The following is a 49,799-nucleotide window of genomic DNA, read 5'->3' as shown; positions in this document are numbered from 1 at the left end:
TCGTTCAGGGATGGTTTCCATGAGTTCCCGTTCTGAACGGATGTTGTAAAAGAAAAAAAGAAATATGAGTTTTAAAATAACAGGAGGAGGAACGGAGACATTGCCATTTTGACCGTATTTATCTTCAACCTCTTTGTAGATAAAATTGAAGTCAATGAGTTCTTTTATCCTCCGTAAGGGGTGGTCCTTCCGTACCCTATCTTCAAGATAAATATTATACAAAAACAGGTTATCCCGGGGTGTATCATGATGACCCATCATAGCGTGTATCTCCTTGTAGTTACGATGAGTTATTCTACCATAAAGAGTCATTAAATACAAACTATATTGTATACAATTATGAACATTGTTTTGTGGTCCTGCTGTCATGAACAAAGTTTATACTGAGGGTTTGGGCAACAGGCCGTTTATTCTTGACTTTTGCAACCGGTGTAGTCCCCTCCCCCTCTTGAGTGTAGCTCAGAGATTGCCACGATCCGCCGTAGAACATCTCTCCTTATGCCACGGCACCCCCGACCCTTTGTTTCAACAACTTTCCCTTGACATGAAAGGCTGGTTGTTGTTATAAAATCCCATCATAAGTAGGCGCATAGCTCAGTGGGAGAGCGCTACCCTGACACGGTAGAAGTCCGGGGTTCAAAACCCCGTGCGCCTACCATTAAAATCAATGCATTAATTCATTTTATTAAGATGTCTGACAAATTATTATGATAACCGACATGCTGTCTCCCGGCAATATTTTTCTAATAAATCTTCTGGCCTGTCACCTTGAACACAAAGTCATAATTGAGTATATCCTTCCAGAGGTAACCTTTTAATGTGGAACGCGTATCGTCCGGACCGCCATATGGTTTCCCGGGTGTATAGAACCATGTCATTATTGCTTCTCCCGAGCGTCTCAGCACAATCCAGTATTTTCCCTCTTTTAACGGAGCCATACTTCCGTCATCAGGAAAAGTAAAATCTACCCAGTAATATCCATGTTTCTTTGATATATTCTCAAGAAAGACAGGAGGAGAACGAAACCCCAGAAGCGCCGGCTTTCCATTGTCATCAGAAACAATGTCAATATAGATTGTGCCGTCACCCCCGAATTTATGCATGGCAAGCGATACAGCCTTCAATTTAAGGGGTTCGGTTACCTTAAACGCCTGGGCATAGATGTGTTGCGATGTAGCATATTCTGCTGTCTCTGCATCGGGAATACCTACTGCCCTGTTTCCGACAATCCTGTATGCGTCTACAAGGGTTGGAAATTCCATATTCCCGAATTCAATATATCTGTCCTTTTGCAGTGGCGGTTTCACAAAGGGTGGCGGTTTCGCAACAGGGGGTGGTGGGGGCAGAGGGGGCACGGGCACAGGCTTATCCTCAATAGGTCCTGGTGGACCTGCCTTTGCCAGCAACTGGCTGCTTGCAATGTATGATCTGGGGGCATTAACCGTATACTTCGGCTTTATATTGACTTCATCATCAATAAAATGTGCGTCCATTGTGTTCGAATATTTCGGTGCATAAGACGTCCCTGTCCAGAGGACAGTAATGTCCATATAATCAAAACCATGCATCTCTTTAATATGCCTTGATGACGTAAACTGTCTTGACTGTTGAGGGTCATATGAGAGCCAGCCGAGATCGGGAAAATATATTTCTATCCAGGCATGTCCCCCCTGCCCCATCTTCTGGACAATGGTTTTGTAATCGCTTACCGGCATCGTCCACTGCTTGTTAAGGCTTATTCCGCCCACAATTCTTGCAGGTATCCCTGAAGCCCTCAGGAGGGCAACAGACAGGTGACCAATATTTGTACAGTTCCCCGATTTTACCTTTAATGTATAGCCTGCATCATAACGCGGAGGATTATAGCTGTATTTAATGGTATCAACAACGAAATTGAGTATGGCAGTTACTGCCTCGTATTCCGTTTTTGCATACTTTGTTAATTCCCTTGCAAGTGAAATTATTTCAGGATGATTACTCTGTACATACTCGGTTGGAGTTAAATATACATTTTCCTGTTTAGGAATGTTCGTGAGAGGAAATGACGTCCTGCTTTCCATTGCAGGCAGCAGCGTTTTTATCAGCGCTTCATACGTCATGTTGATTTGCGCATCTCTGTTTATATTCCTCCATACAACCCTTTTGTAGACATTTCCAAACTTGTCCGTCTCCTCACTAACACTTGCAGGTTGCGGGTCATATTGAATGCGAAGCCCCTGTATACTTTGTGATTGTGCTTTGTTTGAATAATTTGCAGGCAATGGGAGCCTGAGAGTCAATTCCGAAAGTGGCCTGTCAACATCCCACTTCATCTGTTTTGACATTTTGATTTTACTGTCCAGCCTGCCCTCAATAATGACGGTTTCTGCCCTGGTGAAGTCAAATCGAGGACATATAATTAATGTGAAAGATATCGTAAGAAATATAATTAAATAAAATTTCTTCATTTCAGATTGCCACACTCCACGGACGCAGGCTAAAGCCTGCGGCTACTATTCATTGCCTTCTTTACTTTTCACTTTTCACTTTGTCCCGCCTTCGGCAGGATTAAAGCTTTCACCTTTCACCGCCTTTTTCACTATTCACTATCCGCTATTCACTATTCACTGTATTTTTCATTCTTTCCAGCAAAAACTTCACCTGTCTGTCTTCCGGGCTTAATCTTATCAACTCATTGAATACATTTTTTGCCTCTTCTTCATTGCCTTTCTGGTAAAGAAGCAGCCCCAATGACTTTACCAGTGTTGAATCTTTAGGAAATTTCTCCACCCCTTCTCTTAATATTTTTAACGCATTATCGTCGTCCTTCATCTCCTGATAACAGAGAGCAAGGTAGTAATAAACGTCGGCAGAGGGATTTACCTTGAGTGATTCTTCGAAAAGCGTTGACGCCTTACCGTAATTCCTCTGTCTGAAATAGTTTCCGGCTTCAATTGCAAGTTCAGTCAGTTTATTCCGGCGATCTTCCTGGGTCATACTTACATAGGGGTTTAAAACTGCATCGACTATTTTCCCATCGGGAACCCGCAGGTTATATGCCTTAACGACATTTACATTTTCTAAACGCATTTCTTCCACATGGATTGAACCGAAATAATTGGCGCCAATCTTTACAAGGCTTTCCGATGCAATATTCTTCCCGTTATTGAAGATATTGTTATCTTTTATCTCACCGGAAAAATCTCTCATGGAAACACCGTCCTTATTCTGGAATATATTGTTCCAGATAATTCCGGCATCTGTTTTTTGAAGTTCTATCCCTGTCTCATTCTGTGAAATTGACAAATTTTTAATAACCGGAGCAGGTGTACCAATAACAAAGATCCCGGTATCACTCTCTGTAATTATCCCTCCTTCAATAAGTCCTTCAGTCTCTTTCATATATAATGCAGTTTCAGCGCCCTTTATGCGGAATCCGCCAGCAGCAATGCTTCCGTTTTCCATTATTATCCCGCTCCATTGTTCGGTTCCTGAAGGAAAAAACTCGACAGGAGATTCCTTCCCGTTCATAATCAATTTTCCATAAACAATGAGTGATGCCGCCTCATCAAACATTATTCTCGTTCCCTGCTCAATGGTGAGCGTTAAACCCTTTGGAACAACGAACTCATCTTCTATGGTATATATCCCTGACAAAATCGTGTCCTTTTCCAGGTCCCCTGCAAGGGCAACCGGTTCTTTTCCCACCAGGGATGCCCGCACTGCATCCTGTGGTTCCGATTCATTATCAGCCTGATCAATGGCAATGACACGGTAGTAATATGTCTTATCCTTGTCAGGGGTTCTGTCTTCATACGTATTCAGCTCTGTTGATCCTGTTTCTTTATAGCCGCTTAGAGGCTGCTCGCTTCTCAACACTTTATATATCTTTAAATCAGGGACGTTTTTCAGCGTCTCCCACGAGACCTCTATCCTGTCCTGAAAGCCTCTTGCTTTGAGTCCTCCTGCCGGAGGCGGCGGGGTTGTATCAATCGTTACCACACCGCTTACATCGATCCATTCCGTTTCATATCCCCCCGGTTTTTTAAGGGACACAATAACCGGCATGTCACGGGTATTATCACCGGGCATTACAAGGTATTCACCCATATAAATCCCAGTTTTCGTTTCTTTCATGGGGATACCCTTTTTGAAGTTCCCGATACTGAAGGTTGCAACAAGCTCTTTATCCCCCTCCAGTCCTGCTCTGACGATTTTACCTTTTCCAAAGGGGGTTTCCTTTGCATTGGTAAGCACTTCCTTAATGAGCGGTCTCTGCTCGGCGGCAATACCTTCGGGGGACGGTATCTTTTCATTTAATTTGTAAGCCAATTCGCTTATCAACCGTATCTGTTGTATCTCTCTCAGGTTCATGGCAGTTGAGATGGCTGTCATGATAGCATCCAGCGGGGACATAGGTACCCCTCCCCCATGATACTTTACCGAATCTCTGATCCTGAATACCTCTTTTCCTGTTTTAGCGTTCACCATCCACACTTCAGCCTCAACGGAAAGCTGGGAGTATACAATGGCATAAACCTTTTTAAAATCTATTATCTTCCCGTAAACCAGTCCATCGCATCCTATTGCGTCACACACATCACCCGGTTTGAGTTCATATATCTTTTTGCCCGATGATTTTTCAAGTTGAACAGCCTTTTCATCAACTATCGGAAGTTTAATCTCCGTATATGATTTAGAGCTGAAATGATTGTAGAATGCCTTCCTCGCTTTATTCGCCAATTCCACCTCTTCGGTTTCGTTTTGAAATGGAAGAATGGCAACCATCCGCGGGAGTTCGGCCTTATTAATGGATGCATCAGGCGCATCTGCCCTTGCCTGCCATAATGGCACAACAAAAGTCAGAACAAAGGCTATAACCGGAATAATAAAAATACTTTTTTTCATCTTTTCAGGGCTCATTTCAACACAAATGCCACCTTTGCATCTGCAAGGAATCCGGTCTTCTGGTTTGCAGAAAATATTTTAACTGCATCGTCTTCAGACACCTGGAGATCAGTGGGGTTTGTCGTCCCCGCAGCCTTTATTATTAACGGATTTTTCACACCCCTTGATTCAAGGGCAGATTGTGCTTTAGGAACACTGTTCGTATATTCACCGCACCCTTTTTCAATAAGAATCTTTTGACTTACCTTGGAAGGGTCATACAAAACCTCTCCTTTTTGTGTAAACACCCTGTTTATCAGGGCAGGTCTAAAATTATACCCTGTTGCATCGATAATAATGCCATCGTATCTCTCGTCAACCGGAACCGGCTTTATTATGTCAAGGGGTTTTGCAGTGGTTGCGACTGTTTTTTCTATTTTAGGATCACCAAGCACCTTCTTATACACCATTTCACCGACACTGCCCGGTCCGGTCATGCCGACCTTTACCAGAACAAGGGCAACCTCGTCCTTCTCGTTGTATTCCTTGTAAATAACCTGGGCGCCTTTGACAAACCCGGAGACCGCTACACGTACAACTTCATAGTTCAGCGCCATCTCCTTGATGGTTGCATCGCCCGCGATGCCGACTCCATCCAGAAATTGCGCGAGATTTCTATACGCAACTATTTCTGCCGCCCGTGTTGCAGTAAGCCTTTTCTGGCCGGGAGTAACGGCATCCTTTGAAGGCAGCCCTTCTCCTTCCATGATTATATAATTGTCAACAAAGGCCTGGGGGATTGTGCCTGTCATGGAAAGCTTCTCCTGGTTAAGCCACTTGTTCACTCTCGCAAACTTTTCATCAGCCAGTGCCGAGCTTGTCTGTCCATACGCATTAACAGCAAAAACGATTAACACCATAGAAAAAACGATTAAACCGGCTTTTTTCATACTATCCTCCAAAATCAGTTAATATTTATCTTCTGTTTCAAAATCCTGATGGCAAGTATTGCCTCTGCACCGTCAACAGGAGCATCAACTCTGAATATGCCTGACATATCTGACTCCATGATCCCTCTTGTGGTCATGTTCATAACCGCATTGTAAAAAGGTGATGTAGGCCTCACATCTGTGAAAGGGGATTTCTCCTGACCGAAATATTTCGTAGCCAATGTATTGTCTCCGGTGGTTTTCATGAGAATGTCTTCAAGGATAAATGCCATTTCTCCCCGTTTTACTATATCGCCCGGATTAAAGAGGTATGCCCTGGAGGCATTGTCGTATTTCAGCTCAAGCCCCCTTATTTTATATTTTAAGACGGTAAGCGCCTCCTCTTTGAACGGATAATCCTTTATATCTACAGGGACAAGTTCTTGCTGGAAAACCTGTCCAGTATATAATTTCCTCATATCGAGCTCACCTATAAGGAGCACAGCAAGATCGCCGCGGGTTATGGAATTTTGCACAGCAATCCTCTTGCCTATTTCACCGAGAGAAATACCTGACACTGCCCTGGCAATCTTGTCGTTCTTCTTCCAGGCTATGTCTGTATAACCATTCCATTTGCTGTCTTTCTTTGCATTAAGGACAAGAGAAAACATGTTTCTTGCCTTTTGAAAATCCTGAGCTCTCATATATGCAAGTCCCATGAAATAATCGAGTGATTCAACTCCCCCGTAATAGAGAAGAGCCTTTTCATTCACCGTAACCTTTTGGGCACGTTTATACGCATCTTCTGTTTTGGGAAGCCAGTTTTTGCCATCCATGAAGGTGTTTACGCGAATAACCGCGAGATAGAATGCAAACCTGTCCTCGGATGAGTTTATGGTTTTACCGAACTTCTCCACGTATTCAAGGGTTCTGTTTCTCTCCACGCTCTCGAAATCAGGATCTCTCTGAAGGGATGTCTTATAGGCGTACACAATCGCAAGCCCCCCGTAGGCAGGGGGAAAATCTTCATCGCAGTAAAGCGCCCGCTCAAACTTTGTCTGAGCAACTGCCATATCGCCCTGCTGCAGGACTTCCATGCCGGCAACGTAGTGCTGCTGAGGTGTATCGCCAGGAACAGTGCATCGTGAAACCTTCTGTGTTGCACAGCCGGTGGTAAAGACCATTAAAACTACTGTTAACATAATTAATATCATTAGTTTTTTCATAAACATCTCCCTTTAATTCAGTGAATAGTCGTTAGTGAACAGTGAATAGTAAAAGCATTGGTTGTTCACGGTTCACAGCCTTTTTTTGTATATCGTGAAGCTTATCTCGCCTGAAACTCGAACACATTGACAATAACAAAAAATATGAGCATAATATATGCGCATAATACATAAGCACAGGAGGTAAAACATGCGTATAACGGTACATATAAAAGATAGTCTGAACGATGACATAAAAAGAATTACTGCAAATGAGCATAAGTCCGTATCCTCTCTCGTTGCTGAATCCCTGGAGCATTACATCAAAGAAAAAAAACGCAGAAAAGCCGGCACGGACCTCCTGAAACTTGCAGGGAACGCATATGTTGCAGAGGATGTCTTGAAAACGCTCGATGCATGGAGAAGCGAAGATGACAGGACTTGATACGGGATTTTTTGTGGAGTTGCTCAGGGGCAATTCTGAGGCTATAACGGTCTGGAAGGCAATTGTCGACGGTATGGAGGATGCGTCTGTTTCCTGCCTTACAGTCTTTGAACTCAAAAGACTGGCGCTTAAAGGCGCACTAAAAGCTGATGAAGTTGAAACAACTGTACAGGCGATCTTTGCAGTGGGGGAAGTGGCATGGATAGACTCCACGGATGTCTGCGAGTTGGCAAGCAGGTTATCACACGGCTTGGGCATACCAGCGATAGATGCGTTGATTCTTGCAGGACTACTTGATTCAGGGGCACGGGAGATATACACTACAGACAGCCATTTTGAAGCGTATAAAAAGGATGGACTCGCCATAAAACGTTTATAAGTCATTTTTTGCCTTTCCGTCTTTCACTATTCACTAACCACCATTCACTATTCACTGCCTTTTCCGCCTTTCACTTTTCACTTTTTACTATTCTCCTCAGTTTCCCGGCAAGACCGGGATCAAGCTTCTGTAACTTATCCCTAGCATCAATTGCCTTTGCCCTCTGTCCCTGTGCAAGGTAGGCCAACCCCAGTTCGTAGTACGCATCTGCATCTTCCGGATCAAGCGTTACAATCTTCTCAAAAACCTTTGTCGCCTCATCATATTGTCCCATCGTTTCCAAATTTGTGGCAAGGTAAAACAGGGTATCAGTATTGTTCGGGTTAATCTTCAGCGCCTCTTCATATTCTTTCCTCTCCAGGTCGAAAAGTCGCTTTTTATAATACAGGAAACCAAGTTCAATATGGGCGCTTTCTAAATTAGGGTTAAGCTCTATCGCCTTTTTGAAAAGCCCTATTGCCTCATCCTGCCCTTGAGCATTCCGCGCAAGAATGCCCTTAAGATACAGGTTCAAGGCGCCAGCCGAAAAGTTAACATTTTTTAACTCATTTATCGCGATAGGCTGCCCATCCTTTATGAGCCTGAATGCCTCTTTTAAAGGGGCCGCCAGATTGATATTCTTTTCATCAGTTATAGTTAATCCTATCAGTCTTCCTTCCTTGTCAACCAGGGCGCCTCGTGTATATTGAGAGGTGAAAGAAACAAGCTGGATGTATTGAACTTCGCCCCCCGAACGGCTTCCTGCATAAGGCTTGAAATCACTGATAACCGCCTCACCTGTACCCTCTTTTAGTTTAGAAAGGTCGGTAATGATAAAAACCCTCTCCCCTATATTGACCTGTTTTAAATCGGCAACCTTAAAAGATGGCAGCGACTCGCCCCCAATCTTCATCAGTGCGATATTTTTTCCGTCGTCTTTCCATATGCTCTTTATCTGGTAGCTTTTTCCATCTCTCAGTGTAACCTGAACGGAGGTTGCTCCGGCTAACGGAGAAAGATTGGCAGCCACTGTTCCTTGTGAATCAATAATTACTCCCTGGGTATCCTTTATCATAATCCCGTTGTTGTCCAGAGCCTTAACATTTACAAAGGCATTGAGATTGAGCTCGGGAAGACCAGCCATTTCGCTCTTTGGGGTAAGGAATCTTATCATCCCCATAAGATTTATATCGTTTACGCTGCTGAATAAAAGAACAGCGCAAATACTCACGATACTCACTGTTACATACCGCCACTGTCGAAAAGGAAATGCAATGAATGAGGCTATCAAGCCAACAAAAAGATTTATAAAACCACGTGAGGATTTCTTCTCAGATTTTTTCCTTTCAAGATAAATGTTTTCTAACTTCGTAAGAAGGTGACAAGGGATAGTAGTCCATTTTTTTTGATAGTAAAGCAGTTCTTTTAATTCTGAAACCTGATCCAGGCAGTAAAGACACGAACTGATGTGCGCCTCTATCCTGATTGCCTCCGCCTTTGGCAACTTGTCTTCGATATAAAGACCTATAGTTGCAGTATCAGGGCAAGTCGGGGTCTTTAATGCTTCAGCGTTTTTGAGGGCTTCTTTTAACTTTGATTCAAAAGACGTATCCATAATTTTAGTTTCCACTACTAAAGACTAAGAAACCGGCAATTTTCTTCCCGATTTTTATTCTTCACCAAGCTCCTCTGCTATCCTTGCCCTGATCCGTGAATATTTGGAGGCAACGGTTCCGGTAGGAATCTTCAATATTGTTTTAATATCCTCATCTTTGTATCCTTTGACCTTCATCAAAAAGATTTCCTGGTCGAGCAAGGGATAGGTCTTCATGATCCCTGCCGCCTTTTCAAGCAAGTCCCTATCCTCTATGGCATAATCCGGTCTCGAATTCTTATCCGGGTCTTGTATGGTATCCATAAGTAACAGCCCGTCCTGGCCATCTGTTCGGCCATCCAAGTTCATTTCACCATTTAATTGTATTGTTCCCTTTGTTTTATTTTCAGAAGTTATATGGCTTCTCGCTTCATTTATGACGATTGTCTTGAAATATTTGAGGAATTCATATTCGGAGGTCCCCCGGAAATGTTTAAACCCTCCGTTTACAAGCTTGACGAACACATTTTGAAGAATATCATCCTGCTCAACCGGTTTGAAATCAAAAGAGCGCAAAAGGATATTCTTTCCCAGAGGGGCAAAATCCTTTACGAAACCCTTCCACGCATCCCCATCTCCTGCAAGACATCTTTCAATGGTTGAAATAACATCCCCCACCATAAAAGCATTATACAGGGATTTAAAAAAATTGTGAATATATATTGAAGAATTGCATGGAATTTCTTCATCCTGTTGGAAGAAAATCTTTATTTTTTGAGTCTTTATAATCAGGTGGATTGCATTTTATGAGTAGAATTTACTTTATGCCGGCCGAAAAAAAGGAATATAATGCTTAATATGAGAATGATCATATCAATATCCATCCTGCTTTGTCTGATAATTTTCCAGACTCTTTGCGTTGCGGCAGACGGGTGCGAAGATGCAATACAACTCTACGACGAGAAGATGCTCTTAAGGGATATGAACTATAAAGCAACAAGAGCTACCGAGACCCAAAAACCTCTCGTGCAGAATAACGATAAACAGGGGGAGCCGGCAGCGATGGAAGTTCCCCGTTCAATAAGATATGACACTTCTTTACTCGAAGTAGGAGCAAAGCTTTTCCGGTCAGGCAAATTGCACGAGGCTGCGGCTGCCTTTGAAACCGTACTGGAGCAGTTTAGAGCGGAAGGTTTTGCTGATGGTGAGGCTGCGGCACTCGGCAACCTCTATCTCACATATCTCGCCCTCGGCGATGAGCAAAAGGCATTGGAATACCTCGAAGAATACCGGAAGAAGAGGAGAAGAAAATAGGAAATAGGAAGCGGAAAGACATCTGGAAGATCAATACAGACCTTGTAATGAAAGAGATGAGGCATCATATTAAATCAGCGGTTCAGATGATCTTTGTCATTCTGATTATTGCAGTAGTTATGGGATGCGGAGAAAAGCAGACAGGTATCGAAGGAAAGGTAATTGACGGTAAGGGGCAGCCTATGTCCGGGATAAAGGTCACTGCTAAACAGTTTCGGCCTGTCAAGGGATATGAACAATTCGAGACTACAACCGACTCAGAAGGGATCTTCCGGTTCAAGGGTCTTTTCCCCACATCCGAGTATTCAATTGTTGCGTGGTCAGACGAATGGAAAACATCGGAGAAGGCGATGGTAAAAACTGGATTGGTAGGAAAGACAAGTATACTATCCTTGCCAATAATGGTTCGTTTTACTCTTTCAAACGATGGCATTATAACAGACTCTAAACTCGGGCTCCAGTGGGCGCCTGCGCCGGATCAGCCTATGGATTGGTTTCAGGCCAAAAAATACGCGCAGAAACTCTCTCTTGGCGGTGGAGGATGGAGACTGCCCACCAGATCGGAACTGAAAAGTATATATAGTATATCGATGAAAGGCGGCGCAGACCCTGTTTTTCAAATTAACGAAAATTGGGTATGGACCTCGGAAGCTCAGGGTGATTCGGCATGGTTCTGTAGTTTCGTTTACGGTCGCGAGGGCACGATCTTCCGCAACTACTTAGGCAGCTATGGTCGCGTGCTGGCGGTACGTTCCCCGAAGTGATGTGGAACAAAGGATTATATGTGTAGTGAATACCTGAATGAAGTCAAGGAGGCCAAACATATGAAAAAGACCGTTATTTTACTTATTTTATTGTTTGTATCATGCTTTGCATGGGCACCGTATGCCCATGCTTTCATCCTTATTACACAGGAAGAAGCACAAATGCAGGAGGCCCTACTGGAACATGTTCCCTTTACCGCAAAACATCCTGGCTTTTCTGATACAGAAACGGGAAAAAGCCTTATTGCTGTTCCTGAAGCCAACGGCGCTGGTCCGGAAATATCCGTTCTTTCCCCGGATTCAGACAAGACAAACTTCTCTCCGCTCAAAATAATGGTCAAATTTACACCCCGCGAAGGATCGCAGGTAGATCTTTCGACATTAAGGATAGAGCTCCTGAAACTGCTCACAATCAACATCACCGACAGATTGAAGGGATACGCAAACAATGACGGGATCTTTGTAGACAAAGCTGAATTGCCCTCGGGCAATTATAAAATCAAGGTTATTCTTGGCGACACAAAAGGAGGCATGACAAGCAAGGTTTTTGTACTCAAAGTACAGTAACAGCTAACAACCTGGGGGGGAATCTACCCAGCGAGTACCTCGATCGAGAGGGGGAGGCTCCAAGTGAACCGTTCAAGCCGTTCGATTAGTTCGGGCTGTTTGAACCATTTAAACGGTTTAAGCGGTTTGAACATTATTTCCTACCGCCTGTTTTGCCTGATTTAGTTCTTGCAGGCGCGGAAGAACCGGTCCTTGCCGACCCCGATGGACCGGGCCTTGGAGCCGATACAATCCTCGGAGATGATGGCGCACGAGCAGGCGGGGACGCCCTCATGTGCTGGGGTTTGCTGTCTCTGCCTATCTCAACGGTTCTGAATGTTCTCTGTGTATGTGGGCGTTTAGTTTGAGATGTGCTTTGATATGGGCCGCGCTGAATTGCGGTGCCTGGATATTGGCCGCGCTGACCGGCATTGCCGGCAGGATTTACCGGAACCGATTGTGGCTGATTCTGGATTTTATGAGTATGGCCAGTTCCTGAGGGCCTCGATGTCAGTTCAACGGCTTTATTGTAATCTTTAGTCGCCCTTTCCCTATCGCCATATTTGGTATAAATATCACCGCGATTTCGATAGGCGTTAACATGAGAAGGATTAAGTTCGATTATTTTATTAAAGTCCTTTAGTGCCTTATTGTATTTACCAACGTAGCTATATGTCATACCCCGCTGAGAATAGGCCTCTGCATATTTGGGGTCTATTTTAATGGCCCTGTCATAATCTTTCACTGCCTGCTTGTAATTGCCAAGATTAAAATATACGATTCCACGGTTGTGGTACGCAGGCGCATATTTGGGGTTTATCGTAATAACTTTGTCGTAATCGTTAAGCGCCTGTTGATAATACCCTTTCTCTGCATAGACAATTCCACGGTTATTATATGCAGCAATAAATTGAGGATACATTACGGTTGCTCGGCTGAAGGCATTAATTGCATCGTCGTAGTTTCCCGACAATGAGAATGAGTATCCTCTGTCAAACGAGTCAATTGCGCCCAATTGTTTGACCGCTTCTACATATTCCTTTTGCTCATCCTGTCTGGCTTCTGTTTTTGCTAACTCCAGTTCTTTCTTTAACCTGTCCACTTCAGACAGCAACTCATCAGCCCTTTTTCTCGTCTCTTCCAATTCTTTTATCTTTTGACGGTCCTGTCGAAGTGCATCAATCGACCTGGCAACCTGATCCGTATCTGCCGTAACTTCCGCCTTCAAGCGGTATGTAAAGCCGTCCCACTCTTCTTTCAGTACATTAACGCTTACTATTCCGGCTGTTAATACAACGATATTGTCTTTTGTTAACTGGAAATTAGCGATTTCCGTTTCTGTCTCCAGATATGTGCCTAATTCTTCTAAAAGTATCTTTTTGACCTGTTCGATGGCAATGGTTCTGCACGAGATCTTACTATCAGCATCTCCCGCCTCGTAGGCATAATCCTTCTGTATGGTAACCACATTTGCAAAGGATGTGCCTGAAATTACAGAGAATAAAAGGACACAGATTATTAAAATTGAAAAAGACGTCTTGTTAAATCGTTTAAGAATATAGAGCCACATATTTATAATTATTGCTCTTTAAATACAATCTGTCAAATATTCGCTTATTCTTCCTTCAAAATCACAACCTCAATTTTCCCTTTTAAATCTTCTGCAAACTTTTCTGCATTCATCCTGGTGCCGATTATTGTACCATAATGCATCGGTATGGCAATGTCCGGTTTTATATCAAGCGCTGCCTTTGCAGCCTCTTCCGCTGTCATGACGTAGGTGCCTGAAACAGGGAGAAAAGCGATGCCTATATTCTTGAATGTCTTCATCTCGGGTATATAATCTGTATCCCCTGCAAGATAGAGCCTCTGCCCTTTCAGGGTAAAAATATATCCAACATCGTTGTTATCTTTCGGATGGTATTTTTTGTCAATATTGTATGCCGGCGCCGCTTCAATGTGGATGTTACCGATATTGAATACATCCCCTGGCTTTGCTGTCTTAACATTTCCCGACAATTTGGCAGCGCAGGATGGCGTTGCAACTATTACAGTATTGGGCCCCTGTATTTTTTTCACGTCTTCCGGTGAGCAATGATCACGGTGTTCATGGGTTATCAGGATAATGTCTGCTTTATCAGCTACATCCTTATCCTTTATCTTAAAGGGGTCTGTATAAATTACCTTTTCGCCTGTTATTTTGAATGTATCGTGCCCCAGCCAGTGAATATCCTTAAGGAGTGATTTTGCGCTATTTACATCAGCATTCACAATCCCTGCAAAGCAAAAGACAAAAATGATAAAAAATAAGTAAACCGATTTTTTCATGTTACCCTCCTGAATTATTTCGATGTTTTGGCATTGCTTTTAGGTTCTTCCGAAATCATCCTCCACCCTTATTATATCATCTTCTCCGAAATATTCACCCCTCTGAACCTCAATGAAAACAAGGGCATCATGCCCGATATTTTCAATCCTGTGAAGGGACTCTTTCTTAATATTTATACAATCACCTGACTTCAATACAAAATCCTTCCCGTCTATCGTCACCCTGCCCTTTCCTCTCACGATTTCCCAGTGCTCTTCGCGCTTGAAGTGTTTCTGATAACTCAGGCGTTTACCGGGCAATACATCTATTCTTTTTATCTTGAAATCTTCTTCATCCATCAGAACCAGCCATTTACCCCAGGGCGGTGTACTCATCAGGTCTTTTTCCATTCCCCTCAGCATCTCCTGTTTCGAATTTTGATAATGTTTTTATACTGCTTTAACACAATATAATCAAGAATTTATCAACATTGCCATGGATTCTTTACGCAGGCTAAAGCCCCGGCCAAGACCTGCTTCGCACGCCTATCGGGGCAGGCCTGCGGCTACCAACTATTCACTGTTTACTGTTTGCCTTTTACCTTTCACGATGACTTCATTGAGCGCCCCATGAAAATAGTGTATAGTTAGATAACCTATGAAGAAGATTGTTATTGGTACAGCAGGACATATCGACCACGGCAAAACCTCTCTCATAAAGGCTTTGACCGGCATTGACTGCGACAGGCTAAAAGAAGAAAAAGAGCGGGGAATCACCATAGAGCTCGGCTTCGCCCATTACAAATTCGGTGATGGCCTGCTTTTGGGGATTGTTGACGTACCCGGACACGAAAAATTTGTCCGCCATATGGTCGCCGGTGCATGGGGTATTGATATGGTCCTCCTCGTTGTAGCTGCCGATGAAGGTGTGATGCCCCAGACAAAAGAACATATCGACATATGCGAGCTGTTAGGTTTGAGCAAGGGTATTGTTGCAATCACAAAAAAAGACCTCGTTGACGAAGAAATGCTGGAGTTGGTTAAGGAAGATGTTAAAGATTTCCTCAAAGGCAGGCCCCTCGATGGTACACCCGTAATCACAGTGTCATCTTCAACGGGTGAAAATATTGGCCTGTTGAAAGATACAATCATAAACGTTGCAAACAAAATACATGAAAAATCAAGAGAGGGGATATTCCGGCTCCCCATCGACAGGGTTTTTACCCTGAAAGGGCTTGGCACCATAGTAACCGGAACATGCATATCAGGTCATATCAATGTTGGCGACGAAATAGAGATTTATCCCCTCAATACATATGCGAAAGTGAGGAATATTCAGACCTACCACGAAGATACAATAGAGGCAATGGCCGGAGAGCGTGTCGCCTTGAACCTTCAGGGCATTGAAAAAAATGATATCGAAAGAGGTACCATCATCGGGCGACCCGACACATTGCTGTTGTCCAACAGGATAGACGCTACGTTTAAATATTTAAAGCTGCCTTACAAGCCTATTAAAACCGACACAGTTCTGAGATTCCATATCGCCACAGCACAGGAAGAAGCGCGGCTCGTTATACTGAAAAAAGACATCATCGAACCAGGTGAAGAACTTTTTGCCCAATTTGTTTTTCCAAAACCAGTCGTTGTGCTTCCCGGTGACAGGTTTATTATCAGGGGGTCTTATGCAATCCAGACTATCGGCGGCGGGAAGGTCCTCGATATAATGCCGCCCAAACACAAAAGAAAAGCTGAATATCTTGACTCAAACCATGCAATTCTGACCGAGGGTACCTTCAACGATAAAACCGAATATCATGTATTAAAAGGTGGCTATGCCGGTATACAGAAGAAAACATTGTCCATCCTTTTAGGCAAGAACGAAGCGGGAATTGACAATATACTGGACAACCTGAAACAGAAAGGGAAAATCAAATCTGTTGGAAAAATATTAATACACATGGATAAGTTCAATATGTACAAGAATATGCTTAAAACATATATGGAGGATTTTCATACGAAAAACCCCTTGAAAGTTGGCCTGTCAAAAGAAGAATTAAGAACGAAACTGCCGAAAGTAGAACCAGCGATATTTCAGACAGCACTTGACCAATACATCAACCAAGGGCTCATAGAGGCCGATAAGGATAAGGTAAGACTAAAAGGAGCTTCGCAAACGCAAATAAATAATCAGGATATTTCTGTACTTGAAGAAAAATTATTGAAAAAACTATACAAATATGGCCTCACTCCACCGGGTTTGAAAGAACTTTCATTAGAACTGGATCAGCCTGAAAAACACATCAAAGACATTATTGAAAGACTTACATACGAAGGAAAAATTGTAAGAATCAAGGGCGATATGTATTTTCACAGAAACATTATAGAAAACATCAAACAAAAGGTAACCGGTTATTTAAGAGAAAACAAAGAGATGGCACCCACAGATTTCAGAGTACTCTTTGATATTTCCAGAAAATATATGATACCGGTGCTTGAGTACCTCGATGAAATAAAACTGACAATAAGGTCCGGTGATAAGAGGATTCTGAGAAGCTAAAACCCGTATATCGTCGTTTGTACATCGTACGTCGTAAAAATCTGTTCACGGTCTTTTCACCTTCCACCTTTCGCATTTCGCATTTTCCTATTCACTATTCACTATTCACTGCCTTTTGTCAGTACTTGATTTCCCGCAGGAATAACCCTTTCGCCGGCGCCGTAGGACCTGCATTTTCCCGGTCTTTTGACTCAAGGATATTTTTGAAATCTTCCACAGTGAGCTTACCGGAACCGACAAGCATGAGGGTTCCCACGATATTCCTCACCATATAACGCAAAAATCCTGTTGCCTCGATGAGAATGTATATGAAGTCGCCTTTCCTCTTAACGCCCGTTTTTATCACTTCCCTCATAGTGCTCTGGTATATTTCGTCCTTTTTCTTAAAGGCTGAAAAATCGTGCATACCGGCAATAAGTTTTGCCGCGTGGTTCATGAAAGAAACGTCAAGCACATAAGGAATATGCCAAACATACCGCCCATAAAAAGGTGAGTTATAGGGTGTATTCAAAATAGAGTAAACATAAATTTTACTTTTTGCTGAATAACGGGCATGAAAATGCTCATCCACCTCACGTGCATTCCGTATTCTTATGTCCGGCGGTAAATGACTGTTCAGCCCTCTTGCCAGGCCTCTCAATTCAATTGTGCTCATCGTAAAAAAATTTATGGTCTGCCCGAAGGCATGAACACCACTGTCAGTACGAGCCCCACCGTAAATCTTAACTTTGTGATTTACGATGTTTTCAATTCTTTCCTGCAGTATTTGCTGGATTGTTATTAAATCGGGCTGGCATTGCCATCCGTGATAGGCTGTCCCGTCATAGGAGACAACCAAGGCGATGTTTCTCATCTATTCTTTTTCTTGACGCCTTCTTCGACTTTCAAGTTTTCTTTTGGCTTTGCAGCCTCTTTTGTTTCTACGGTTGCTTTCGTGTTGATAACTGTTTTTTCTTCAATCCTTTTATAGAGCTCCTCAAGTTCCTTTTTTAATCCGATATTCTCGGCCTTTAAGAAGCTATTTTCTTCTTTTAATAACCTGATTTCTTCCCTTAACCCTTTTGCCTCTTTACTGCAGGAAAGGCATCCCAGGGCGAAAAAAAGACAAGCTATAAAAACAATTGTTGTTCGCATGTTTCTTTATTTTCTACAATATCATCAAATTTGTCAATAGGTTATTGTCCATACTCCATGCTAAAGCTGCTTGTAAATATTTTCTTTAGTTTGTCAACGGGGCGCTGTTTGTGTTAAAGTAATAAAAACACAATTCACGGAGGCTTCCGGATGCATACATCTGTCATAACTGTGCCTATTGAAGAAGAGATGAAGAGATCATACCTCGATTATGCCATGAGCACCATCATAGGCAGGGCTCTTCCTGATATACGGGATGGTCTGAAACCTGTTCATAGAAGAATCTTATACGCCATGTATGAGTTGAACAATACACACGATAAACCATACAAAAAATCGGCAAGGGTTGTCGGTGATGTTATCGGTAAATTCCATCCTCATGGCGATCAGGCAGTATATGATGCAATTACACGTATGGTTCAGGATTTCTCACTTCGTTATCCGCTTATTGATGGTCAGGGTAACTTTGGTTCCATCGATGGTGACGCACCTGCAGCAATGCGGTACACAGAGGTAAGGCTTTCAAAGATTGCCGAAGAAATCTTAAAAGATATCGAGAAGGGCACAGTTTCTTTTAAGCCAAACTATGATGAGTCCATTTTTGAGCCAATGGTAATGCCCTCAAAAATTCCGAATCTTCTCATTAACGGTTCGTCAGGAATAGCCGTTGGAATGGCAACAAATATTCCGCCGCACAACCTTACAGAGATTACAAACGGCATCGTGGCTTATATAAATAACCCGGATATTACATTGGATGAGCTCATTGCACTTATCCCCGGTCCTGATTTCCCCACTAAGGCCATAATCTACGGGAGACAGGGGATCAGAGAGGCCTACAAAACAGGAAGAGGGCATATCACCCTCCGTGCAAGGTCAGTAATTGAAAAACATAAGAAAGACGGCAGGGAAGCCATTGTCATAACGGAAATCCCATACCAGGTAAATAAAACACGCCTCATTGAAAACATCGTTGAACTGATAAATACGAAAAGAATTGAAGGCATTTCTAATATAAAAGATGAATCGAACAGAGAAGGCATGCGGATTGTATTAGAGTTGAAACGGGGTGAAATGGCAATACCCATTTTAAATAAACTTTATAAACATACCCAATTGCAAACCACCTTTGGCATAATTCTCCTCACAATTGTGAATAACGAGCCGAAGACCCTGAGCCTTAAAGCGCTGATTGCCGAGTTTGTAAACTTCAGAAAAGAAATCGTAACCAAAAGGTCAATATTTGAGCTGAATAAGGCCTTAGACAGGCTCCATATATTGGAAGGGTTTAAAATAGCGCTTGCCAATATCGATGAGATAATCGCCCTTATAAAAAAATCACAGAATACACAGGAAGCAAGAATTTCGTTAATGGAACGTTTCGCCTTTTCTGAAAGGCAGGCAACGAGCATTCTTGAAATGCGCTTACAACGACTCACCTCACTTGAAAGGACAAAGATTATCGATGAGTACAATGCGACTGCTTTAGAAATAGAAAGACTTCAGCAGATACTCGCCGATGAAAAACTCCTCCTGAGCATCATAAAAAAAGAACTTATTGAAATTAAAGAAAAATACGGGGATGGAAGGTTAACCGAAATCGTTGACTGGCTGCCGGAAATTACAACGGAAGACATGATCAAGGAAGAAGAAGTGGTTGTAACCATTACATACCGGGGCTATATAAAACGGACACCCGTAGACCAGTACAAACATCAGGCACGGGGCGGAAAGGGAAAGATTGGGATAATAGTAAGAGACGAAGATTTTGTTGATCATCTTTACATAGCTTCCACTCACTCTTACATTATTTTCTTCACAAATACAGGCAAGGCGCATATTGTTAAAGTATTTAATATCGCTGAAGCGCAAATGTCCTCAAAAGGAAAACCTATCGTTAATCTTATCAATATTGATAAAGATGAAAGGATTACTGCTGTCGCACATGCAAGAGAGTTTTCAGAAAACAAGTTTTTATTCCTGGTGACCAGGAAAGGACAGGTAAAAAGGATAACCCTTGATTCATTGAAACATTTGAGGGCTCCCGGCATAAGGGTAATAAGCCTGCCGGACGATGACAGTCTCATATGTGTCCTTGAAACAGATGGTCAAAACGAGTTGATGATCGCTACAAAAAAAGGTATGTCTATCAGATTCAAGGAAACAGAAATCAGGCCAATGGGCAGGGTAGCATACGGTGTCAGGGGAATAAGACTCAAAAAAAATGATGAAGTAGTCTCTGTTGAGATTGTAAGCCAGGATTGTAATGTCTTTACCGTTACAGAAAAGGCCTACGGGAAATGCGCCCCATGTAGCGGATACAGGCTCCAGGCAAGAGGAGGCAGCGGCATAATAAATGTAAGATGCGGGGATAAAAATGGTGAAGTAGTAAGTCTTAAAGAGGTAAGCAATAAGGATGAGGTTATTCTCGTGACCGATACAGGGAGAACGATACGTTTCGAAACGAAAAACATACCGGTACAGAAGAGGGGCGGCCTCGGGGTTAAACTTATGGATTTAAAGGAAGATAAAAGGATACACGGGGTAGCGGTAATTGAGGAAGAGTAGTTTGATACTGGATGCTGGATGCTGGATGCTGGATGAATTAAGTTGAAATTCCTCATTCACACAATTGCTTGAATCGGGATGCATAAACATATTGTCAATGAAATGCGAGATTAGATGAATATCGGGATAATCGGCGCTGGTGCATGGGGAACTGCTTTTGCCATGCATCTTGCAAGAAAAGGTATTAACATCCTCCAGTGGGTATACGAGGCAAACCTTTATGAAACACTAAAAAAAGACAGGGAGAACAGACTTTATCTTCCCGGTTTCATATTGCCCCAGGCCATTGATTTTACCAATGACCTGCATATCCTTGCCGAGAAATCAAATAATATTATAATCGCAACCCCATCTTTTGCCTTACGAAAAATTATTGAACCTGTAGCCCACATTTTAGCCCGTAAAAACATACTTATCCTCACCAAAGGGCTTGAAATTGACACCCTGTTACGCATGAGCCAGGTAACCGAAAAAGTGCTGAACAAAAAGGATAATCGTATAGCAGTCCTTTCAGGCCCTTCCTTTGCAGAAGAAGTGGCTCGCGAAGCATTCACTTCTGTTGTCGTAGCCTCAGCAAATAAAGGGCTTTCAACAAATTTTCAAAGATTGATTCATAGTGACAATTTCAGGGTCTACACAAGCGAAGACCCAATAGGAGTTGAACTTGGCGGCGCCATGAAAAATGTTATGGCAATTGGTGCCGGCATTATCGGAGGATTAAAGCTCGGCACGAATACGCAAGCAGCCTTTATAACACGGGCAATTGCTGAAATTAAAAGACTTGGCAAGGCATTGGGCGCAAAAGAAACTACATTTATGGGACTTTCCGGTATTGGAGATCTTATACTCACATCGTATGGTCAGTTGAGTAGAAACAGGTGGTTCGGGACAGAATTAGCCAGAGGGAAAAAACCGGCAACTATTATAAAAGAACAGAAGAAAGTCGTTGAAGGGTACTATACGATCAATGCTGCACACGCATTCTCGAAAAAATTCGACATAGAGATGCCTATTACAGAAGAATTATACAAGATTATCTATGAGGGGAAAGACCTTTTTGCCTCGCTCAATGATATTAAAAAGAGAGCCCTTAAGGAAGAAGACGATTAACAATTTCGAATTGTGAATTTTTAAAAATCAAGATAATGAACGGGATTATCACAGAGTTACTTAAGAGCGGAGGTTCCTATGGATTTAAGAGTTTTTGAAAAGATGAATAAATCTCAATTAAAAAGTTACATTGAGTTCCTGCTCTGGCACTACAGGGTCATGGATGCATTCTGGTTCATCTATGTAGCTGAAAAATTTGATCAGGAAACCGCTGAAAAAATTAATGAGATGGTCTGGGGACGGGTTCCGGAGATGGCAGGCAAAGATTTTATTAAACGGTTCGGCATTCAGGAAAAAGGCCTGAAAGGACTCGTTAAAGCGCTCCAGTACTTCCCATGGACTATTCTTGTGGGGTATGAGATTGAAGAAAAAAAAGATGAGGTAATCATTACCGTACCAAACTGTCCGACGCAGGAGGCCCGTTTAAGACGTGGCCTTGACGAATTTGTATGCAAATACATGCACGAAGGTGAATTCAAAAGTTTCACACATTCAATCGATCCGAACATTAAAGTTGAATGTCTTTTTGCCCCGCCGGATCCACATCCAAAAGAGATGTTCTGCAAATGGAAATTTACGGTATAAAAATACAAATAACCAAATTACAAATTACAATAAGTAACAAACCCGCAAAAAGTCCCAAAAACGAGACCCTTGCAAAATCCTCCACTTACAAGTTTATCTTAATTTGTTTATTGTTATTTGGTAATTGGTTATTTCCCCTTTGGAGACTCCTTCTTTAGAAGGCTTTCAATCAACGGGATGTTTGCGCCTGATACATGCTTTCCGTTGACCCAGAATTGCGGGGTACTATTCAAACCAAGCACGGTAATGATCTGTTTCTGTTCGTTAAAGAGTTTCATTGCATTTTCATCGCTGCAAGGCTCTATCTTTTTTCCATCCAGCTTTCCTGTCATGGCCTCCTCGTATGCCTTCTCCTTGTCCTTGGCGCAAAGGATATATTTAACCTTCTGCTCCGCATCCTTATGTGAAGGTAAAGGGGAAAAGTACACATATCTCGTAACATTTTTCTGCTGAGCAAAGAACTTTGAAGCCTGCCTGCAGTAGGGACAGTCTGGATCGGTAAATTCAAGGACAATATTTTCACCGCTGCCAATCTTTAGACCCTTATCCAGAGGCACATCTTTGATTTTTTTTGTAATAACTTCTCCTTCCCTCTCCCTGGTCAGGTTTTTGCCTGAGGAGGTCCATATGGCACCGTCAAAGATATAATTTTTCTGTGCAAAATAATAAAGCACCTTTCCTGCAGTGATCACCTCATACAAGCCGTCAATATCGGCTTTCTTGAATTCGTCAACCTTTACTTGAGGAAATGACTTTTTAAATTGTTCCAATACAGCATTATCGGCCTGGGCAAAGACAAAAACCGGGTTAAAAAACAACAGCATTCCAATTACCGACATCAGGCACATTACCATTTTCTTCATATCCATTCTCCCTGTTCCGGATAATATAAAACATTTGACGGGTTTTTTACACTGTGTTATTCTCAAAAACAAATAACAATAAACTTAGGTGTTCTGCTTTAAGTTTTTCAACTCAGCACTTAAAACTTAACACTTAAAACTTAATTCCAAGGAGGTAAGAATGTCAACAATATATAGTGTTTTTGCACGGGAAGTTCTCGACAGCAGAGGTAACCCCACGGTTGAAACGGAGGTTGTGCTGGAAAGCGGGTATATGGGCAGAGCCATAGTCCCCTCCGGGGCATCTACGGGTGAAAGAGAAGCCCTTGAATTGAGGGATGGTGATGTAAAAAGATATAATGGTAAAGGCGTCCTGAAAGCTGTTGAGAATGTAAATAATATCATCGCACCCAGGATTGAAGGGTTCGATGCACTCGAACAGGCTTATATCGATAATCTCCTCATTGAACTCGACGGAACAGAGAATAAAGGTAATCTTGGAGCAAACGCTATCCTCGGCGTTTCCATGGCAGTTGCACGGGCTGCATCGGAATATGTAGATCTGCCATTATACCAGTACATAGGCGGCATTATGTCGAGGGAACTGCCTGTCCCCATGATGAATGTTATCAATGGCGGCGCCCATGCACAAAACTCACTTGACGCACAGGAGTTCATGATTGTGCCGGCAGGTGCAGATAACTTTAAAGAAGCCCTGCGGATGGGGGTTGAGGTCTTTCATACCCTGAAAGGTGTTATAAAGGACAAAGGGTATTCTACCGGTGTAGGTGATGAGGGCGGGTTCGCTCCCCAGATATCGACAACAAGGGAAGCGCTCGATACCCTGATGGTAGCAATAGAAAAAACAGGTTACAAACCGGGAAAAGATATTTTTATAGCCTTAGATCCGGCTGCAAGTGAATTTTACAAGAAGGGCAAGTACCATATTGACGGGAATGTCTGGGGCAGTGATAAACTTGTCGAGTTTTACGATTCACTCATAAATGGTTACCCGATTATCTCCATCGAAGACGGTTTTGCCCAGAATGACTGGAAAGGCTGGAAAAAATTCACCGACAAGTGTGCCTCAAAGATACAGATCGTAGGAGACGACATTTTTGTCACGAATCCAAAGATATTTTCAGAAGGAATCAGACAGGGGATTGCAAACAGTATCCTCATAAAACTGAATCAGATTGGAACAGTAACAGAAACGCTCACCACAATCGAGATAGCAAAGAGGGCTGGTTACACCTGCGTTATTTCCCACCGTTCCGGTGAAACCGAAGACACCTTTATCGCTGACCTTGCCGTTGCAACAAATGTTGGCCAGATAAAAACAGGTTCTGCATCGAGAAGCGAGAGGATTGCCAAATACAACCAGCTCATGAGGATTGAGGAAGAGCTTGGGGATGTGGCAGTTTTCGGAGGAAAAGACGTTTTCTACAGTATAAGATAGCTGATAGCTAATATATACTGGATGCTGGATGCTGGATAACAACCAAGGACAAATTAGCTGATAGCTGATACTGATAGCTGAAGGATAGAGGCTTAAATAATTATGACAACATACAATCTGAAATACGGAAATGAGAGAATATCGTTTGAGCTGCCGGAAAAGTGGCATACAAAGGTATTGAAACATAGCGAACCGGCATCTGTGCCCTTGAAAGAGACACTTGTTCAGTCACTTAAAAACCCCATCAACCATAAATCTTTCACAGAATGGCTCAAGCCTTTCAGAGAAGTTCTCATAATCGTGCCGGACATTACGAGATACGCCGGAATGGAGCGTGTTCTGCCGGTTTTGTATGAAAATTTTCTACAGAACGTAAATGTGAAATGCCTTTTTGCCCTGGGGAACCACAGGAAACAGACAGAAGACGAGAAAAAAAGTTTAGTATCAGAGAGCATATATAACAGGTTCCCCTGTATAGACCATGATTGTTTTGATAACAGCGGTTTAACATCTGTTGGCAAGACTTCCACCGGCCTCGAAGTAGTTCTCGATTCCCTTCTTATTAATGCCGAAGCAGCTATTGTTACCGGCTCTATAAACTTCCACTATCTTGCCGGTTTCGGTGGTGGCAGGAAATCCATCTTCCCCGGCGTTGCCGGCTACGAGACGATTCTCGGAATCCACAGAAAGGTATTTAATCCTGATAAACCAGGCAAGCATATCCGTGCAAAATCAGGCATACTCGAGGGAAATCCCATGCATGAAGAGATTATGCAGGGCATTTCCCTCATCAAAACACCCATGTTTCTGATAAATACTGTCCTTGATGATAAAAAAAACTTCCTGAACATCTTTGCCGGTGACATTAGGGATGCCCACGAACAAGGATGTGCCTGGTTTAAAGAACATTTTGAGGTAAAGGTCGATAAAAAGGCCGATGTTGTCATTACAAGCTCGGGCGGCTTCCCCAAAGATATAAACTTTATTCAGTCACACAAGGCAATAGAACATGCAATGGGGGCAGTCAAAGAAAACGGTACCCTTATAGTGACCGGCCAATGCAGTGACGGCATGGGCAATTCCGATTTCCTCAAGTGGTTCGATCTGGGATCAACCGGTGAAATGGAGCCTTTTGTGAGAAAGGCCGACAAAGTATACGCGCAGACAGCCTATTCCACGCGATTCAAAGCGGAGCGCTGTAATATCGTCATGGTCTCACAGCTTGAAGGCGATCAGGTAAAAAAGATGGGCCTCACTCCGAAACAGACCATACAGGAAGCCATAATGTCCATTGACGATGGGAAAGAAAAATTGTGCTACATCATACCTGATGGGTCTAATACGCTAATCACTTAGTGAGGCAACAATCATGGAATGTACTTTTGAACAAAACAAAGCAGCATGTACATGCACGTACGAATGCGGCAAAAAAGGAAAATGCTGTGAATGCGTGTCCTATCACAGGAAAATGAAGCAAATCCCCGGCTGTTTCTTTTCTAAGGAAGGAGAACGATCCTACGACAGGTCTTTTAAGCACTTTATAATGGAGAACAAACAAGGCAGTTGATAGCGTTTAGCGTTCAGCTGACAAACCTACAGGCCGAGAAACTGCCCCCCGGCTTCCCACCCATTCGTCCTATGCCCTCAGTTCTTCCAGTACAGTTGCTGCCTTTTCTTTTACTTCAATTGATTTGTCGGTAAGCTTAAGGATAGAAAGTTTTCTTTTCACGTCTTCCTTCTGACGTGGCAATAACCTGCCATAGATTTCTTTCAATTTTTCAAACACAGGAAGAATGATATCCTGATCTTTCGTATCAATAATAAGCAAGAGGGTTGATACATCATCCGGTAATCCATACTCTTCTATATAGCTTGCTACAATCGCTAAAAATTTCTTTGTGCCGTATGTTTTATGGATTTTATTATAGAGCTTTTCGTGCTCAATTGTTCCCTTTTTACCCATAAAAAGTTTATCTAATGCCTTTTCCCATTTTCCAGTTTTATATCTGTCCTTTGGCTTGTCTCTGCTCGGCCCCTTCTCTTCCTGCCGTCCAAAAGGCTTGCTTCTGTCTTTTTTTCTGTCTATCTCGCGCCAATCAGGTTTTTCGTCATCATAATTACCCATAATGCTCCTCTTCTCGTGCTATGACAAACTGTACATATGATGATATTGTTACACAAGAGCCATAATCACTTCAAGACTAATTAATATTATTTATTTTTTTAATAAACATGAAAACAATTTATATTCAATGACATACAAACTTATTATCATTAATATCGTTTATTGCTGCAAAATTATCTTGACAAAAATTATGCTCAATTGATAGAAGTCTGTATACATTATGTTTATATGGCTTTTTCACAGGATAAGCGGCGTTTCACTAATAATTCTTTTTGGGATAAAAATCCTCACAAGTTTTTTCCTCTTTACAAAAGACAAAAAGCCTGACTGGGCGTTGAGCTTACACAGACAACCCGTCCTTGATGTTCTTATCCTGATTCTCTTCACGTTTCACAGCATATACGGTTTGAGAACAATCATCATGGACCTTGGATATAGAAACGAAAAACGGCTTTTTTTGCTCTCTAATCTGGTTGCATCAATCATCTCGTTGGCTCTTATTTACATTTACGCTATTACCTCATAATCATGCTGTATCACGACGTCCTCATTGTAGGCGGAGGTCTTGCAGGTCTTCGGGCAGCAGTTGGTCTCTGTGATAAATACGACGTAGGCCTTTTATCAAAAGTTTATCCCATAAGATCACATTCAATTGCAGCACAGGGCGGGATTAATGCGGCCCTTGCAAATAACCCCAACGGTAAGGACGACACATGGGAAAAACACACCTTTGATACGGTAAAGGGGAGCGATTATCTTGCAGACCAGAACGCCGCTGAGATCATGTGTCAGGAAGCAATAAAGATTGTCTATGAGATGGAACACTGGGGGTGCCCTTTCAGCAGGTTTCCTGATGGTTCTATCGCCCAAAGACCCTTCGGTGGTGCAGGCTATCCGAGGACATGCTATTCTACAGACCTTACAGGGCATGTATTACTAAATACTTTGAATGAAAGGGCCATTGCCAAAGGCGTAAGATTCTACCCCGAATGGTTTGTCGTAGCCCTTGTCACTGATGGTGGCATGTGCCACGGTGTAATCGCCTTTGATCTTAAAAATGGAGAAATAGTTCCAATACGGGCCAGGACAACTCTCTTTGCTACGGGTGGCTACGGCAGGGTATATTTCTATTCCACAAATGCCCTTATCAATACCGGGAGTGGTATCGGAATTGCCTATAAAGCAAATGTTCCCATCAAGGATATGGAATTCGTTCAATTTCATCCCACTGCACTCATTGGAACAAACATCCTCATGACTGAGGCATGCAGAGGTGAAGGCGGCTATTTGACAAACAAAGATGGCGAGCGGTTTATGGCACGTTATGTACCAAATGCCATGGAACTCGCACCAAGAGACATTGTCTCAAGGAGCATTCAGACAGAAATCGATGAAGGAAGAGGACTTGAACATCCTTTAGGTAAATACATCAATCTTGATCTGAGACACCTTGGCGCCCAGAAAATCCTTGAAAAGCTCCCCGGTATACGGAACATCTGCATTGACTTCATCGGCATTGATCCAATACTCGAACCAATCCCCATCATGCCTTGCCAGCACTATTCTATGGGTGGAATTGACACAAATGAGAAATGTGAAACCGATATAAAAGGCTTTTACGGTGCAGGGGAATGTGCCTGCGTGAGTGTCCATGGAGCAAACAGGTTGGGGGGCAATTCCCTTCTTGAAACAATAGTTTTTGGTAAATTGGCTTCCTTTGCAATCGATGAATACTTACAAAACGGCGAAGTAAAATTAGACGAGTCACTTCTTCTTAATAAGAAAAGTGAAATAGAGAAAAAAATTGACCGATTAATACATGAAGGCAATGAAAAACCATTTAAGATTCTTTCTGATTTGAGTAAAACAATGAGCTCGCTTGTGGGAATATTTAGAAAGAAAGGAGAACTCGCACAGGCAGTACAGAATATTATTGCAATAAAGGAACGATACAAAAATGTCCATGTTTCATCTTCAAAATTACATATGAACCACGAACTTATAAATGCCATAGAGCTTGAATACATGCTTGAAGTAGCACATACGATTGCATTGGGGGCATATCTCAGGGAAGAAAGCCGTGGCGCTCATTTCAGGCGCGATTATAATACAAGAGACGATGCAAACTGGCTCAAACATACGATTGCAAAAATAGGAAAAGACGGCGAACCGGTCATTTCTTCCAAAAAGGTGACAATAACGAATTATCAGCCTATGGAGAGAAAATATTGATCACAGCAAACGAATATACGTTCAAAATACTCCGCTATGATGCAAAAGAACCCGAGACTGAACCCCATTTTGAACCATACAACATCAGGGTAATAACAGGTTTAACAATCCTTTCGGTTCTTTTGCGTATCAGGGACGAAATCGATGGAACGCTGTCCTTCAGGTCTTCATGCAGGTCAGCAGTCTGTGGCTCCTGCGCCATGGTAATAAACGGTAAGATAGACCTTGCCTGCAGGACCCAGGTTGCAACCTTCAGATCAAATACAATCATCCTTGAGCCTCTTCCTAATATGAACGTTATAAAGGACCTTTTTGTTGATATGACCCCATTCTGGAATATGTACGAAAAAGTTAAACCATACCTCATCAGAAAAACCCCCGACCCGGAAAAAGAAATCCAGCAAAGCGAAGAGGAAAGAAAGAGGATTGATCAAAATGTGAACTGTATACTCTGTGCATCCTGCTACGGAGCCTGTCCGGTGTTATCGAGGGACCCCGATTATGTGGGTCCGGCAGCACTTGCAAAGCTTGAGCGCTTTGCACTCGACTCAAGGGATGAAAGGTCAAAGAGTTTCCTTGAAACAGTGAATAATGATAAGGGGGTATGGGGTTGCGACACCCTTCTGAGGTGTATTGATGCATGTCCGAAAGATGTAAGGCCAACCGACTCCATAGTAGGCCTGAGAAAAACCCTCGTGAAAAACAAAATGGAAAAGATCTTCGGGAAGGAAAAAGATGAAGATTGATTACTCCCTTGTGACAAGAAGGACATTCCTGAATACATTATTCGGCGGCTGGGTACTTGCTTTACTTTCCGGCAGTATGTATACACTTTTCAAATTTGCCTTTCCTACGCTGGGGAAAGAGCCTGATTTTGTTGTCCTGAAAGCTACCGATTTCCTCGATATTCCCCTCAATTCCGTAAAACCCTTTGCCTGGGGTGGCAAATTGGGCCTCTTCTTTAAAAAGGATAACGGCTCAACCACTGCGTTAAAAGGTGTCTGTACCCATATGGAATGCAATGTCACCTATAAACCGGAAGATAAAAAATTTTATTGTGCATGTCATAAAGGCTGGTTTGATCAGAATGGAAAAAATATTGAAGGACCACCACCAAAACCTCTCGAACTTTTCGATGTAAAGGTGGAAAGTGAAAAACTGATTATTGCCAGAAAGGGGTTCAAGGTTGAGCTGCCAAAGGCTTAAAAACTGGATAGAAGAGCGTTACGATGTTGAGGCAATCAAGAAACTTGCCACACACAAGCTCGTGCCGGTTCATCAGTACGAAATATGGTACTACACCGGCGGCATTGCCATGTTTCTCTTCATTTTACAGTTTATCACCGGGATGGTACTCTCTTTCTATTACATACCCCATTTAGAATATGCCCATAAAAGTATCATCGAAATAGTAACAAAGCTCAATATGGGATGGTTTTTCCGGTCAATCCACCACTGGGGGGCGCAACTCGCCACTCTGGTTCTCTTCATTCATGTTTTCAGCACACTTCTTTTAAAATCATACAGAAAACCACGGGAGCTCACATGGGTAACGGGTTTCGTGCTCCTCAAGATATCGATTTTCTTCGGGCTCAGCGGTTATTTATTGCTGTGGGATGAAAGGGCCTTTGCGGCGGTGAGGGTCGCAACAGGCGGTGCAGGGAATCTTCCTTTTATAGGCGGTTTCATTAAAGCCTTTCTGAGGGGCGGCATTGATGTGACCGGCGACACGTTGACCAGGTTCTATGCGTTTCACGTAGCCATTCTCCCCATAGTCACACTGCTCCTTATCGGTGTTCATGTGCTCCTTGTCCAGGTTCATGGGATGAGCGTCCCTCTTTCGTTGGAAAAAAAACCACATAAAAGTATACCCTTTTTCCCAAACTTATTTTACAAAGACCTTATCGTCTGGCTTGTTGTCCTGGGCATCATGGTAACGCTTGCCGTATTTCTGCCTCCTGAGATAGGGAAAAAGGCAGACCCCCTCGCACCGGCACCCGAAAACATCAAACCCGAATGGTATTTCTTATTTCTCTTCCAAACATTGAAACTTTTCCCGGGAGAAATCCTCGGCCTCAATGGCGAGACAATTGCTATTATTCTCATCACCTGTGGCATTCTTTTCTTCTTTCTTATCCCGTTTTTTGACAGAAAATCGAGCCGTGGTGAGCCAAGCCCTGTATTTACCTGGATCGGAATTATGTACACCTTATATTTTGTTGTTATGACGGTTATTGGGTTCGTTACTTAGGAGATAGACATATGAAACGCTTCATTTCAACGCTGGCGCTTATCGTTTCAAGTGCTGCCATTGCATGGGCAGAAGACAAAATTGAAGTATTCCCATCCGTCAGTTATGATCAATATACAATTTACCAGAATCTTGCCATTTTCTGGATGTTCATTATCGGTCTCATTGTTATCATAAGAATGAAGCTCAGAGAAATTGAAAGAATCCAGAAAATGGGGATAGATAAAACAGAAAAAGATATTCCTCTCCTTGACTAACCACCGATAAATCGATTATCATCTATTCATTATGCATCCTTCAATAGTCAGAAACACACTCATATCCCCATCGGGTGTTGATAAAATCTTATCATTACCAGAAGAAAACACAATATACACCTCTTTTTCCGACATTTTACTCAAATTTCAGGATATTAAAAAATTCGCAAGCGAGATTCATACAGAAATACATCTTATAAAACCCATTCTAAAAATACTCGGGTATGCCTACGAATCAAAACCAAAATTTTTTGAAGAAAGCGTGAAAAATCCGGATGTTGCACTTTTCACCGATGAACAGGAAAAGTTAAAGGCCTCTCAATTCTGGGGTACGAAAGAATATTTTGGCAGGGCAATCGGGCTTCTTCAGCTTAAACGGTACGGGAGATCTCTGGACAAAGGCATAGGCGGTTTTTATCTAGAATTCGAAAATAAAATCCCCGTATATCAACTCATTTACATTCTGAAAAATGTCAAGACCCCCTGGGGAATCCTTACAAACGGGAGAAACTGGATCCTCCTGAAAAAACCAAACTCTTACGAAAAAAAACTCATTGAAATAGATATTGAAAATGCACTTATTTTGGGAAACGAAGAGACGCTCCACCTTTTTTTCCACATTTTTTCATTAAATGGCCTTAAAAATATGCTCCCCGAGATTATAGAAGATGAAAGAAAGACACTCATCGGAGTTTTAAGGGAAAAAAGGGTTACGTGCAAAAACTCCATTTCGGGAGTTAAAAAGAGAATCGAGATATACCCGAAGCTCATACAGGCATATAAAGAGCTTTCCCCTCACGAAAGTCTCCCGCTTACAGAATTATTTCTCAACGAGAGAGGCATAAAAATAGAAGAACATGCTTACGAAGCACCCCACATAATTAATAAATATGATGCCCTGGATATTTTTACCTATCTCTTTGTTAAAAAGGGCTATGAATCAAATTTGAACATGGAAGAGATATTCTTGGACAATAAAAACATCCGTTACACGAAAGAAGACCTTTTTAAGCTCAAAATACTCGATATGACGCCTGGTTTAGGCTCCATGAGTTCACAGATCGTTGAAGGCCTTTCATACCTCTCTTTTGTGCTTCCTTACCGTGACAAGAATACCTTTGTTGCCGAGTGGGAAGATGAATATTCACTCAAAAAATACATACTCGAGCATATATTATACGGTATAGAGAGGTCACATCTGACATTCGATATAATGATTAATATTTTAAAGACCCGCTTCAACTCAAACGCACCTTACTACAAGTCAGGAAACCCCCTTATCGGGATGGCAATTCAAGATATATCATACTACTATGATGAAAAAGATCAGATGGGCTTGTTCAACAAAAACCCAAAAGACTTGATACATGAATTTAAGGAAATGTATAAGCTCTATTTTTCCCTCTCTGATAAAATCAAAGAAGACGTTGAGATAAAAAATGAGATGAAGGCCAGATTAAATATTTACAAAGAGAGAATAAGGGATGTAATGGATGTGATTACAGCATCCCATTTTGCAAGAATCATCGACAACAAGAAAATTCGCGACATGCTTTTTAGTTTAGACAGCGATGAGACCACATGGGAACTTATAAGAAAGAAGAACTGGTTTTTGGAATCAAAAGAAATAGCCAGTAAACACGGTTTTTTCCATTTAGAAATTGATTTTCCTTTCCTCCTCCATAATGCTTATGATTATATTTTTGTCCAGCCGGCGTTGAGCTACATATGGGAAGATGAAGTACCGGTTGTAGATGCCACAAAGGCATATATTAAAAGAGGCATGACATACCTCAAGCAGGAAGGCAAATTGATTGTATGTCTCGAACATGTCGGGGACAGCCTTATCGCTGAACTGGACAAATCAAAAAAATACGAGGCTGAATTCAGGAAAGGTTACATCGTGATAAGCAGGAAATTAGACAAACTATTTGCTTAGAGCTCCATTTCCATCCCGTCTTCTGCCATGAGATATGGTGCATGGAGAATTCCTTTTAAGCCTTCCCATTCCGGATAAAGATGAGAAATAAGAACCCTTTTCGGTTGAGCTTTTTTGACTATCTTTTCCAGAATGCTCAGGCTTAAATGTCCCTTCACTTTTCTCTCCGGGAAAGAGCATTCCACGATAAGAAGATCTGCTCCATGTGCAAGTTTAATAAGATTCGTTGAATAATCCGTATCACCGGAAAACACAAGACTTCTTTCTTTTTCAAGCCTCACCCCGATGCTTTCCCTGTTGTGATTAACTTTTGTGGTCCGCACGAAAACATCTCCAATCTTCAGTTCACCACCAGGGAGACGATGCAGTCTAAACTCATATGATTTGGGTAAAATCCACGGGTAAATCTTTAAAAGGCCGGCATAGAATTTATGAATCCCCTGCCCGCCTGCTACAATAAGGGGTTTTGTCCGCTGCTTTAAACCATAATTGCAGGCAAATAAGAATGTTGACAAGTCTGCTGTATGGTCTACGTGAAAATGTGTGAGAAAAACAGCATCCACATCGTCCACTGTATGTCCATATTCGAGGAGTCTCCTCACCACAGAAGGCCCTATATCCACAAGAATATTACATTTCTCGGCAGATACAAGGTACGAAGAAGAACCTCTTTTTAAGGACGGGATAGATGTTCCCGTACCGAGAACCTTTATTTTCATTTATGTAAGTACCAATCCACCGTTTCAATTAAACCATCTTCTAAACTATATTTCGCTTCCCAGTCTATTTCGTCTTTTGCCTTTCTGACATTGAGCGTACTTACCCTTATATCACCTGCCCTGGCAATACCGCGCTGAGGTTCATTAAAAATTTCGGGAACGGCAACACCGTTGTTCCTTAACGCATCGATCGTTTTTTTATACAGCTCAAGGGTGTATGTACCCTTCCCTGTGCCTATATTATAAATTCCGACATTCTCATTTTTTACAGCAATCAAGCTCGCATTTGCAATATCTTTGACGTAACAATAGTCGCGTATCATCCCTCTTTCCTCCTCAGGAAAATGATAAACCTTCGGGTGCTCGCCTGTCAGCAATTTTTCCGTAAAAATTGCCACTACACCCGCCTCACCATGAGGAATCTGTCTTGGACCATATACATTGCTGTATCGTAAAATCGTATACTGAAGCCCATATTGACCATAATAGAACCTTATGTATTTTTCGCTTGAAAATTTGGAAATCGCATAGGGCGATGCCGGTTCGGGAACATAATCTTCAGCAGTGGGAACTTTGTCCGCATCTCCGTATATAGCACCCCCGGTAGACGCAAATATAAATTTTTTCACCCCGTATTTCCTTGATAATTCAAGGAGCCTGATTGTGCCCTTTATATTCACCTCGGCATCATAAAGTGGTATTTCCACGGATAAGGGGACAGAAATCTGTGCAGCATGGTGATTTATTATATCAGGCCTTTCATTTTTAATAATTTCTTCAATGGAATCGTCACATATATTAGCAACATGCAGTCTGGCGGCATTATTTTTGTTTTCCATTTTTCCTGAAGAGAGGTCATCGATTATCACCACTTCGTGATTGCTTGCAATAAAATTGTCTACCACATGCGAACCGATGAACCCGCAACCACCAGTTACAAGTACTTTCATAACACCTCCGTTATTCGCGTTAACTGTTGCCATATATAGCATAAAACATTGATGAATTGCCAATATATTGTTGACAATACGAGTAGTTATATCGTATATGAACAGCACGGCGGTGTAGCTCAGATGGTTAGAGCATGCGGCTCATATCCGCAGTGTCCGGGGTTCAATTCCCTGCACCGCCATTAAAAAATCTTTTCAACATGTTTTTCCAAAAAAATCTTAACGAAGGAGAAGGCTGAATGACAAAATCAATTTTAAAAAACATATTAAATATCCTCATTATTCTAACACTATTTTCCCCATGTATATCTTTCGGGGCAGAGAAAAAACCAAAAAAACCACCGGTGCCGGTAACAACGCAAGAAGCTGCAATAACTGATGCAAATATTACAACCTATGTCAAAAAGGCCGACGAACTGTTAAAAAAGGGTGACCTCGATTCTTCTTTGAGAATCTACCAAAAAACATACAGTTATACGAAAGATGTCCTCATTACTGCAAAACTTGTTCAAACACAATACGAAAAAATCATTAATGACCCATCGACAGCACAAAACAACAGGGAAGAAATCATGTTAAAACAAAAAAGGATAAAACAAATTGTGCCGAAATACAGCAGCATAAAAGAATCGACATCGTACAATCTGGGCTACATTTATGCAAAAAAAGGAGATTCTGAAAGGGCAAGAAAATATCTATCAGAAGTCCTTGAAACAGTGCCCTTTTCGTTAGAAACCGATTCTCAGTGGATGAAAACAAAAACATTGCTTCTTAGTCAGTATGGCTTAGAAGGCGAATTCTAAGTGGAAGAAACAGGTACAACTACAAAAAATATAAGCAACATCTTAGGCATTGACCATTCGATACGCCATATTTATATTGAAGAAACAGATTCTCCCTGGAATGAAAAAGCACTTATAAAAAGGAAAAAAGACCACCTTGATGTGAAGGTCACCATCTGGGAGGACAGCACTTTTCTCTATGGCAGAATATACCGTCTATTCCTGTATATCTATGATGTTTTAAATCCACACTTCCGCTATAACCCTCACATTGCACCGGAAGAAAGCAAGGAACCACGGCTGAAAGACCGGCACAACCAGATATGGAGTATTTATGTGGATAGCCGGCTGGAAAAAAAGGGCATAGAAAATTTCTTTAACAGGGCAGTAAGAAAAAACATTTTTATAGATGCAGAAAATGAATTCACATGGGAAGAGGCTTCTCTCATCTTCCACAAATTATGGGAACAGGATTCCTATACCTACTCCGAAATAACTGACTATACATATAATCTTGCTGCATTAGTTGTTGGGAACCAGGCAAAGAAAGATTCCTTCGAATTGGATATAAACAGACGCATCCAGAACGTATATGTAAAAGATCATATTGATAAAATACAGTCTTCGGCCTTCAAGGAAGTGGTTAATGAGCTTCTGAGTTATACTGCCTACTACTGTAAAGATATCTATATCGAATCGTCGCATTACGGTATAATAATCACTTATCAGAAAGTATTCTTCGCAGAGATGATCCCGACGAACGAAAATACTCTGTTCTTCACAATCCATAATCCCGCTTCACATTCATATGAAACTGAAATAATAACAGAACATTCGAATATTGAGACTGTCCAGAAACACATCAAAGAAACGTACAACAAGATCTCAATGCACACGGTTTAATTCACTATGCACTGTTCACTGTTCACGATAATACCGTATCTCGTTCCTCGTAACCGAAAAAGGGTTCAAGGGGTCGAGGGACCAAGGGTTCAAGCGAAAAACAGATCCGCAATCCGAAACTATTCACTATTCACTGCCTTACTACCGTCGCAGGCGTTTCAGGGCAAGGTCAAAGGTATACTCATACAGATGCAGTCCCTTGCTGATTGCCGTTATCGTACCATCTTCCACGCCGATTTCATGGCACATATATTCTTTCAGCATCTGGATGGCTGCAAGATTTGACGGAAAACCGGCCCAGAGGTCCCAACTCCTGAAATAGAGTACAAAATGGAGTTTCCCATCCGTAATACGGGTATCAATTAACCTCAAACATGGCGGGTCTTCAACGAGGATGTCCTGGGGCATGCCGATTTCCATGATAGCCTGGTTTGTCCCGAATTTCCCCTCTTTATATATCTTGATGACTTCCTGAACAGGGTTTACTCCAAGCGTGCATTCCTGTCCTTCGATACACACTTTCGGGTTGGTTAATCTCTCTCCGTAGGTATAAAGCTCATTATCCGCTTTTTTGTCTGTCATGAGATATTGAAGGTATTCCTCAACATATTCTATGCTTGTAGGCGCCGGAATACCAAGTTCTGTAGGTATGTCCGGTATAAGCGGTTGAGTCCCCGGATACTTGATATGAATCATAACAATATCAAATTCTCTCCTCTTCTGGCCTTCAAAAGAGCCCCTGCTTATTACATATTCATGGACACCTTCATCCTCAAAAAGTTTATAGAGACACTGAAACCATGCATCAGGCAGGTCCCTCGCTTCGATATATACAGGTTTCATCTTCCCCTCCAAATTCTTTTTGTTATGTTTTTCTTTTCAATTTCTATGTCCATTCCGAAATTCGTAATCCGTAATAAAATCCGTCGTTCGTACATCGTACTTCGTTAAGAGCTTTTCACGATGTACGATGTACTATGTACGATGTACGGCATTTTTCTCAATTCGCAATTTTCTAACCCTCTTATTGACACCAATGCAATTCAGAATTAACTTTTACCTTATCATGCCTGGACATTTCCATCAAATAAATTGAAAACCCAAGTAAAACATATTATTATAAACAGCTCAAGGAGGCGCTATGTTTGTAAAACAAATGGAAGTGGGACAATTTGCTGTATTTGCATATATTGTGGGATGTAAGGTCACAAAAGAAGCGCTTATTATCGACCCCGCAGGGGAGTGCGAAAGAATTGTAAAGGAAGCAACGGATAAGGGTTACACCATAAAATACATATTAAACACACACTCACACATTGATCATGTCATGGGCAACAGACGGATGCGCGATTTAACAAATGCACAGATTATTATTCATGAAAAGGAGTCAACCAGTCTCATCAATCAATCTCCTCAAATGATGAGTATGTTCAGCGCCGAACCCTCCCCTCCGGCAGATATAACTGTCAGGGATGGAGATACAATTGCTATAGGAGAAACCACTTTACAGGTATTGCATACGCCAGGTCATTCACCGGGAAGCATTTCTCTCTATCATAAAGGCATTGTTTTCACGGGTGATACCCTGTTTGTTGGAGGCGTCGGGAGAACAGATCTTGCTGGCGGGTCGTCGGATATTCTAACATCCTCCATTCATAAAAAACTTTTCACACTACCTGATGACACCGTAGTAGCCCCTGGCCATAACTACGGCGACACGCCAAAAAGCACTATAGGGAGAGAAAAGGTATACAACCCCTATGTCGGACAACGTGTATGATAGTCGTGAAGCGTTATGCGTGAAGCGGGTAAGACCGTGAATAGTGAATAGTGAATAGTGAAAAAGACAAAAGATAAAAGTAAAAAGATGTCCTGTTTTTTCGTTTTCTTTGTAGCCTGCGTGTTCCTTTTTTCCTGTCAGACAACGCCACAGGTGGTACCCAGGGTTCAGGAAAAACGGGAACCGAAAATTGCACTCGTTCTTGGCGGAGGGTCGGCAAAGGGGTTCGCCCATGTAGGCGTAATCAGGGCGCTGGAACAGGAAAAAATACCCATCCATATGATTGTCGGCACCAGCGTGGGAAGTCTGATTGGCGGTATCTACGCCTCAAATCCGGATAGTTTCCAGCTTGAGTGGATTGCCTTTAAAATTGATAAAAACGACGTCCTCGATCTTTCAATCATCTATTCCAAACTCGGGCCTGCACAGGGTACAAAGCTTGAAACCTTTGTTGACCAGACAGTTAAAGTAAAGAAAATTGAGGATACAAAAATACCCTTCTACCCTATTGCTACAGATTTAAATACAGGCGAAACAATCATCCTGGAAAAGGGTTCTCTTTCAAGGGCAATCAGGGCCTCATCTGCTATCCCGGGCATCTTCGTCCCCGTTACATTCGGAAACAGATTGCTCGTTGACGGCGGGGTAACAAACAGCATTCCCTGCGACATTGCACGAAATAAGGGGGCAGACATCGTCATCGCCGTCAACCTCCTTAAAGACATCAAAGATTACAACATCAATTCAGTGGTAGATATTATCGGGCAGTCGGTGAACATCGTGATGCATCAGAGCAATAAAACAAAGCTCCAATATGCAGATGTCATAATCGAACCGGATACAAAAGGCGTTTCGATCTTTGATTTTACACAGAAAAAGGTGCTCATGGAAGAAGGGATAAAGGCTGCAAAGGCAGCGATACCAAAGATTAAAGAGCTGATTGCAAAGTACCGACAGAGATGAAGACAGTGAATAGTGAATAGTCGTTAGTGAATAGTAAAAACAGGAAGATAGAAAATGGAAGATAAGATTAAAAATTTTAAGGGTATGAAAATATGGCAAAACACTAATGACAATGAGCTTAAAAAATGCCTTTGACTATTCACTATTCACTGAAGTAACTGTGAACCGTAAACTGATAAAACCATGTTTATTTTAAAAAAGATAATCACATTTTCAATCCTGCCGCCGGGCATATTCATTGTATTACTCCTACTGGGAGCAATATTTCTAAAAAAAAGACTCAAACTGCTCATAGTGTCTCTGGCAATCCTGTTATATGTCTTCAGCATTGAGCCTACAAAAGATCTGTTTTTACTGCCTCTTGAAAACGCTTTTAAGCCTCCTCCTGTCAACACAGTAAAAACATATGAAGCCTATGTAGTGCTCGGCGGAGGCGTCTATGACAATGCGCCTGACATTGATGGAAAAGGTATTCCTGGTGAAGATGCACTGGGAAGAGTCGTATGTGCATTCAGGCTCTTTCAATTATCCAAAAAACCTATCATTTTTTCAGGGGGAAACATCGGTGAAAGAATAGCTGAATCAGAAGTAGCGAAAAGGCTGTTCTTATCATTGGGGGTTAACGAAAGTTATATATTACCTGAAGGCAGGAGCAAAGACACTTTTGAAAATGCCGGATACGTTAAAGAATTAGCCGAACAACACAAGATTACAAAAATAGTTCTCATAACGAATGCCTATCATATGAAAAGGTCAAAAATGCTCTTTGACAAGCATTTCAAGGAAGTATTGCCCTTCCCTACCGGTTATAAGACATCAAGAATGAAATATGATGTCTTCAGCTATCTGCCAAATGCAGGCAATACAGCCGTTATATCGCTTGCAATAAAAGAATATCTGGGGATAATGTTCTACAAGTTTACACTCTGAAATTAGCTCATGGCTTTTTCGCTAAAGCCTGCGACTACCAGTTTCGCACTACCAAAACTTCGTTTATCGTCTTTTTACCCATGAGAACCATGAGCAGCCTGTCAATACCGAGGGAAACGCCGGTATATGAGCCTTCTAAAGGCAATAACGCCTCAATGAAATTCTCATCAATCTCAAATGTCTTTTTGCCAAGCCTTTCTCTCTCTTCGTTATCGTTGATAAACCTTGCTCTCTGCTCAACGGGATCCAGGAGTTCCGTGTACCCGTTCGCTACTTCCAGGCCATTCATATACAGCTCGAAGCGCTCAACTTTATTTACATTTTTCCTTTTTGCCATAGTTGATATAGACATCGGCCAGTCCTTTATGAAATAGGGTCTGTTTTGATTCAGCTCAGGTTCGACTTCCTGGATGAAAAGCTTGAAAAAAAGGTCATTCCAGGTATCTTTTTCGTCAATACCCGCAAACCCTTTCCCTTTAAGCGCTTTGTAAAATTCATCCCTGTCATATTGAAAAGGGTTAATCCCTGTCCGGTCTGCAATCAGACGCTCTAAATCATAGACCTTATAAGGTTTTTTCATTCCCGTCACATGCTCAACAAGTTCAGCAACTTCTTCTATGGCATCTTCGTATGTTCCCCTTCTGTACCATTCGAGCATGGTAAATTCGACGTTATGCACTTCTTCAAACTCTTCCACCCTGTAAACCTTGCATATCTGGAATATACGCTCAGCCCCGCATTGCAGGAGTTTCTTCATGTGTAACTCGGGAGATGTATGGAGGTAAAACGGTCCTTTATCTTCTATAAACACCTCCAGCGGGTCAATGTGGGGATCTGGCGGCACAGTTTTCATGAGGTTAGGTGTTTCAACCTCAATATAGTCGCGGGAATAAAAAAAATCCCGGATGGCTCTCAGCAACTCATGCCGGGCATTTAAAACCTCTGTTATATCGCTCTTAAACAACTTTCTGTTCATTGACGTTGTAAGTTCCGTTTTTTGGGCTTGGCAATCTCGTTTTTTGTTTTGGTTTGTTTTCTTTCCCAGGGAATAATAATTACCTGTCATAAAAATGTTTGTCAAGCATATACGCCTCTTAACTATTGATTTTTAATACTTAAACAAGTATACTTTGGCCCATGGAGAGGTGACCGAGTTGGCCGAAGGTGCTCGCCTGCTAAGCGAGTGTACGGGTTAAACCGTACCCAGGGTTCAAATCCCTGCCTCTCCGCCAGAAAAAACAGTAATGCCTTCCAGGCTTTAATCCCTAAACGGATTTCAATAAATATATGATAAAACAAAAAAAAGTCCTTACCCTCAATAAAGAAAATCTTCTGAAAGTTTTAAAAAACTCGAAAAGACCGGTCAGTCTGAAGGAACTGGAAAAGGTTCTTCAGATAAGTAAGTCCGAACGAAGGGCAATAAGAGTGCTGATAAAGGATTTGCTTAAAGAGGGTGCCGTTATAATGCTCAAAAGCGGGATGTACGGAATACCCCACGAGATGAATCTCCAGTCAGGAACATTATGGTGCACACGAAGCGGGAATGGATTTTTAATTTCCGAGAAAGAGGGAGAGAAAGACATATTTATCCCGTCAGGATCGATAAAAAATGCCTTCCACGGCGATAAAGTCATCGCGCGGATAGAACATACCGTAAGAGGGAAAAAAGAAGGAAAGATAATAAAAGTTATCGAGAGAAAGACAAAAAATATCACAGGGTATGCAAAACAGTTAAAAAATATCTGGTATGTTGTTTCTGAAGATGGAAAGGTTCCGCATCATTTCATCATAGAGAATCCGGCATATAAGCAAATAGCCGAGGGTAGCCTCGTTGCCTCCCAGATTTTGAAGTATCCTGAAGATGGGAAAGACCCTACCTGTAAAATTGTTAAGGTCTTTGGGGGGCTTAATGATGTAAAATCCATCACCCAGTTTGTGGCATTTAAATACAATCTTCCGCAGAGGTTTAAGAAAACAGTTGAAACCGAAATAAATGAAGTAAGGCTCTCAGATGAGGCCGGTCATGACAGGGTTGATCTGCGTGCACTCAAACACGTCACAATTGACGGCGAATTTGCAAAAGATTTTGATGATGCCGTATTCATAGAAAAAACAAAGGATGGCTACGAACTGTATGTTTCCATAGCGGATGTTTCCCACTATGTGCTTCCCGGCACTGTCCTCGACACAGAGGCATACGAGAGGGGCACAAGCACCTATTTTCCGGGGACAGTCGTCCCCATGCTCCCGAAGATACTGTCAAACGTCATATGCAGCCTGAACCCCAATGAAGAAAGGCTTGCCATGACAGCAAAAATGACATTCTCAAAAGATGGAACATTAACCCGGACATCCTTTTGTAAATCGCTCATAAAAAGCGCCATGAGGCTCACATACGCTAAAGTTGAAAAGGCGCTCATACATAAAGACAAAAAAACAAGGAACGACCTGAAGGCTGTTATAACCGAATTAGAGCTCATGAAAGCGCTTGCAGAGATATTGGCAGAAAAAAGAAACCGGAGAGGCAGTCTTGATTTTGACTTGCCTGAACCGGAGGTCATACTGGACATCGAAGGCGGGGTGAAAGGCATTATCAGGTCAGAGAGACTCTTCGCCCACAGGATTATCGAGGAATTCATGATTGCAGCAAATGAGGCGGTAGCACAATATCTGTTTAAAAACAAGATCCCCGCAATCTACAGAATACATGAACATCCTGACCGCGAGAAACTGATAGACTTTGAAAGGCTTTTGCAGAACCTTCCTGTAGATCACAAGAAAGTCAACGGGACTACCGGATACCTTCAATCACTTTTAAAAAGCGTGAGTGGCTCACAATATGAATTCCTGATAAATAAGACCCTTCTCAAGTCCATGAAGCAGGCAAAATATTCGGCCTCAAATAAAGGCCATTTCGGGCTGGCATCAGATTGCTATCTACACTTTACATCACCCATAAGGAGATACCCTGACCTCGTATGTCACAGGGCGCTCAAACTTGCACTTGCCAATTATGCAAAGGGAGATAAAGGCGGACTGTTTCCTGAACAGGAGCTTGACCGCATGGCAATACACCTCTCAGAGCGTGAAAGGGTCGCCATGGAAGCTGAAAGAGAGTTGGAAGACAGGATCAAGGTGTTTTTCATGAAAGATAAGCTAGGTGAGGTATATGAAGGGATTGTTTCACATATCACCTCTTTTGGCTTTTTTGTGGAGCTTCTTGATTTTTTCGTGGAAGGGCTGGTTCTCCTCAGCGAACTTCATGATGATTATTACATCTTCCAGGAAGATAAATTCAGGCTCATGGGGAGAAGAACGAAAAAGACATACCGCATCGGCGATAAAGTGAAAGTCAAAGTCGCACTCGCTGACGTAGAACAAAACCGTCTCCACTTCAGCCTTGTCAAAGACAGCCGCTCAAGAACCGCAAGATCATAGATTCCCACGGGCAAGCCCGTGGCGCTGAATATATACACGCGTTGTGTGAATAATAAGGCATTCGCCCACGCTTGAAAGCGTGGTAGTCTGCCTTGCGTCGTTGGGTACCCGTGGTATTACACGGGTGTTGGAATCTACCCAGCGAGCACCGCGAGCGAGAGGGGGAGACTCCAAGTGAACCGTTCAAGCCGATAAAACCGTTCAAGCCGTTCAAGTAATTCGGGCTGTTTGAACCGTTTAAGCGGTTTAAGCTGTTTGAACATTTAAAAAAGGAGGGGGCAACCCCCTTACGGAGACAGGCGCAAGTCCCTGTAATAGACTCATGCACGCTTCATGGTTGTTGCTCGTAGCAAGCAGGGAAATTCCGGCGCATGAAACTATTTGACTAAATTTTATTATAATGCAAAATAGTATCCATGATGAAATACATAAATGCAAAGAATGGAAAAATTACCTTAAGGGCATTTACGACCAGTTTCATGATAATTATCAGTTCCTTGTTTCGGGAAGCGACAGACTGGACCTATAAGAGCAAGTATGCAGCATATAAAAAAGAATTAAATCGTCCACGACAGGGGAGAATACAGAATTGACTGGGTGAGCGATGATTCCCCTGTCGAATGAAGAAACACATGTAGAAAAAAAACAGAAATGACAAGGAGAACTTCTGATGATTGTTATAAATGCCATTTTACAGGCCAAAAGTGGAAAAGAACCTGAATTGGAAAATATGTTAAAAGCCATGGTTCCCCATGTACAAGCTGAGCAAGGAGCGTTGGCGTATGTGCTCCATCGCGCGCCAAAGAATCCTGGTAAATTTTTATTTTACGAAAAATATCGGGATCAAGCGGCGGTTGACTATCACATGTCCACGCCGTATCTTCAGCAGTTGTTCAAGAAGTTTGATGATCTCTTGGCAGAAGCCCCGATCGTGGAAATCTTTGAAGAGATTGCGGCCATCTCCCGTTGAGGAATCTGTCTTGAATTCAACGCTATGGGCATCAAAGAAAGACATCCATTAACAATGCCGTTATATGAATGAGGGGCAAAGACATCAAGTGTGCTTACAATATATTCCCCTGCCCCAATGTGTGTTGCATTACCAAATGACCTATTTGGTATTGCGCACCGGGAGTGCCCGGGTGATGTTGTCGTTCGACTTTTGACTCCAGTTCCGCTTGCCATTGTAGAAATTGAAGTTGGCGGCGGTGGAACCGCTGGTTTCCGATGCCCAGGGAGCGAAATGGGTAATATCAATCAACTCCGTTGCGACATGAATGTTATAGTCACGATTGTATGCTGACGGACGGGATTTGTCCGCATCGTACAGTCCTGCCAGTTCATCCAGTGTCGGCATCCGCCAGTCTGTGTACCCACCTCCCTGATAATTTTGACAATAGCTCATAGCGTCTTGCCAGTTAATATCCGACCCGTTGTCCTTCGCTGCCCACATTAGCCCGCTCCCAGTGTCCAGAACCGTCCCGTTGTCATAGGCGATGAAACGCCCGCCCCCCTTACCCGTCTCCCCGGCTGTGACATGCTCAGCGGTAATAAAAGTTCCTATCAAAAAAAACACAACCATTGCAGCTGCCACCGTTCCAAATGTCTTTTTCATGGTCTGTGTCCTCCTCGTCTTTTGATTTGCTTTCTCCTTTTGCCGACTGTCTTCCAGGCGGTGCCACAGTATTTCAACCATACAACATTTGGTATCAGCCCCTCACGGAACCAGATGGAAATATGTAACGATTACCATGGATACTCTTGCATGATTCCCAAAATTAGTCAATCATTGAGTGACAGGAAGAAATGTGCGCCTGCGAGCTACACAAATGTTTGGAACAGAGATTCTGAAAGTATTGACGATTACTACCGGAAAGAGAAGGCTTGCTACCTGTACTGGTACGTGATGGAGTTCTTAATGCACGTTCCTCGGGCCGGTTCGCTTAGCCGACCGCTTTCGCTGTGATAGCTTTTGAAACGCTATGCGTCCTCCGCCTTAAGTTTACGGTCAATTAAGCCGATCATAACAAAGAAGCTTTTACATGTCGTCGAGGGGCGAGTCGGTTTACCTTACATGTAAATAGCGTGCCTGCTATCCTGATCCGTGAATTAAGACTTGTCCCTTTTAATGGTTGTGACAAGAACGAAGTCTTCCGGATCATCATTTGCCGTTCCTTTAAACGGTCGCTGTCAGTTTGTTACCAACTGTCGTGCTTGAGTTCGTCGTTGCGCCGAGATTCGTAAAAAACGTGATCATCTCATCCTTGCTTATGGAGCCGTCTCCGTTCGTGTCGATGTTGCTGAAGAGCTGGTTCAGAGGAGACGCAGAGCCGCTTTTCGAGCCCGCTTTGTGCGCACCGTGATGGTGGTGACGGTGGATTGCCGCTCCCGCCTTCGCGAGCTCATCCTTGTTTATGGAACCGTCTCCGTTTGTGTCGATTTTGCTGAAGAGCTGGTCCGTCGTTGTGCTGCTTTTTTGAGACGTCGTAGAATTGGAAGCTGCTGTCGTTGAAGTGCTGCTTCCCGCAGTGGCCAACCCCGCGCTCTGAAGCAAGGCGAGGAACGCTGAGGTCGAGTCCGTCTGAGAGCCCATTATGGAGCTTTCGAATTGTTTCGCCATGCTCGATTGATAAGTCGCGAACTCATCCTTGCTTATGGAGCCGTCTCCGTTCATGTCGATTTTGCTGAAAAGCTGGTCCGCAGAGGGGCCGTTGGATTGAGACTGCTGCAATTGTTGCAGTTGTTGCAGGTGCTGCAGGTAGCAAGAGTTGTCTACTCCGCTTATTCCGCTGATCATTTTTGATTCCCTCCTTTCTGATATGGGTAACCCCGACTTGCCCCTGTAAATGTTTGGTCTGGAGTACCAAAACTATTTATGCAATAGTCGTGCCTCCTCTGTTCATGCTGCATAATATATTGATTTGACGGCACTTTACAGGGGGTGTAGCACGCTTTCTCGCTTGTCCTGTGGATAGAATATGGGAAAATTATTCCCGGCAGGCAGATATTGCCGGAATCGGAGTTGAAGTGGTTTCTGCCCCCCACAACCATTGCTCCTGGGAAGCAGCCTGTCCTTTTTTCTTCTTTCAAGTACAACCGTAACGCAGGTCAAATATCTTCGAATGCCCGTGAAGGGAAAGGCTATGATCCACGTTGATGGAATGTTTTCCGAATTCCTGCAGGTTGGCACGCCGTTTGCATTTAGAAGATCGGGTTTAAATTTCATTTAAAGAGGTACATTATGTTTGTCTCTGGTGTTACTTCAAGCACAACCGTTAGCCAAAACGCTACACCGAGCCAGTTTCAGCAGATAGGGAAAGATTTTACGGACCTTGGGCAATGCTTAATTTCCGGTGATCTTGCTGGGGCCCGGAAGGCCTTTGCTGCATTGAATCAGGATTTGCAGAGTGTGGGCCAGTCACAGAGCGTTCAGCAGACCGGGGGAAACAGCCAGCCAAGCAATGACCTTGCGGCAGTTGGCAATGCCCTTCAATCAGGCGACCTTACAGGGGCTCAGAAAGCCTTTGCGACTCTGGCCCAGGACATAGCGCAGAAAACAACCGCGGCCTCTGGAACTGGCACCAACCTTCAATTAGCTACGTTCAATATCGATATCACGGTTTGAAAGGGATTTACGAAGGACGTGCATATAGGTCATATAGGGTTCTATTGATCAAGCGGAAAGCTTTTCCTACAGAGGAAGTTTTTTCCTGGAACAGATTGCTGACGGGTTCGGTAACCTGACCCCATGGGCGATAGGGAAACCGGTTTAACTAACCATTCACGAGACCCGAGCCGGTCTGGATAGCGAATAATTATTTGAAAAGGAATCCGCATGAAAGGTTGTGAGACATCGAAAAGTATAAACCCTATCCGGATCCTCTGTATCAGCAGTATCCTGCTCTTTCTTGTGCCCGGGCTACAATCTCACCTCTTTTTGGAAAAGACGGGCTTGATGTAACGCAGGACAAGGAGAAGACCGTGTATTCAATAGACTCCAGTGATGCAAACGGGCGAGAAGACATGAAAGAAAGGGACAGAGCGTGGGATATGCTCAAGGATATGCCTATTATGATGGACAGCAGGCAGGGTCAACCTGCACAACCCGCAGCCGGCAAATAGAGGGGCGCAATTACAGTATTGGCCTGACCAGCACACCCAACAGACGGGCCAGCAGTCAAGCGCTAACAGCCAAACAGCATCGGCGAGCACCCAGAGCACCGTTACCGACACGGTCAGCCTCACGAGTAATCTCATACCAATTCGGATTCAAAGATAGCACCCAGAGGGTACCCGGGCGACAAAGAGGAGGCGACGGAGGCGTACATTTTAGTACGTCGAGGAGATGACGACGAAGGCAACAAAGTTATATGAATGAAGGCGGATTGGTATCAAAAATATAAAGCGAAGTTTTCCTCAATGCCGAGTCCTCCATGTTCGGCTTGAACGGCCAAATGTCAGGGGATTCCATGGTGAATACGCTGCTCGGTGGAAGCCAGGACTCGACGGACCCTATGATAAGCATACTCATGGGCGCGGAAAACGAGGAATTGATGAAGGCAAGCCCCGGGTTGGTTCAGAAGATTCTGGTGCAGGAACAGAATGCAAACAACGAGAGTGCTTCCACAAGCACTAAAGATTCGGCGCAGTTCTCGACGGTGGACTCGTAGAATCTCCTAAACATCAACCTTCTCACGATGAACCCCGATACCATCTTAGGCCTCTTGCAGCAAAACGAACAGTCCCGGGGTACTGGAGCTTCCGCTGTATCGGCAACGGGTGTAGGTTCTCAAGTGGACACGGTCGTATAAGAGCGCTTAGCGACCATGTCTGTCGATGTCATGATGACAGGGCATTTCCACAGTGCTGACAAGTGTGCTGTGAATCAATCAGCCGTTGTCTTCTCATAGGAGTCCCCTTCCCTGACACATGAGTGGAAGTCGAAGAATATTTAGTGCATCTACACACAAATAGTATCGGATTCATTTAAAAGTGTTTTTTGATGAAATCGGGCTTAATACTAAAAAACGGGGTCTAAAATAGCCTCTAAATACTACACTATCAATGGTTTAAGCTATCGATAACTCAAGAGGCTGAGAAATGGGTCAATAAACTGTCCTTATTGACGTTCAAAGATCACAATAAAAAAAGAGTTACAAACCAATAGAAAGAGATACTGATGTATAGTATGCAATGGGCAGTTTAGTAATCATTCAAGCTGACGCTGGATCGACAAAATCATTTGGAGTGAATATGCATATCAGTGCAAACGATTTGCCATCTATCATAGAGGAGTACAAGAGCCCTCAAAGACAAGATTATTCATGACATATTGTGTAAATTAGACCCCGTTTTTTAGTATTAAGCCTGAAATCGTGTATTTTTGTATGAACTATATCATTTTTTTCTCCTTAATATTTTTATTAATCTTTCCCGGTATAGGTAGGCCAGTATAATAAAGATACCGCTCACACCGAAAGCAATAATGAGAGCGCCATACTGGTGGTGATGGGCGTAACTTCCACAGACGGAAAGCAAGGTGGTCCCAAACAACCTGCCGATTGTGGAAACGACGAGGAATGTTGTTGTTGTCATGTGACTCAACCCCATGATGTAGCATAGGTAGTCCTTTGGGAATCCCGGGATGAGAAAGAGGACGAAGGAAATAAGAGCCCCCTGATGTTCCATGACATAGTCGTATTTCTTGATAATCTCAGGTTTCACGGTCTTTTCCACAAAAGGAAGACCAAATACCCTGGCAAGGAGAAAGGCAATCCACGAACCGATAGTGAGACCGATGGTGGAATAGATCGTGCCCAGGAGAGGGCCATAGAGGTAACCGCCAATGAGGCCTGTCGCTTCACCTGGAATGGGTGCAAAGATCACCTGGAGGATTTGTAATGAAATAAAAACAAATTCATCGTACGGATGAAAGGAATGTATC

Annotated in this window: 50 protein-coding genes and 3 tRNA genes; 32 read left to right on the top strand and 21 right to left on the bottom strand. The window is 42.7% G+C overall.

Translation table 11 applies throughout. The features are described 5' to 3' along the window. The coding region (locus tag NTX75_10095) for an IS5/IS1182 family transposase (GenBank protein ID MCX5816571.1) at positions 1-261 on the bottom strand (261 nt) is incomplete at its 3' end. A gap of 322 nt (positions 262-583) precedes the next feature. Here NTX75_10095 and NTX75_10090 point away from each other — a divergent pair. Beyond that, positions 584-658, top strand: a tRNA-Val gene (locus NTX75_10090). 85 nt (positions 659-743) lie between these two features. Here NTX75_10090 and NTX75_10085 read toward each other — a convergent pair. The 4 genes from NTX75_10085 to NTX75_10070 all read right to left on the bottom strand — a co-directional run bounded on the left by NTX75_10085 (position 744) and on the right by NTX75_10070 (position 7,021). Next, positions 744-2,447: a transglutaminase domain-containing protein gene (locus NTX75_10085; GenBank protein ID MCX5816570.1), complete on the bottom strand. Its 1,704-nt coding sequence runs from the start codon at positions 2,445-2,447 to the stop codon at positions 744-746. Between the two features lie 145 nt (positions 2,448-2,592). Further along, positions 2,593-4,887: a DUF799 family lipoprotein gene (locus tag NTX75_10080; protein MCX5816569.1), complete on the bottom strand. Its 2,295-nt coding sequence runs from the start codon at positions 4,885-4,887 to the stop codon at positions 2,593-2,595. Positions 4,888-4,898: 11 nt separating this feature from the next. Beyond that, positions 4,899-5,816, bottom strand: a complete 918-nt coding sequence (locus NTX75_10075; protein ID MCX5816568.1) for a hypothetical protein — start codon at positions 5,814-5,816, stop codon at positions 4,899-4,901. Between the two features lie 14 nt (positions 5,817-5,830). Further along, positions 5,831-7,021: an S-layer homology domain-containing protein gene (locus tag NTX75_10070; GenBank protein MCX5816567.1), complete on the bottom strand. Its 1,191-nt coding sequence runs from the start codon at positions 7,019-7,021 to the stop codon at positions 5,831-5,833. A gap of 190 nt (positions 7,022-7,211) precedes the next feature. Here NTX75_10070 and NTX75_10065 point away from each other — a divergent pair, with 190 nt between their 5' ends. Then, positions 7,212-7,445, top strand: coding sequence for a hypothetical protein (locus NTX75_10065; protein ID MCX5816566.1), 234 nt, complete (start codon positions 7,212-7,214; stop codon positions 7,443-7,445). Further along, a complete protein-coding gene (locus NTX75_10060) occupies positions 7,432-7,824 on the top strand; it encodes a PIN domain-containing protein (protein MCX5816565.1) in 393 nt (130 codons plus the stop codon). Before NTX75_10065 ends, NTX75_10060 begins: the two co-directional genes overlap by 14 nt. Positions 7,825-7,894: 70 nt before the next feature. Here the strand turns inward: NTX75_10060 and NTX75_10055 are convergent, their stop codons facing one another. Next, the gene (locus NTX75_10055; GenBank protein ID MCX5816564.1) at positions 7,895-9,418 is read right to left on the bottom strand and encodes a tetratricopeptide repeat protein; all 1,524 of its coding nucleotides are present in this window, start codon (positions 9,416-9,418) and stop codon (positions 7,895-7,897) included. Positions 9,419-9,472: 54 nt separating this feature from the next. Beyond that, on the bottom strand, positions 9,473-10,078 hold the full coding sequence (locus NTX75_10050) for a sigma-70 family RNA polymerase sigma factor (GenBank protein ID MCX5816563.1): 606 nt from the start codon (positions 10,076-10,078) through the stop codon (positions 9,473-9,475). A 168-nt stretch (positions 10,079-10,246) separates the two neighbouring features. On the opposite strand from NTX75_10050, the gene NTX75_10045 reads away from it, so the two are divergent. From NTX75_10045 to NTX75_10035, 3 genes are read left to right on the top strand one after another with little or no spacing between them, the layout of a single operon-like run. Continuing rightward, positions 10,247-10,711 carry a tetratricopeptide repeat protein gene (locus tag NTX75_10045; protein ID MCX5816562.1) on the top strand — a complete coding sequence of 155 codons (465 nt, stop codon included), beginning with the start codon at positions 10,247-10,249 and terminating at the stop codon, positions 10,709-10,711. A 47-nt stretch (positions 10,712-10,758) separates the two neighbouring features. After that, positions 10,759-11,475: a DUF1566 domain-containing protein gene (locus tag NTX75_10040; protein MCX5816561.1), complete on the top strand. Its 717-nt coding sequence runs from the start codon at positions 10,759-10,761 to the stop codon at positions 11,473-11,475. Positions 11,476-11,535: 60 nt separating this feature from the next. Further along, on the top strand, positions 11,536-12,042 hold the full coding sequence (locus tag NTX75_10035; protein MCX5816560.1) for a hypothetical protein: 507 nt from the start codon (positions 11,536-11,538) through the stop codon (positions 12,040-12,042). 133 nt (positions 12,043-12,175) lie between these two features. Here the strand turns inward: NTX75_10035 and NTX75_10030 are convergent, their stop codons facing one another. From NTX75_10030 to NTX75_10020, 3 genes are read right to left on the bottom strand one after another with little or no spacing between them, the layout of a single operon-like run. Next, a complete protein-coding gene (locus NTX75_10030) occupies positions 12,176-13,591 on the bottom strand; it encodes a tetratricopeptide repeat protein (GenBank protein ID MCX5816559.1) in 1,416 nt (471 codons plus the stop codon). A 44-nt stretch (positions 13,592-13,635) separates the two neighbouring features. Then, positions 13,636-14,349: an MBL fold metallo-hydrolase gene (locus NTX75_10025; protein ID MCX5816558.1), complete on the bottom strand. Its 714-nt coding sequence runs from the start codon at positions 14,347-14,349 to the stop codon at positions 13,636-13,638. 39 nt (positions 14,350-14,388) lie between these two features. Further along, positions 14,389-14,739 (bottom strand): phosphomannose isomerase type II C-terminal cupin domain, encoded by a 351-nt coding sequence (locus NTX75_10020; GenBank protein ID MCX5816557.1) that lies wholly within the window; start codon positions 14,737-14,739, stop codon positions 14,389-14,391. 247 nt (positions 14,740-14,986) lie between these two features. Here NTX75_10020 and selB point away from each other — a divergent pair, with 247 nt between their 5' ends. After that, positions 14,987-16,888, top strand: a complete 1,902-nt coding sequence (selB, locus tag NTX75_10015; protein ID MCX5816556.1) for a selenocysteine-specific translation elongation factor — start codon at positions 14,987-14,989, stop codon at positions 16,886-16,888. Between the two features lie 118 nt (positions 16,889-17,006). Here selB and truA read toward each other — a convergent pair whose 3' ends face one another. After that, complete coding sequence (gene truA / locus NTX75_10010) at positions 17,007-17,741, bottom strand: tRNA pseudouridine(38-40) synthase TruA (protein MCX5816555.1); 735 nt, start codon at positions 17,739-17,741, stop codon at positions 17,007-17,009. Beyond that, positions 17,738-18,022 (bottom strand): hypothetical protein, encoded by a 285-nt coding sequence (locus NTX75_10005; protein MCX5816554.1) that lies wholly within the window; start codon positions 18,020-18,022, stop codon positions 17,738-17,740. Before NTX75_10005 ends, truA begins: the two co-directional genes overlap by 4 nt. Positions 18,023-18,172: 150 nt before the next feature. Between NTX75_10005 and gyrA the strand changes: the two genes are divergently transcribed. The 3 genes from gyrA (at position 18,173) to NTX75_09990 (ending at position 22,285) form a co-directional block, all read left to right on the top strand. Next, a complete protein-coding gene (gene gyrA, locus NTX75_10000; protein MCX5816553.1) occupies positions 18,173-20,590 on the top strand; it encodes a DNA gyrase subunit A in 2,418 nt (805 codons plus the stop codon). Positions 20,591-20,704: 114 nt separating this feature from the next. Beyond that, positions 20,705-21,700 carry an NAD(P)-dependent glycerol-3-phosphate dehydrogenase gene (locus NTX75_09995; GenBank protein MCX5816552.1) on the top strand — a complete coding sequence of 332 codons (996 nt, stop codon included), beginning with the start codon at positions 20,705-20,707 and terminating at the stop codon, positions 21,698-21,700. A 78-nt stretch (positions 21,701-21,778) separates the two neighbouring features. Continuing rightward, positions 21,779-22,285 carry a DUF6125 family protein gene (locus tag NTX75_09990; GenBank protein ID MCX5816551.1) on the top strand — a complete coding sequence of 169 codons (507 nt, stop codon included), beginning with the start codon at positions 21,779-21,781 and terminating at the stop codon, positions 22,283-22,285. Between the two features lie 128 nt (positions 22,286-22,413). Here NTX75_09990 and NTX75_09985 read toward each other — a convergent pair whose 3' ends face one another. After that, a complete protein-coding gene (locus NTX75_09985) occupies positions 22,414-23,148 on the bottom strand; it encodes a DsbC family protein (GenBank protein MCX5816550.1) in 735 nt (244 codons plus the stop codon). A gap of 160 nt (positions 23,149-23,308) precedes the next feature. On the opposite strand from NTX75_09985, the gene eno reads away from it, so the two are divergent. The 3 genes from eno to NTX75_09970 all read left to right on the top strand — a co-directional run bounded on the left by eno (position 23,309) and on the right by NTX75_09970 (position 26,153). Continuing rightward, entirely contained in the window at positions 23,309-24,586 is a 1,278-nt protein-coding gene (gene eno / locus NTX75_09980) for a phosphopyruvate hydratase (GenBank protein ID MCX5816549.1), read from the top strand. A 102-nt stretch (positions 24,587-24,688) separates the two neighbouring features. Continuing rightward, entirely contained in the window at positions 24,689-25,942 is a 1,254-nt protein-coding gene (larA, locus tag NTX75_09975; protein MCX5816548.1) for a nickel-dependent lactate racemase, read from the top strand. Positions 25,943-25,955: 13 nt separating this feature from the next. Continuing rightward, on the top strand, positions 25,956-26,153 hold the full coding sequence (locus tag NTX75_09970) for a DUF6485 family protein (GenBank protein MCX5816547.1): 198 nt from the start codon (positions 25,956-25,958) through the stop codon (positions 26,151-26,153). Positions 26,154-26,222: 69 nt separating this feature from the next. Here the strand turns inward: NTX75_09970 and NTX75_09965 are convergent, their stop codons facing one another. After that, complete coding sequence (locus NTX75_09965) at positions 26,223-26,711, bottom strand: hypothetical protein (GenBank protein MCX5816546.1); 489 nt, start codon at positions 26,709-26,711, stop codon at positions 26,223-26,225. A gap of 220 nt (positions 26,712-26,931) precedes the next feature. Between NTX75_09965 and NTX75_09960 the strand changes: the two genes are divergently transcribed. The 7 genes from NTX75_09960 to NTX75_09930 are packed head-to-tail and all read left to right on the top strand — an operon-like array spanning position 26,932 to position 33,390. Then, positions 26,932-27,237 carry a hypothetical protein gene (locus NTX75_09960; GenBank protein ID MCX5816545.1) on the top strand — a complete coding sequence of 102 codons (306 nt, stop codon included), beginning with the start codon at positions 26,932-26,934 and terminating at the stop codon, positions 27,235-27,237. A gap of 2 nt (positions 27,238-27,239) precedes the next feature. Continuing rightward, positions 27,240-28,943 carry an FAD-binding protein gene (locus tag NTX75_09955; GenBank protein ID MCX5816544.1) on the top strand — a complete coding sequence of 568 codons (1,704 nt, stop codon included), beginning with the start codon at positions 27,240-27,242 and terminating at the stop codon, positions 28,941-28,943. Then, complete coding sequence (gene sdhB / locus NTX75_09950) at positions 28,940-29,689, top strand: succinate dehydrogenase iron-sulfur subunit (GenBank protein ID MCX5816543.1); 750 nt, start codon at positions 28,940-28,942, stop codon at positions 29,687-29,689. The genes NTX75_09955 and sdhB overlap by 4 nt, the downstream gene beginning before the upstream one ends. Continuing rightward, positions 29,679-30,149: a Rieske (2Fe-2S) protein gene (locus NTX75_09945; GenBank protein ID MCX5816542.1), complete on the top strand. Its 471-nt coding sequence runs from the start codon at positions 29,679-29,681 to the stop codon at positions 30,147-30,149. The genes sdhB and NTX75_09945 overlap by 11 nt, the downstream gene beginning before the upstream one ends. Further along, the gene (locus NTX75_09940; GenBank protein ID MCX5816541.1) at positions 30,130-31,194 is read left to right on the top strand and encodes a cytochrome bc complex cytochrome b subunit; all 1,065 of its coding nucleotides are present in this window, start codon (positions 30,130-30,132) and stop codon (positions 31,192-31,194) included. Before NTX75_09945 ends, NTX75_09940 begins: the two co-directional genes overlap by 20 nt. A gap of 11 nt (positions 31,195-31,205) precedes the next feature. Next, the gene (locus NTX75_09935; GenBank protein ID MCX5816540.1) at positions 31,206-31,451 is read left to right on the top strand and encodes a hypothetical protein; all 246 of its coding nucleotides are present in this window, start codon (positions 31,206-31,208) and stop codon (positions 31,449-31,451) included. Between the two features lie 31 nt (positions 31,452-31,482). After that, entirely contained in the window at positions 31,483-33,390 is a 1,908-nt protein-coding gene (locus NTX75_09930) for a hypothetical protein (GenBank protein MCX5816539.1), read from the top strand. Here NTX75_09930 and NTX75_09925 read toward each other — a convergent pair. Then, entirely contained in the window at positions 33,387-34,109 is a 723-nt protein-coding gene (locus NTX75_09925; GenBank protein MCX5816538.1) for a ribonuclease Z, read from the bottom strand. The genes NTX75_09930 and NTX75_09925 overlap by 4 nt on opposite strands. Continuing rightward, entirely contained in the window at positions 34,106-35,059 is a 954-nt protein-coding gene (locus tag NTX75_09920) for an NAD-dependent epimerase/dehydratase family protein (protein MCX5816537.1), read from the bottom strand. The genes NTX75_09925 and NTX75_09920 overlap by 4 nt, the downstream gene beginning before the upstream one ends. A 108-nt stretch (positions 35,060-35,167) precedes the next feature. On the opposite strand from NTX75_09920, the gene NTX75_09915 reads away from it, so the two are divergent. From NTX75_09915 to NTX75_09905, 3 genes are all read left to right on the top strand, one after another. After that, positions 35,168-35,241 (top strand) — tRNA-Met (locus NTX75_09915). Between the two features lie 57 nt (positions 35,242-35,298). After that, positions 35,299-35,862: a tetratricopeptide repeat protein gene (locus NTX75_09910; GenBank protein ID MCX5816536.1), complete on the top strand. Its 564-nt coding sequence runs from the start codon at positions 35,299-35,301 to the stop codon at positions 35,860-35,862. Further along, positions 35,863-36,744, top strand: coding sequence for a hypothetical protein (locus NTX75_09905; protein ID MCX5816535.1), 882 nt, complete (start codon positions 35,863-35,865; stop codon positions 36,742-36,744). A 141-nt stretch (positions 36,745-36,885) separates the two neighbouring features. Here NTX75_09905 and NTX75_09900 read toward each other — a convergent pair whose 3' ends face one another. Further along, positions 36,886-37,587: a thymidylate synthase gene (locus NTX75_09900; GenBank protein MCX5816534.1), complete on the bottom strand. Its 702-nt coding sequence runs from the start codon at positions 37,585-37,587 to the stop codon at positions 36,886-36,888. A 298-nt stretch (positions 37,588-37,885) separates the two neighbouring features. On the opposite strand from NTX75_09900, the gene NTX75_09895 reads away from it, so the two are divergent. The 3 genes from NTX75_09895 to NTX75_09885 all read left to right on the top strand — a co-directional run bounded on the left by NTX75_09895 (position 37,886) and on the right by NTX75_09885 (position 40,417). Further along, positions 37,886-38,524 (top strand): MBL fold metallo-hydrolase, encoded by a 639-nt coding sequence (locus NTX75_09895; GenBank protein MCX5816533.1) that lies wholly within the window; start codon positions 37,886-37,888, stop codon positions 38,522-38,524. A 57-nt stretch (positions 38,525-38,581) separates the two neighbouring features. Continuing rightward, complete coding sequence (locus tag NTX75_09890; protein ID MCX5816532.1) at positions 38,582-39,487, top strand: patatin-like phospholipase family protein; 906 nt, start codon at positions 38,582-38,584, stop codon at positions 39,485-39,487. Positions 39,488-39,670: 183 nt separating this feature from the next. Beyond that, a complete protein-coding gene (locus NTX75_09885; protein ID MCX5816531.1) occupies positions 39,671-40,417 on the top strand; it encodes a YdcF family protein in 747 nt (248 codons plus the stop codon). 34 nt (positions 40,418-40,451) lie between these two features. On the opposite strand, the gene epmA is transcribed toward NTX75_09885, so the two are convergent. Next, complete coding sequence (gene epmA, locus NTX75_09880; protein MCX5816530.1) at positions 40,452-41,393, bottom strand: EF-P lysine aminoacylase EpmA; 942 nt, start codon at positions 41,391-41,393, stop codon at positions 40,452-40,454. 163 nt (positions 41,394-41,556) lie between these two features. Here epmA and NTX75_09875 point away from each other — a divergent pair. From NTX75_09875 to NTX75_09865, 3 genes are all read left to right on the top strand, one after another. After that, positions 41,557-41,649 (top strand) — tRNA-Ser (locus tag NTX75_09875). Positions 41,650-41,704: 55 nt separating this feature from the next. Then, on the top strand, positions 41,705-43,855 hold the full coding sequence (gene rnr, locus NTX75_09870; GenBank protein ID MCX5816529.1) for a ribonuclease R: 2,151 nt from the start codon (positions 41,705-41,707) through the stop codon (positions 43,853-43,855). 670 nt (positions 43,856-44,525) lie between these two features. Further along, positions 44,526-44,825, top strand: coding sequence for a putative quinol monooxygenase (locus tag NTX75_09865; GenBank protein ID MCX5816528.1), 300 nt, complete (start codon positions 44,526-44,528; stop codon positions 44,823-44,825). 141 nt (positions 44,826-44,966) lie between these two features. On the opposite strand, the gene NTX75_09860 is transcribed toward NTX75_09865, so the two are convergent. Continuing rightward, on the bottom strand, positions 44,967-45,470 hold the full coding sequence (locus NTX75_09860; GenBank protein MCX5816527.1) for a DUF1566 domain-containing protein: 504 nt from the start codon (positions 45,468-45,470) through the stop codon (positions 44,967-44,969). A 561-nt stretch (positions 45,471-46,031) separates the two neighbouring features. Then, a complete protein-coding gene (locus NTX75_09855; protein ID MCX5816526.1) occupies positions 46,032-46,475 on the bottom strand; it encodes an EF-hand domain-containing protein in 444 nt (147 codons plus the stop codon). A 621-nt stretch (positions 46,476-47,096) separates the two neighbouring features. Here NTX75_09855 and NTX75_09850 point away from each other — a divergent pair. The 3 genes from NTX75_09850 (at position 47,097) to NTX75_09840 (ending at position 48,525) form a co-directional block, all read left to right on the top strand. After that, the gene (locus NTX75_09850; protein MCX5816525.1) at positions 47,097-47,480 is read left to right on the top strand and encodes a hypothetical protein; all 384 of its coding nucleotides are present in this window, start codon (positions 47,097-47,099) and stop codon (positions 47,478-47,480) included. A 356-nt stretch (positions 47,481-47,836) separates the two neighbouring features. Beyond that, positions 47,837-47,977, top strand: a complete 141-nt coding sequence (locus NTX75_09845) for a hypothetical protein (GenBank protein MCX5816524.1) — start codon at positions 47,837-47,839, stop codon at positions 47,975-47,977. A gap of 347 nt (positions 47,978-48,324) precedes the next feature. After that, positions 48,325-48,525, top strand: coding sequence for a hypothetical protein (locus NTX75_09840; GenBank protein ID MCX5816523.1), 201 nt, complete (start codon positions 48,325-48,327; stop codon positions 48,523-48,525). Between the two features lie 727 nt (positions 48,526-49,252). Here NTX75_09840 and NTX75_09835 read toward each other — a convergent pair. Beyond that, on the bottom strand, positions 49,253-49,799 hold a 547-nt coding region (locus NTX75_09835; protein MCX5816522.1), incomplete at its 5' end, for a TVP38/TMEM64 family protein.

The organism is Pseudomonadota bacterium (assembly GCA_026388315.1).
Taxonomy (GTDB): Bacteria; Desulfobacterota; Syntrophorhabdia; order Syntrophorhabdales; family Syntrophorhabdaceae; genus MWEV01.
Note: the sequence above shows the minus strand (reverse complement) of the source record. Positions and strands in the feature narration are given on the sequence as shown.

Coding starts and splice junctions, on each gene's coding strand:
- NTX75_10030 (MCX5816559.1), bottom strand. CDS start 13,591: ATGTGGCTCTATATTCTTAAACGATTTAACAAGACGTCTTTTTCAATT.
- NTX75_09960 (MCX5816545.1), top strand. CDS start 26,932: ATGTTTATATGGCTTTTTCACAGGATAAGCGGCGTTTCACTAATAATT.
- NTX75_09855 (MCX5816526.1), bottom strand. CDS start 46,475: ATGGCGAAACAATTCGAAAGCTCCATAATGGGCTCTCAGACGGACTCG.
- NTX75_10025 (MCX5816558.1), bottom strand. CDS start 14,349: ATGAAAAAATCGGTTTACTTATTTTTTATCATTTTTGTCTTTTGCTTT.
- NTX75_09900 (MCX5816534.1), bottom strand. CDS start 37,587: ATGAAACCTGTATATATCGAAGCGAGGGACCTGCCTGATGCATGGTTT.
- NTX75_09970 (MCX5816547.1), top strand. CDS start 25,956: ATGGAATGTACTTTTGAACAAAACAAAGCAGCATGTACATGCACGTAC.
- NTX75_09925 (MCX5816538.1), bottom strand. CDS start 34,109: ATGAAAATAAAGGTTCTCGGTACGGGAACATCTATCCCGTCCTTAAAA.
- NTX75_10085 (MCX5816570.1), bottom strand. CDS start 2,447: ATGAAGAAATTTTATTTAATTATATTTCTTACGATATCTTTCACATTA.
- NTX75_10020 (MCX5816557.1), bottom strand. CDS start 14,739: ATGGAAAAAGACCTGATGAGTACACCGCCCTGGGGTAAATGGCTGGTT.
- NTX75_09955 (MCX5816544.1), top strand. CDS start 27,240: ATGCTGTATCACGACGTCCTCATTGTAGGCGGAGGTCTTGCAGGTCTT.
- NTX75_09990 (MCX5816551.1), top strand. CDS start 21,779: ATGGATTTAAGAGTTTTTGAAAAGATGAATAAATCTCAATTAAAAAGT.
- NTX75_09920 (MCX5816537.1), bottom strand. CDS start 35,059: ATGAAAGTACTTGTAACTGGTGGTTGCGGGTTCATCGGTTCGCATGTG.
- NTX75_10005 (MCX5816554.1), bottom strand. CDS start 18,022: ATGCGAACAACAATTGTTTTTATAGCTTGTCTTTTTTTCGCCCTGGGA.
- NTX75_09840 (MCX5816523.1), top strand. CDS start 48,325: ATGGTGAATACGCTGCTCGGTGGAAGCCAGGACTCGACGGACCCTATG.
- NTX75_10070 (MCX5816567.1), bottom strand. CDS start 7,021: ATGAAAAAACTAATGATATTAATTATGTTAACAGTAGTTTTAATGGTC.
- NTX75_10055 (MCX5816564.1), bottom strand. CDS start 9,418: ATGGATACGTCTTTTGAATCAAAGTTAAAAGAAGCCCTCAAAAACGCT.
- NTX75_10035 (MCX5816560.1), top strand. CDS start 11,536: ATGAAAAAGACCGTTATTTTACTTATTTTATTGTTTGTATCATGCTTT.
- NTX75_09910 (MCX5816536.1), top strand. CDS start 35,299: ATGACAAAATCAATTTTAAAAAACATATTAAATATCCTCATTATTCTA.
- NTX75_09860 (MCX5816527.1), bottom strand. CDS start 45,470: ATGAAAAAGACATTTGGAACGGTGGCAGCTGCAATGGTTGTGTTTTTT.
- NTX75_09965 (MCX5816546.1), bottom strand. CDS start 26,711: ATGGGTAATTATGATGACGAAAAACCTGATTGGCGCGAGATAGACAGA.
- NTX75_10060 (MCX5816565.1), top strand. CDS start 7,432: ATGACAGGACTTGATACGGGATTTTTTGTGGAGTTGCTCAGGGGCAAT.
- NTX75_09850 (MCX5816525.1), top strand. CDS start 47,097: ATGTTTGTCTCTGGTGTTACTTCAAGCACAACCGTTAGCCAAAACGCT.
- truA (MCX5816555.1), bottom strand. CDS start 17,741: ATGAGAAACATCGCCTTGGTTGTCTCCTATGACGGGACAGCCTATCAC.
- NTX75_10045 (MCX5816562.1), top strand. CDS start 10,247: ATGCTTAATATGAGAATGATCATATCAATATCCATCCTGCTTTGTCTG.
- eno (MCX5816549.1), top strand. CDS start 23,309: ATGTCAACAATATATAGTGTTTTTGCACGGGAAGTTCTCGACAGCAGA.
- NTX75_10075 (MCX5816568.1), bottom strand. CDS start 5,816: ATGAAAAAAGCCGGTTTAATCGTTTTTTCTATGGTGTTAATCGTTTTT.
- NTX75_09895 (MCX5816533.1), top strand. CDS start 37,886: ATGTTTGTAAAACAAATGGAAGTGGGACAATTTGCTGTATTTGCATAT.
- NTX75_10065 (MCX5816566.1), top strand. CDS start 7,212: ATGCGTATAACGGTACATATAAAAGATAGTCTGAACGATGACATAAAA.
- epmA (MCX5816530.1), bottom strand. CDS start 41,393: ATGAACAGAAAGTTGTTTAAGAGCGATATAACAGAGGTTTTAAATGCC.
- NTX75_09865 (MCX5816528.1), top strand. CDS start 44,526: ATGATTGTTATAAATGCCATTTTACAGGCCAAAAGTGGAAAAGAACCT.
- NTX75_09995 (MCX5816552.1), top strand. CDS start 20,705: ATGAATATCGGGATAATCGGCGCTGGTGCATGGGGAACTGCTTTTGCC.
- NTX75_10040 (MCX5816561.1), top strand. CDS start 10,759: ATGAAAGAGATGAGGCATCATATTAAATCAGCGGTTCAGATGATCTTT.
- NTX75_10080 (MCX5816569.1), bottom strand. CDS start 4,887: ATGAAAAAAAGTATTTTTATTATTCCGGTTATAGCCTTTGTTCTGACT.
- NTX75_09935 (MCX5816540.1), top strand. CDS start 31,206: ATGAAACGCTTCATTTCAACGCTGGCGCTTATCGTTTCAAGTGCTGCC.
- selB (MCX5816556.1), top strand. CDS start 14,987: ATGAAGAAGATTGTTATTGGTACAGCAGGACATATCGACCACGGCAAA.
- gyrA (MCX5816553.1), top strand. CDS start 18,173: ATGCATACATCTGTCATAACTGTGCCTATTGAAGAAGAGATGAAGAGA.
- NTX75_09930 (MCX5816539.1), top strand. CDS start 31,483: ATGCATCCTTCAATAGTCAGAAACACACTCATATCCCCATCGGGTGTT.
- larA (MCX5816548.1), top strand. CDS start 24,689: ATGACAACATACAATCTGAAATACGGAAATGAGAGAATATCGTTTGAG.
- rnr (MCX5816529.1), top strand. CDS start 41,705: ATGATAAAACAAAAAAAAGTCCTTACCCTCAATAAAGAAAATCTTCTG.
- NTX75_09945 (MCX5816542.1), top strand. CDS start 29,679: ATGAAGATTGATTACTCCCTTGTGACAAGAAGGACATTCCTGAATACA.
- NTX75_09885 (MCX5816531.1), top strand. CDS start 39,671: ATGTTTATTTTAAAAAAGATAATCACATTTTCAATCCTGCCGCCGGGC.
- NTX75_10050 (MCX5816563.1), bottom strand. CDS start 10,078: ATGGTGGGGGATGTTATTTCAACCATTGAAAGATGTCTTGCAGGAGAT.
- NTX75_09985 (MCX5816550.1), bottom strand. CDS start 23,148: ATGAAGAAAATGGTAATGTGCCTGATGTCGGTAATTGGAATGCTGTTG.